The sequence below is a fragment of the Jeotgalibacillus proteolyticus genome, from assembly GCF_002926065.1.
In the GTDB taxonomy this organism is placed as follows: domain Bacteria; phylum Bacillota; class Bacilli; order Bacillales; family Jeotgalibacillaceae; genus Jeotgalibacillus; species Jeotgalibacillus proteolyticus.
On record NZ_PREZ01000002.1, the window covers coordinates 402,683 to 460,353 of the forward strand.

58 protein-coding genes, 1 tRNA gene, 1 riboswitch and 3 other annotated features (2 of these 63 running past the window's edge) are annotated in these 57,671 nt (G+C 41.9%); of the genes, 5 read left to right on the top strand and 54 right to left on the bottom strand.

Annotated elements, in window-relative coordinates; genetic code table 11:
* The 20 genes from C4B60_RS05730 to C4B60_RS05825 form a co-directional block, all read right to left on the bottom strand.
* A protein-coding gene (locus C4B60_RS05730) for a cytochrome C assembly family protein (RefSeq protein WP_104057049.1) crosses the window boundary here: on the bottom strand, positions 1-180 show its beginning. It extends 654 nt beyond the left edge of the window; only the first 180 of its 834 coding nucleotides appear in the window; its start codon is at positions 178-180; the stop codon falls past the left edge of the window.
* A gap of 14 nt (positions 181-194) precedes the next feature.
* Entirely contained in the window at positions 195-1,547 is a 1,353-nt protein-coding gene (hemA, locus tag C4B60_RS05735; protein ID WP_104057050.1) for a glutamyl-tRNA reductase, read from the bottom strand.
* A 364-nt stretch (positions 1,548-1,911) separates the two neighbouring features.
* A complete protein-coding gene (gene yihA, locus C4B60_RS05740; protein ID WP_104057051.1) occupies positions 1,912-2,499 on the bottom strand; it encodes a ribosome biogenesis GTP-binding protein YihA/YsxC in 588 nt (195 codons plus the stop codon).
* Positions 2,496-4,817 (bottom strand): endopeptidase La, encoded by a 2,322-nt coding sequence (lon, locus tag C4B60_RS05745; protein WP_104057052.1) that lies wholly within the window; start codon positions 4,815-4,817, stop codon positions 2,496-2,498. Before lon ends, yihA begins: the two co-directional genes overlap by 4 nt.
* A 201-nt stretch (positions 4,818-5,018) precedes the next feature.
* Entirely contained in the window at positions 5,019-6,290 is a 1,272-nt protein-coding gene (gene clpX / locus C4B60_RS05750) for an ATP-dependent protease ATP-binding subunit ClpX (protein ID WP_104057053.1), read from the bottom strand.
* Positions 6,291-6,546: 256 nt separating this feature from the next.
* Positions 6,547-7,836, bottom strand: coding sequence for a trigger factor (tig, locus tag C4B60_RS05755; RefSeq protein ID WP_104057054.1), 1,290 nt, complete (start codon positions 7,834-7,836; stop codon positions 6,547-6,549).
* A gap of 157 nt (positions 7,837-7,993) precedes the next feature.
* The gene (locus C4B60_RS05760) at positions 7,994-8,965 is read right to left on the bottom strand and encodes a tetratricopeptide repeat protein (RefSeq protein ID WP_104057055.1); all 972 of its coding nucleotides are present in this window, start codon (positions 8,963-8,965) and stop codon (positions 7,994-7,996) included.
* 141 nt (positions 8,966-9,106) lie between these two features.
* Positions 9,107-9,397, bottom strand: coding sequence for a hypothetical protein (locus C4B60_RS05765; protein WP_104057056.1), 291 nt, complete (start codon positions 9,395-9,397; stop codon positions 9,107-9,109).
* Between the two features lie 223 nt (positions 9,398-9,620).
* Positions 9,621-10,178 (bottom strand): RNA polymerase sigma factor, encoded by a 558-nt coding sequence (locus C4B60_RS05770; protein WP_104057057.1) that lies wholly within the window; start codon positions 10,176-10,178, stop codon positions 9,621-9,623.
* Between the two features lie 1,376 nt (positions 10,179-11,554).
* Positions 11,555-11,631, bottom strand: a tRNA-Arg gene (locus C4B60_RS05775).
* 106 nt (positions 11,632-11,737) lie between these two features.
* The gene (locus C4B60_RS05780) at positions 11,738-12,241 is read right to left on the bottom strand and encodes a metallophosphoesterase (protein WP_104057058.1); all 504 of its coding nucleotides are present in this window, start codon (positions 12,239-12,241) and stop codon (positions 11,738-11,740) included.
* A 9-nt stretch (positions 12,242-12,250) separates the two neighbouring features.
* The gene (locus tag C4B60_RS05785) at positions 12,251-12,847 is read right to left on the bottom strand and encodes an XTP/dITP diphosphatase (protein WP_104057059.1); all 597 of its coding nucleotides are present in this window, start codon (positions 12,845-12,847) and stop codon (positions 12,251-12,253) included.
* Positions 12,844-13,605 (bottom strand): ribonuclease PH, encoded by a 762-nt coding sequence (gene rph, locus C4B60_RS05790; RefSeq protein ID WP_104057060.1) that lies wholly within the window; start codon positions 13,603-13,605, stop codon positions 12,844-12,846. The genes C4B60_RS05785 and rph overlap by 4 nt, the downstream gene beginning before the upstream one ends.
* Before the next feature lie 130 nt (positions 13,606-13,735).
* Entirely contained in the window at positions 13,736-14,539 is an 804-nt protein-coding gene (gene racE, locus C4B60_RS05795) for a glutamate racemase (protein ID WP_104057061.1), read from the bottom strand.
* 16 nt (positions 14,540-14,555) lie between these two features.
* Positions 14,556-15,008 (bottom strand): MarR family winged helix-turn-helix transcriptional regulator, encoded by a 453-nt coding sequence (locus C4B60_RS05800; RefSeq protein WP_104057062.1) that lies wholly within the window; start codon positions 15,006-15,008, stop codon positions 14,556-14,558.
* A 122-nt stretch (positions 15,009-15,130) separates the two neighbouring features.
* Positions 15,131-15,355, bottom strand: coding sequence for a helix-turn-helix domain-containing protein (locus C4B60_RS05805; RefSeq protein ID WP_104057063.1), 225 nt, complete (start codon positions 15,353-15,355; stop codon positions 15,131-15,133).
* Between the two features lie 92 nt (positions 15,356-15,447).
* The gene (locus C4B60_RS05810; protein ID WP_209020063.1) at positions 15,448-15,918 is read right to left on the bottom strand and encodes an acyl-CoA thioesterase; all 471 of its coding nucleotides are present in this window, start codon (positions 15,916-15,918) and stop codon (positions 15,448-15,450) included.
* Positions 15,919-16,060: 142 nt separating this feature from the next.
* Positions 16,061-16,825 carry a succinate dehydrogenase iron-sulfur subunit gene (gene sdhB / locus C4B60_RS05815; protein WP_104057272.1) on the bottom strand — a complete coding sequence of 255 codons (765 nt, stop codon included), beginning with the start codon at positions 16,823-16,825 and terminating at the stop codon, positions 16,061-16,063.
* Between the two features lie 20 nt (positions 16,826-16,845).
* Complete coding sequence (sdhA, locus tag C4B60_RS05820; protein ID WP_104057064.1) at positions 16,846-18,606, bottom strand: succinate dehydrogenase flavoprotein subunit; 1,761 nt, start codon at positions 18,604-18,606, stop codon at positions 16,846-16,848.
* 73 nt (positions 18,607-18,679) lie between these two features.
* Complete coding sequence (locus C4B60_RS05825) at positions 18,680-19,288, bottom strand: succinate dehydrogenase cytochrome b558 subunit (RefSeq protein WP_104057065.1); 609 nt, start codon at positions 19,286-19,288, stop codon at positions 18,680-18,682.
* Between the two features lie 415 nt (positions 19,289-19,703).
* On the opposite strand from C4B60_RS05825, the gene C4B60_RS05830 reads away from it, so the two are divergent.
* Positions 19,704-20,150 (top strand): YslB family protein, encoded by a 447-nt coding sequence (locus C4B60_RS05830; RefSeq protein ID WP_104057066.1) that lies wholly within the window; start codon positions 19,704-19,706, stop codon positions 20,148-20,150.
* Positions 20,151-20,190: 40 nt separating this feature from the next.
* Here C4B60_RS05830 and C4B60_RS05835 read toward each other — a convergent pair whose 3' ends face one another.
* From C4B60_RS05835 to zapA, 13 genes are all read right to left on the bottom strand, one after another.
* Positions 20,191-21,432, bottom strand: coding sequence for an aspartate kinase (locus C4B60_RS05835; RefSeq protein WP_104057067.1), 1,242 nt, complete (start codon positions 21,430-21,432; stop codon positions 20,191-20,193).
* A gap of 134 nt (positions 21,433-21,566) precedes the next feature.
* A riboswitch (Lysine riboswitch) is annotated at positions 21,567-21,748 on the bottom strand.
* Positions 21,749-21,814: 66 nt separating this feature from the next.
* Complete coding sequence (uvrC, locus tag C4B60_RS05840; protein WP_104057068.1) at positions 21,815-23,587, bottom strand: excinuclease ABC subunit UvrC; 1,773 nt, start codon at positions 23,585-23,587, stop codon at positions 21,815-21,817.
* 321 nt (positions 23,588-23,908) lie between these two features.
* Positions 23,909-24,223 carry a thioredoxin gene (gene trxA / locus C4B60_RS05845; protein ID WP_104057069.1) on the bottom strand — a complete coding sequence of 105 codons (315 nt, stop codon included), beginning with the start codon at positions 24,221-24,223 and terminating at the stop codon, positions 23,909-23,911.
* A gap of 282 nt (positions 24,224-24,505) precedes the next feature.
* Positions 24,506-25,480, bottom strand: coding sequence for an electron transfer flavoprotein subunit alpha/FixB family protein (locus tag C4B60_RS05850; protein WP_104057070.1), 975 nt, complete (start codon positions 25,478-25,480; stop codon positions 24,506-24,508).
* 45 nt (positions 25,481-25,525) lie between these two features.
* Entirely contained in the window at positions 25,526-26,299 is a 774-nt protein-coding gene (locus C4B60_RS05855; protein ID WP_104057071.1) for an electron transfer flavoprotein subunit beta/FixA family protein, read from the bottom strand.
* A 25-nt stretch (positions 26,300-26,324) separates the two neighbouring features.
* A complete protein-coding gene (locus tag C4B60_RS05860) occupies positions 26,325-27,098 on the bottom strand; it encodes an enoyl-CoA hydratase (RefSeq protein WP_104057072.1) in 774 nt (257 codons plus the stop codon).
* A 13-nt stretch (positions 27,099-27,111) separates the two neighbouring features.
* Positions 27,112-27,693 (bottom strand): fatty acid metabolism transcriptional regulator FadR, encoded by a 582-nt coding sequence (locus C4B60_RS05865; RefSeq protein ID WP_104057273.1) that lies wholly within the window; start codon positions 27,691-27,693, stop codon positions 27,112-27,114.
* Positions 27,694-27,969: 276 nt separating this feature from the next.
* Positions 27,970-29,664, bottom strand: a complete 1,695-nt coding sequence (locus C4B60_RS05870; RefSeq protein WP_104057073.1) for a long-chain-fatty-acid--CoA ligase — start codon at positions 29,662-29,664, stop codon at positions 27,970-27,972.
* Positions 29,665-29,897: 233 nt separating this feature from the next.
* Positions 29,898-30,305 (bottom strand): DUF350 domain-containing protein, encoded by a 408-nt coding sequence (locus C4B60_RS05875; RefSeq protein ID WP_104057074.1) that lies wholly within the window; start codon positions 30,303-30,305, stop codon positions 29,898-29,900.
* 110 nt (positions 30,306-30,415) lie between these two features.
* Positions 30,416-32,779 carry an endonuclease MutS2 gene (locus C4B60_RS05880; RefSeq protein ID WP_104057075.1) on the bottom strand — a complete coding sequence of 788 codons (2,364 nt, stop codon included), beginning with the start codon at positions 32,777-32,779 and terminating at the stop codon, positions 30,416-30,418.
* A 12-nt stretch (positions 32,780-32,791) separates the two neighbouring features.
* Positions 32,792-34,504, bottom strand: a complete 1,713-nt coding sequence (polX, locus tag C4B60_RS05885; RefSeq protein WP_104057076.1) for a DNA polymerase/3'-5' exonuclease PolX — start codon at positions 34,502-34,504, stop codon at positions 32,792-32,794.
* Positions 34,505-34,614: 110 nt separating this feature from the next.
* The gene (locus C4B60_RS05890) at positions 34,615-35,154 is read right to left on the bottom strand and encodes a CvpA family protein (RefSeq protein ID WP_104057077.1); all 540 of its coding nucleotides are present in this window, start codon (positions 35,152-35,154) and stop codon (positions 34,615-34,617) included.
* 7 nt (positions 35,155-35,161) lie between these two features.
* Positions 35,162-35,437 (bottom strand): cell division protein ZapA, encoded by a 276-nt coding sequence (gene zapA / locus C4B60_RS05895; RefSeq protein WP_425331151.1) that lies wholly within the window; start codon positions 35,435-35,437, stop codon positions 35,162-35,164.
* A 110-nt stretch (positions 35,438-35,547) separates the two neighbouring features.
* Between zapA and rnhC the strand changes: the two genes are divergently transcribed.
* Complete coding sequence (gene rnhC, locus C4B60_RS05900; protein ID WP_104057079.1) at positions 35,548-36,471, top strand: ribonuclease HIII; 924 nt, start codon at positions 35,548-35,550, stop codon at positions 36,469-36,471.
* Positions 36,472-36,513: 42 nt separating this feature from the next.
* Here rnhC and pheT read toward each other — a convergent pair whose 3' ends face one another.
* The 3 genes from pheT to C4B60_RS05915 form a co-directional block, all read right to left on the bottom strand.
* Positions 36,514-38,928, bottom strand: coding sequence for a phenylalanine--tRNA ligase subunit beta (pheT, locus tag C4B60_RS05905; protein WP_104057080.1), 2,415 nt, complete (start codon positions 38,926-38,928; stop codon positions 36,514-36,516).
* Positions 38,929-38,946: 18 nt separating this feature from the next.
* Positions 38,947-39,990 (bottom strand): phenylalanine--tRNA ligase subunit alpha, encoded by a 1,044-nt coding sequence (pheS, locus tag C4B60_RS05910; RefSeq protein WP_104057081.1) that lies wholly within the window; start codon positions 39,988-39,990, stop codon positions 38,947-38,949.
* 65 nt (positions 39,991-40,055) lie between these two features.
* Positions 40,056-40,293, bottom strand: a binding site (T-box leader).
* Positions 40,294-40,350: 57 nt separating this feature from the next.
* Entirely contained in the window at positions 40,351-41,106 is a 756-nt protein-coding gene (locus C4B60_RS05915; RefSeq protein WP_104057082.1) for a TrmH family RNA methyltransferase, read from the bottom strand.
* Between the two features lie 114 nt (positions 41,107-41,220).
* Between C4B60_RS05915 and sspI the strand changes: the two genes are divergently transcribed.
* Positions 41,221-41,430, top strand: a complete 210-nt coding sequence (gene sspI, locus C4B60_RS05920) for a small acid-soluble spore protein SspI (protein WP_104057083.1) — start codon at positions 41,221-41,223, stop codon at positions 41,428-41,430.
* A gap of 33 nt (positions 41,431-41,463) precedes the next feature.
* Here sspI and C4B60_RS05925 read toward each other — a convergent pair whose 3' ends face one another.
* From C4B60_RS05925 to infC, 7 genes are all read right to left on the bottom strand, one after another.
* Positions 41,464-41,919: a small multi-drug export protein gene (locus C4B60_RS05925; protein ID WP_104057084.1), complete on the bottom strand. Its 456-nt coding sequence runs from the start codon at positions 41,917-41,919 to the stop codon at positions 41,464-41,466.
* Between the two features lie 51 nt (positions 41,920-41,970).
* Positions 41,971-43,056, bottom strand: coding sequence for a M42 family metallopeptidase (locus tag C4B60_RS05930; RefSeq protein WP_104057085.1), 1,086 nt, complete (start codon positions 43,054-43,056; stop codon positions 41,971-41,973).
* Between the two features lie 103 nt (positions 43,057-43,159).
* Positions 43,160-43,648, bottom strand: a complete 489-nt coding sequence (locus C4B60_RS05935) for a dUTP diphosphatase (RefSeq protein WP_245153879.1) — start codon at positions 43,646-43,648, stop codon at positions 43,160-43,162.
* A gap of 29 nt (positions 43,649-43,677) precedes the next feature.
* Entirely contained in the window at positions 43,678-43,959 is a 282-nt protein-coding gene (locus tag C4B60_RS05940) for a DUF1294 domain-containing protein (protein WP_104057086.1), read from the bottom strand.
* A gap of 72 nt (positions 43,960-44,031) precedes the next feature.
* Positions 44,032-44,391 carry a 50S ribosomal protein L20 gene (gene rplT, locus C4B60_RS05945; RefSeq protein ID WP_104057087.1) on the bottom strand — a complete coding sequence of 120 codons (360 nt, stop codon included), beginning with the start codon at positions 44,389-44,391 and terminating at the stop codon, positions 44,032-44,034.
* Positions 44,392-44,433: 42 nt separating this feature from the next.
* Entirely contained in the window at positions 44,434-44,622 is a 189-nt protein-coding gene (gene rpmI / locus C4B60_RS05950) for a 50S ribosomal protein L35 (protein WP_104057088.1), read from the bottom strand.
* Between the two features lie 22 nt (positions 44,623-44,644).
* Positions 44,645-45,160 (bottom strand): translation initiation factor IF-3, encoded by a 516-nt coding sequence (gene infC / locus C4B60_RS05955; protein WP_041060427.1) that lies wholly within the window; start codon positions 45,158-45,160, stop codon positions 44,645-44,647.
* Between the two features lie 72 nt (positions 45,161-45,232).
* Positions 45,233-45,373 (bottom strand) — a sequence feature (ribosomal protein L20 leader region).
* A 182-nt stretch (positions 45,374-45,555) separates the two neighbouring features.
* Between infC and C4B60_RS05960 the strand changes: the two genes are divergently transcribed.
* On the top strand, positions 45,556-46,038 hold the full coding sequence (locus C4B60_RS05960) for a YusW family protein (RefSeq protein WP_104057089.1): 483 nt from the start codon (positions 45,556-45,558) through the stop codon (positions 46,036-46,038).
* 38 nt (positions 46,039-46,076) lie between these two features.
* Here the strand turns inward: C4B60_RS05960 and thrS are convergent, their stop codons facing one another.
* From thrS to C4B60_RS05995, 7 genes are all read right to left on the bottom strand, one after another.
* Positions 46,077-48,011 (bottom strand): threonine--tRNA ligase, encoded by a 1,935-nt coding sequence (thrS, locus tag C4B60_RS05965; RefSeq protein WP_104057090.1) that lies wholly within the window; start codon positions 48,009-48,011, stop codon positions 46,077-46,079.
* Positions 48,012-48,085: 74 nt separating this feature from the next.
* Positions 48,086-48,317, bottom strand: a binding site (T-box leader).
* 76 nt (positions 48,318-48,393) lie between these two features.
* On the bottom strand, positions 48,394-49,329 hold the full coding sequence (gene dnaI / locus C4B60_RS05970) for a primosomal protein DnaI (RefSeq protein ID WP_104057091.1): 936 nt from the start codon (positions 49,327-49,329) through the stop codon (positions 48,394-48,396).
* Complete coding sequence (locus C4B60_RS05975) at positions 49,329-50,744, bottom strand: replication initiation and membrane attachment family protein (RefSeq protein ID WP_135122098.1); 1,416 nt, start codon at positions 50,742-50,744, stop codon at positions 49,329-49,331. Before C4B60_RS05975 ends, dnaI begins: the two co-directional genes overlap by 1 nt.
* A gap of 71 nt (positions 50,745-50,815) precedes the next feature.
* On the bottom strand, positions 50,816-51,277 hold the full coding sequence (gene nrdR / locus C4B60_RS05980) for a transcriptional regulator NrdR (protein ID WP_104057093.1): 462 nt from the start codon (positions 51,275-51,277) through the stop codon (positions 50,816-50,818).
* Between the two features lie 68 nt (positions 51,278-51,345).
* Entirely contained in the window at positions 51,346-51,729 is a 384-nt protein-coding gene (locus C4B60_RS05985; RefSeq protein WP_104057094.1) for a cytosolic protein, read from the bottom strand.
* 176 nt (positions 51,730-51,905) lie between these two features.
* The gene (gene speD / locus C4B60_RS05990) at positions 51,906-52,286 is read right to left on the bottom strand and encodes an adenosylmethionine decarboxylase (RefSeq protein WP_104057095.1); all 381 of its coding nucleotides are present in this window, start codon (positions 52,284-52,286) and stop codon (positions 51,906-51,908) included.
* A 431-nt stretch (positions 52,287-52,717) separates the two neighbouring features.
* Positions 52,718-53,299 (bottom strand): helix-turn-helix domain-containing protein, encoded by a 582-nt coding sequence (locus tag C4B60_RS05995; RefSeq protein ID WP_104057096.1) that lies wholly within the window; start codon positions 53,297-53,299, stop codon positions 52,718-52,720.
* Positions 53,300-53,413: 114 nt separating this feature from the next.
* Between C4B60_RS05995 and C4B60_RS06000 the strand changes: the two genes are divergently transcribed.
* Positions 53,414-54,409 (top strand): DMT family transporter, encoded by a 996-nt coding sequence (locus C4B60_RS06000; protein ID WP_104057097.1) that lies wholly within the window; start codon positions 53,414-53,416, stop codon positions 54,407-54,409.
* A gap of 62 nt (positions 54,410-54,471) precedes the next feature.
* Here C4B60_RS06000 and C4B60_RS06005 read toward each other — a convergent pair whose 3' ends face one another.
* The 4 genes from C4B60_RS06005 to polA form a co-directional block, all read right to left on the bottom strand.
* Positions 54,472-55,512 carry a glyceraldehyde-3-phosphate dehydrogenase gene (locus C4B60_RS06005; protein ID WP_104057098.1) on the bottom strand — a complete coding sequence of 347 codons (1,041 nt, stop codon included), beginning with the start codon at positions 55,510-55,512 and terminating at the stop codon, positions 54,472-54,474.
* A gap of 152 nt (positions 55,513-55,664) precedes the next feature.
* Positions 55,665-56,261, bottom strand: a complete 597-nt coding sequence (coaE, locus tag C4B60_RS06010) for a dephospho-CoA kinase (RefSeq protein WP_104057099.1) — start codon at positions 56,259-56,261, stop codon at positions 55,665-55,667.
* 18 nt (positions 56,262-56,279) lie between these two features.
* Positions 56,280-57,152 carry a bifunctional DNA-formamidopyrimidine glycosylase/DNA-(apurinic or apyrimidinic site) lyase gene (mutM, locus tag C4B60_RS06015; protein ID WP_104057100.1) on the bottom strand — a complete coding sequence of 291 codons (873 nt, stop codon included), beginning with the start codon at positions 57,150-57,152 and terminating at the stop codon, positions 56,280-56,282.
* A gap of 18 nt (positions 57,153-57,170) precedes the next feature.
* On the bottom strand, positions 57,171-57,671 hold the 3' portion of the coding sequence (polA, locus tag C4B60_RS06020) for a DNA polymerase I (protein ID WP_104057275.1). 2,112 nt of this gene lie beyond the right edge of the window; only the last 501 of its 2,613 coding nucleotides appear in the window; its start codon lies beyond the right edge, outside the window; the stop codon is at positions 57,171-57,173.

Sequence of the window (57,671 nt, forward strand, 5' to 3'; positions counted from 1 at the left end):
TCTGGTCATATAGAAAAACAAAAAAACGGTCTGAAGAACCCAAACAATAGCTAAAAGCCAGAAGGCAAGTCTGTTAGCCTTCTGGTTTTTCTGTAAAAAATCCATAAAATACAACAGTACACTTACTGCGTAAAGGATAATCATTATCTCGTGCAAGCGGGTCATCGTTAGTTCAGTCATCTGTTATCCCTCGTTTAGGGCTGTAAGGAAAGCTTTGGCTGCTGCTTAATCATCCAGTCAGCTTCTTTATTTATCTCAGAATCCTGCAGTGTGCCTTTTACCTGTTCTTCAAGATTAAAGATTTTCATAAAGAGCTCAAGCTTTTCGTCTCCGTCCGGCAAAGCAGCCAGTTCCTTCGCCTGTAAGATCGGGTCCTTTAACAGCTGATTTATAATACTCTTTGTGTGCTTGTTTAAAATTTTTCGTTCGCGATCAGTCAGACTCGGCATTTTGCGTTCAATGCTCTGCATTGTTTCCGCCTGGACGACAAGTGCTTTTTCACGAAGAGCAGAAATAACAGGCACAACTCCCAGCATGTTCAGCCATTCTTTAAAATTAACAATGGTCTCTTCAACCATAATTTCAATCGCTTCAGCAGCCTGCTTGCGTTCAGCAAGATTTGCCTGCACGATTCCTTCCAAATCATCAATATCATATAAAAATACGTTCTCTAATTCATTAATAGAGGGATCAAGGTCACGCGGAACCGCGATGTCTACCATAAAAAACGGACGTCCCTTGCGCATACTCTCTACATGCGTCATTAGCTCTTTATCAATAATAGCTTCTTTGGAGCCAGTGGAAGTGATAAGAATATCTGCTTCCATTAATGCGCATTGCAATTCACGAAGCTGCTTCGCTTTTCCATTAAATTTGGCTGCAAGCAGTTGAGCTTTTTCAAATGTACGGTTAATCACAGTAATCTGAGTTGCACCGCTGCCCTGTAAATTTTGAATAGCAAGCTCGCCCATTTTCCCTGCACCAAGAATTAATACATGCTTTTTGTTCAGGTCGCCAAATATTTTTTTGGCAAGCTCAACAGCAGCATACGAAACTGAAACAGCATTAGACGCGATATCGGTCTCCGAATGTGCTTTTTTCGCAAGTGTAATTGCCTGTTTAAAAAGTTCATTGAATACAGTTCCGGTAGCCCCTACTTCCTGGGCTCCCAAAAAGCTTTTGCGGACCTGTCCAAGTATCTGAGTTTCCCCGACGATCATGGAGTCGAGTCCGCAGCTTACCTTAAATAGATGCTCCATAGCACCGTCTTTTTCATATATAAATAAATAAGGGCTGAATTCTTCTTTATCAATACCAAACCAATTTGCTAGAAATTCTTTAATATAATAACGACCTGTATGAAGCTGATCAACGACTGCATAGATTTCCGTACGGTTACATGTCGATACAATCACGTTTTCCAATATGCTTTTTTTCGTCTGCAGAGACGCCATCGCATGCTGGAGATCCGCTTCCTGGAAAGAAAGACGCTCTCTTATCTCAACAGGGGCCGTTTTGTAATTCAATCCTACCACTAAAATGTGCATGTTTTGAAAGACACCCCCAGAATGTAATCACTACTTCTATTATAACATGCTAATAATCGATACTTTATTCCAATTGTGAACATAACTTGAAACCAGTTTCGACTGCATTAGCCACGTTTTTGCATAGTCTCCGAAAATTCTCCAGAGTCGCACAACTATGCAACAATATATATCCTTATTCAGCGTACCAAAGTGCATGCACCGTTTCAACTGTTCAGCTCATTTTCCAGAATGTTACGTTCTCTAGCTATTATTACCTATGAAGTCAATATTAAAACCTGAATAAAGGGTAATTTTCGTTTATTTCATCATTTAAAAAACCCCGCTCTCCTATTAAGGATAACGGGGTTTTACTATTATTATTCTAATCATTCATATAGTCAGTTATAAATTTCCACGCTTCATCTTTACCAAGACCTGTTTCCGATGAGAACAGGATCAATGCATCGCCATCTTCAATTTGAAGAGCTTTTCTTGTAACCGCTAAATGCTTTTGCCATTTGCCTTTTGGAATTTTGTCCGCCTTCGTCGCCACAACCAGACAGGGGATATCAAAATGCTTTAAAAAGTCATACATCATAATATCGTCTTTAGTTGGAGGGTGTCTGAGGTCAACAATCAGGACAACTGCTTTTAACGGCTTGCGGTCTGTCATGTATGTTTCAATCATTTTTCCCCAGGCAGCTCTTTCAGACTTTGAAACCTTTGCATAGCCGTATCCCGGGACATCCACAAAATAGAGCAGTTCATTTAACAGATAAAAATTAAGCGTCTGCGTTTTTCCAGGCTTGGAGGATATTCTCGCTAAGGATTTTCGGTTAATCATTTTATTGATAAACGATGATTTCCCTACGTTAGAACGCCCAGCAAGAGCGAACTCAGGAAGCTCGCCCTCCGGGTATTGCTCTGGTTTTACCGCACTTATCACAATTTCTGATTTCGTTATTTTCATTTTTTGTCTCCTAATGCACGCTCAAGAACTTCATCCACATGAGAAACAGGTATAAACGTTAGTTCACTTCGTACGCTTTCTGGAATATCATCAATATCCCGTTCGTTATCTTTCGGCATGATGATCGTGGTTAATCCCGCACGATGGGCACTTAATGTTTTCTCCTTCAACCCTCCAATTGGAAGGACCCTGCCACGGAGTGTTACTTCACCTGTCATCCCGATTTCCCGTTTGATCGGACGGTTTGTAAGGGCTGAAACCAGCGCTGTAACAATGGTGATCCCTGCTGAAGGACCATCCTTTGGCACAGCTCCCTCAGGCACGTGAATATGGATGTCATATTTCTCGTGAAACTGCTCTTCAAGATTTAATTCCCGGGCTTTAGAGCGTACGAATGAAAATGCAGTCTGCGCAGATTCTTTCATAACATCCCCAAGCTTACCAGTAAGAACAAGCTTGCCTTTACCTGGTGACAAAGAAACTTCAATTTGGAGAGTATCCCCGCCAACTGTTGTGTAAGCGAGTCCGGTAGCGACACCGATCTGGTCTTCTGTTTCAGCCTGGCCATAACGGAATTTTCTTTTACCAAGAAAATCAGAAACAGTTGTTTCTTTTACGACAACACGTTTCTTCTCTCCACCGACTATGATCTTAGCCGCTTTACGGCAGATTGCAGCAAGCTGTCTTTCTAAACCGCGCACGCCTGCTTCACGGGTATGGTAACGGACGATTTCCTGAATTGCTTCATCGCGCATCTGAAGTTTGCTTTTATTTAAACCGTGCTCTTTTAATTGTTTTGGAAGAAGATGCGTTCTTGCAATATTTATTTTTTCAAGCTCCGTATAACCGGCAATATTAATTATCTCCATCCGGTCGCGCAATGGTCCGGGTATGGTGGATAAATTGTTTGCCGTTGCAATAAAAAGAACATTTGATAAGTCGTATGGTTCCTCGAGATAATGATCACTGAATGAATTATTTTGCTCAGGATCGAGGACCTCGAGCATTGCTGAAGAAGGGTCGCCTCTGAAATCATTTGACATTTTATCAATCTCATCAAGCAGGAAAACAGGGTTGATTGTTGAGGCTTTTTTCATTCCCTGAATAATCCTTCCCGGCATCGCTCCTACATATGTTCTGCGGTGTCCGCGTATTTCGGATTCATCTCTTACCCCGCCAAGTGAGACCCGTACAAACTTCCTTCCGATTGACTCAGCAATGGATCTGGCTAAGCTCGTTTTACCAACTCCCGGAGGGCCGGCAAGACATAGTATCGGTCCTTTTAAGGATTGTGTCAGCTGCTGGACAGCCAGATACTCCAATACGCGCTCTTTAACTTTTTCAAGACCATAATGATCTCTGTTTAAAATGTCCTCGGCACGTTTAATATCAAGATCGTCTTCGGTTGACTTCATCCATGGGACGGTAATCAGCCAATCAATATAATTTCTGATTACAGAGCTTTCAGCTGAAGTGGAAGGGATTTTTTCATAGCGGTCTAATTCCTTCATAGCAATTTTCAAAACCGATTCAGGCATTTCAGCATCCTTGATCCGTTTAGCTAAATCAGCAACCTCGCCTGTTTTGCCATCCTTGTCACCCAGCTCTTTTTGGATCGCTTTCATCTGCTCTCTCAGGTAGTATTCCTTTTGAGTGCGCTCCATTGATTTTTTAACACGCTGCCCGATTTTTTTCTCCAGGCTTAAAACCTCTTTTTCGTTATTAATGGTCTCAATTACCCGGGTAATGCGTTTTTTAATATCTGTGGTATTTAAAAGCTCCTGTTTTAATTTAAGCTTTAACGGCAGATGAGAAGCAATAATATCTGCAAGTCTTCCTGGCTCCTCAATATCCGTTACCGTATTTAATGTCTCAGTGGAAACCTTTTTGGAAAGGCTGATATATTGCTCAAAATAATCCACCAGTGTACGCATAAGAGCTTCAAGCTCTGCTGATTTATCAGGGGAGTCAGGCAATGATTCCACCTCTACTGTATAATGGGTATCCTCTTCAAGAAATGACGTGATTTTTGCCCGTTCGAGACCCTCAACAAGCACCCGAATGGTTCCGTTAGGCAGCTTTAGCATCTGCTTAACCTTTGTTAAGGTTCCCATTGAATAAAGGTCCGCCTGATCCGGCTGATCTACTGTCATGTCCTTCTGTGTTGAAAGAAAAATCAAGTGATTATCCATCATGGCTTTTTCAAGCGCCTGTACAGAGCGCTCCCGTCCTACATCTAAATGCAGAACCATCGTTGGATATACCAGCAGGCCCCGCAGCGGCAGGAGCGGGACGGTATAATTTGTTTTATCTGACATATTGCTGCACCTCCATTACGCTAAAGACCTGAAGCATTTCCATCCAAGTCAAAAAACGGTTTTAAAATTACAAAAATCAAATTTTTAAGATGTAGTTACTGTACCCTTTTCTAAGGTCCAGCATCCATCATATCCGCTCATAATGGCAAAAAAAACTGACTCGATAGTGGGTCTAACGAGTCAGCCTCCAGAATCATATCATTAGGCAGATGTTTTTTGTTCGTCACTAGGTCCGATTTTCGTTCCGTCTTCCAGAACGAGGATTGGACGTTCGTTTCTTTCAACCGTATCCTTCGTAATAATACATTTTTTAATATCATCACGCGATGGCAGGTCAAACATGACATCCAGCATAATGTTTTCAATAATTGAGCGCAGTCCGCGTGCTCCTGTTTTCCGCTCAATTGCATTGCGGGATATTTCCAGAAGGGCTTCTTCCTCAAACTCAAGATTCACATCGTCAAGCTCAAGCATTTTTTGATATTGCTTGACCAATGCATTTTTTGGTTTTGTTAAAATAGAAACTAGCGCTTCCTCATCGAGCTGCTCCAGTGTAGCAGTAACAGGAAGACGTCCGATAAACTCAGGAATCAGACCAAATTTCAATAAGTCTTCCGGAACCAGCTTGGAAAGCAGTTCTTTTTCTTTAATGTCCCCTTTATTCGGGTCAGAGCCAAATCCAATTACCTTTTGTCCAAGTCTGCGCTTAACAATTTGGTCTACACCGTCAAATGCGCCGCCGCAGATGAAAAGGATATTCGTTGTATCGATCTGGATAAATTCCTGATGAGGATGCTTACGGCCGCCCTGCGGTGGAACGCTGGCTGTTGTTCCCTCAAGGATCTTAAGCAGTGCCTGCTGAACGCCTTCACCGGAGACATCACGTGTAATTGATGGGTTCTCAGATTTACGGGCAACTTTATCAATTTCATCAATATAGATAATGCCTTTTTCCGCACGCTCAACATCATAGTCTGCTGACTGAATCAGTTTAAGCAGAATATTTTCAACATCCTCTCCTACATAGCCTGCTTCCGTTAAAGAAGTGGCATCTGCAATTGCAAAAGGAACGTTCAAAATTCTTGCAAGTGTCTGCGCAAGGAGGGTTTTACCGGAACCTGTTGGTCCAATTAGACAAATATTACTTTTTGAGAGCTCTACGTCATCAACCTTGCTGTTGGAATTAATCCGTTTGTAGTGATTGTAGACGGCTACAGAAAGCGATTTCTTGGCTCTTTCCTGTCCTATTACATATTCATCTAAAATGCCCAGAATTTCTTTTGGCTTAGGAACGTCCTTAAATTCTACTTCTTCTTCAGTACCCAGCTCTTCTTCCACAATCTCTGTGCAAAGCTCAATACATTCGTCGCAAATATAAACGCCAGGCCCGGCTACTAATTTACGAACCTGTTCCTGCGTTTTTCCACAAAAAGAACATTTAAGCTGTCCTTTTTCATCATTAAATTTAAACATTAATTTCACCCCTTGTTTCAAACTAACATCATACTTGTGATGTACTAAAATGGCAATTATTATGCTCGGGAAGACCCCTTATTACCAAAGACTGTCTGTGATATGAATTGTACCACAGGGTTGTAGCAGACGAAACTAACATATACTGCAGAATATGGATTTCGTAATTTTTGTCCAGCGGACTATGTAATATCAAGGTTTATATGTAGAAAACAAGGCACGAACTATTTCGCGCCTTGCAGCTTCTTATATACTATTATGCAACAGGTTGGCTATTTTCTACAAGAAAATCGATTGCTTTTTGAATTCTTAAATCATTTTCAAGTACTTCTGTAGATCCGCCAAGGGCTGTTTTAATTTGGTCAAGTGACATACCAAATTGTTCAGTCATTTTGTTTAGCTCGTTATTTACATCTTCTTCTGTAACAGTAATATTTTCTTCATCAGCAATTGCTTCGAGTGTCAGGTTTGTACGAACACGTTTTGAAGCATCTTCTTTCATTTGAGTGCGTAATGCTTCTTCGTCCTGTCCGCTAAACTGGAAGTATAACTCAAGGTTCATTCCCTGTGATGAAAGACGCTGTTCAAATTCTTGAAGCATGCGGTCAACCTCAGTTGTAATCATGGCTTCAGGCACTTCGATTTCAGCATTTTGAGAAGCTTGTTCTAAAAGTGAATCACGTAAAGTCGCTTCAGCATTATTTTTCTTCTGCTCTTCTAGGCGATTTTTTGTTTTCTCTTTAAGCTGCTCAAGAGATTCCACTTCTTCATCTGCATCCTTTGCGAATTCATCATCAAGCGCAGGAAGCTCCTTCGCTTTGATTTCATGAATTTTCACTTTGAATACAGCAGGTTTTCCTGCAAGCTCTTCAGCGTGGTATTCTTCAGGGAAGTTAACTTCCACATCTTTTTCATCTCCAGCAGAAAGACCGACAAGCTGCTCTTCGAAGCCAGGAATGAATGAGCCAGAACCGATTTCAAGTGAGTAGTTTTCTGCCTGGCCGCCTTCAAAGGCTTCCCCGTTTACAAATCCTTCAAAATCAAGTGTAACAGTATCGCCATTTTCTACAGAGCCTTCCTCTTTTACAACAAGCTCAGCCTGACGCTCCTGAATCGTTTTAAGCTCAGCAGCAACATCTTCTTCTGTTACTTCTGTTTCAAGTTTCTCCACTTTTAAGCCTTTGTATTCACCAAGCTTAACCTCTGGTTTAACTGTAACTTTAGCAGTGAAAATAAGTTCTTTTCCTTTTTCCATTTGCTCTACATCAATCTCCGGGCGATCAACCGGCAAAATACCAGCTTCCTCTACCGCATTTGCATAAGCTTCAGGCAGGATCAGGTCAAGAGCATCCTGATAAAGTGATTCTACTCCGAAACGCTTTTCGAACATTTGACGCGGCATTTTCCCTTTACGGAATCCAGGTACGTTAATTTGTTTAACAACCTTTTTAAATGCATCGTCCAATCCTTTATTCACTGTTTCAGCATTAACTTCAACAGTAAGTACTCCAACATTACCTTCTTGTTTTTCCCATTTTGCTGACATACTCAATTCCCTCCAACACATCTATAATAATTTTTTAATGGATTCACGCTGATAGCGATGAAAACGTTGACTCTGTCGATTTTGGCATTACGAGCCCCATTATGCAACCATTACATTATAACATAGCTTATAACTCTTTCAACCGGTATGAATAACTTCATACAATAGGAACCATTTCCAGCGTTTCGATTTCATCTGCAACGCCTTCCATTTCTTCTTCATCCCATTCCATCTCTACTCCCATATATCTTTCGGCCAGGTGCAGATAGGCTCTTGAGATAATCTCTTGATCCTGTTCAATCCATGAGTAGGGATAGAGTAAAAATTGATGGCGCTTGATAATATCAACTGCCAATTCAACCAGATTAGGATCTTCATGTCCAGCCTGCTGCTGGATTTGTGCAACAACCGATTGAAAAAACTCACTTTCAAATGGATCCTGCAATTGACTTGGAGACACTGTGCTTTTTTGCCCCCACTTCTCAACCTCTACCTCATCCTTGACACCTTGCTCCCTTAATACATTTAACAGCATGGTTTTAATGAAGGGATGGGTTTCTTTTACTTTAATTAATTCAATAATAGACATTTTGATAGGATGTATATTTTGTTTCGACAGGTTGGCTGCCTGAACCATTTGCTGTTCTAAATCTTTATGCAGAACCAAATCATCCAACGAGGTTTCTCTCTGCTCCTCCTGCTGATCCTGCTTCCGGCTGATAGAAAGAAGGTGATTAAACCGTTCAGCCCGCTCTGGAGTGAGTATCCCTTCATCCATTACCGTTTGGATAGTAGAGGCAATTTTGTCATGGTCCTTCAGCTGAAACAAATTCATAATATACAATTCTAGTGTTTCCTCATAATCCCCGAGGCCCTCACGAAGCATTTTTTCACATAATTCCTTTGCTTCCTGCCACCTGTGATCTTCATATAGGGCGACAGCCAACGATGTTGTGGTTACCGGGTCATCTTTATCCATCTCAAATGCTTCCATTAAGAGAGAGATTGCTTCCTCGTGCTGCTGATCCTGCAGTTTTTCCAATCCTCTTTCAACAAGCCGGTCTTTTAGCTTCGGGAAAGGAATAATTTTTTTATCCTGGTTTGATTCACTTCCGGGACGTTTTGGCACAAAGTATCCACCCTTTTCATTTTAGTAGGTGATTTGAGTTTAGCATGAGTTCCTTAAAAACCAAAACAAGAAGGCAGACGAGCTTTAAAGCTTTGATTTCTGACTGGTTAAATCAGGAACAGCCTGCTTTTCTTATAAGCCTTACTTTGAAAAAAGCTCTCCTATAACCCATAAGAAAAATGGTGCCACCAGACCAACTGACCATTTAAAGCGGGATTCCAGCGCCTGGAGGTCTCTTGTGTTTATTTGCCCGTCCCTTGACACCGCCTCTGCCTTTCCTTCCGCTTTATCAGCAAGTAAATAGGCTTCATCTGCAAGTTTCTCAATTCTAAGAAACCCATTCTGCTTTTCATCCATCCGGGCCATCCATTGCTCCAGTTTTCTCATATCCTCTGATAATTTTTTGATCTCGGCATTGCTTTGCTCAGCCATATTGGCACCTCCTATTTTTTTCAACCTGTTCAAATCAGTTTTCCACTAATCTATTAATCATCCAGGAATAGGAATATATGTTTGTAGGTTCAAAGCCTTGTTTTAGTATTTTGCTAATCTCTCGGTTTAAAAATAAATAAGGGTGTGTATAATTGAACTATGAGATGTGGTTCTTTAATTTAAAAAACACATCTCATTCCCTGGAACGTAGTTTTACGTTCTTTTAAGCGGTTAAATAATCGTTTAGAGTTAGTTTGCTGCGCTCTGCTGCAATTTTTTCTATACGGTTTTTTACCGTTTTGTCAGAAGTTCCGAGTTGCTTGGCGGCTTCCCGGAATGAGTAAGACTTTGCGAATGCTACTAGAGCTTGGCGGCTTGGAATAGTAGCGTTCGCGATGAGTTCTAGGAGCAGTTGGCGCTGCTCTTTTTTTATTGCACGATCCTCCGGCTTTTCGTCTTCTTCTGCCCGACCATAAAATTGACAGCGCTTCAGATAATGCTGATAGGTTATTTCTTTTTGGCCGATCGTTAAGATTCTCCTGCGAAGCATCAAGTACAAAAATGGCTCAAACTCTCCTATTCCAACATCATAAATCTTAACTGCCTGAAAAAAAATTTGGTTTGCCTCAGATTCAACATCCTGTCTGCTTATCCAGTGAAGATAGGATTGTTTTTTGGCGAAGTTGAAAGCTTTTTCCGCGTACATGCCATAAAGCTCATTAAACGAATCTTCACAACCGGTTTCCTGGTAGCGTTTTATTAAGTTTTTAGTGTGTGACATGAACGTTCCTCCTTTTATTGTTTTGTATCTATATTCAAAGCTCAACAGTTTTTGCGGAATTTTTTTAAAAATATGTTAAAATTTATCTTTATATTTTTGACTAAATTCACCATTTATTTTTCTATAGAAAAACGACGCCCTTCATTTAAGAAGAACGCCGCTATTTTAACTCAAACGGGGCCGCTGATCCTGTTTTGATCAAACAGGATTAGCGGCATTTGAAATTTTATTTAGGTTAGCTGTATATCGGTTGTTTTATTTACTTCCCTTTATTTTTTGCAAATGTTTTCCCAAGGATAATTACGTGAAAATAATTTCAAGGTGAAATGAAGGAAATGAGGACATAAAGATAAATTATTACTTACTTCAACCGTACGTTTGTTCCTTGATTATACCTTAAAGTTAAAGCTGTCTCCGTCGAAGAGTGTCGATTTCAAATTGGGAAAATACTCTTTATATTTTGCTGAATTATATCTTTCCTGTAAGGTTTTTTATACATTTTTATCCAATAAACCTTGCTAATTATATAATTCTTTACTTATCCTTATTGGGAAAAGAGACAATATCTTATAAGAGTTTTTTCATTTCCCTAGATTTTTTTTATTAAGCCTTTTTTCCTCTCAGATAACCACCTGATCTGGGAGCCGAAATTTTATGAATTTTTATTAAACGTATTATTCAAAAAAACACATAGAAAATTAATGTCAACATTTATTGTATTCGGCTTAGCTTTAATGAAGAACTAAAACTTTTAGCAAAACCGCCCTGTCTCCATATATAACCAAAGAGATCATGCATCATTATGGCTATCCTAAAAAAATTTGAATTGTTTAAAGCAGAGTTACTTTCTATAAAGAAAAAAAGGAGCTTCAATGTAAAAGTCCGGGTAGTGACATTTGAACAAGCGACGATCCTCCATACGGAAAAGAAACCATCATATTTCATGTCAGCCCTTCCAGAATAAAAACGATCAGCTTTGAACATGAGGAGATCAAACTGAGGTAGAAATTAAAAGGTTTTGCCAGGAGGCTATTGCAGATATAAAAAAATCCTTCAGCCTTGATTTGAGTTCTTATAAATCTTATACCTATGATCAATTGAATTATATATAAAGAATAACGAAGGATATATCCTCTTAAAAGAGCAGATGGCCAAATGAGGTTTATACCGTTGAAAAGAAGAACGGTAGCTGGAAGGTTGTTGATAAGAAACGGAGTCCGGGGAAAAAGATAAAGAAAGAATTACTCTGGTACTTGTAATCGCAAAAGTTCAACATCCAGACAGAATAAAAAGCAAAAAAGATGCTGCCACATTATGTGACAGCATCTTTTATTTATCGAAACCTTCTCGTATCAAGGTTTAACATGTAAAAATAATGGCGTCCCAGGAGAGATTCGAACTCCCGACCGACGGCTTAGAAGGCCGTTGCTCTATCCTGCTGAGCTACTGGGACATTATGTAGTTTTTTTAAGGACATTTATTATTATATTAGAAGCACATTAATAAGTCAACAAGATTTTAAAAAAAGAAAGGCGCTACTTAAATTCACGCCTTTTCAATTATAATGAACCGCTCCAAGCTGTTATTTCACGATGCTTTTCGTCCCAAAATTGGACGCTTACTGCTTCTCCATTTTTTTCAATAATGGCATAGGATGCCTCTGTGCGGTCTCTCGGCAATAATATACTTCCCGGATTGATAAACAGACGCCCGTCTTTTATTTCAGCCCCCAGGCTATGGGAATGACCGAAACAGATGATCGACGCTTGGGCTTCTTCCGCTCTGTAGTGAATTCGATCAAGGGATTGCTTCACGCCGTAAAGATGACCATGCGTAAGAAGAATGACAGTACCTTGTACGTTAATTACTTCGTCTTCCGGGTAGCTTGAATCAAAATCACAATTTCCCCGCACCTTAACAAAGTTCTGCATTTCCTTAGAATTAAAAGGCAGCTCGGAATCTCCGCAATGGAGCATGGCATCTACCTCACCCTCATAACGCTGTTTTAACTCAACGATTCTTTCTGTATCACTATGATTATCACTAACCACCAGTATTTTCATCGAATCACCTCAGTTTACTATTTCAGGCAGGAGCTGTGTCAGCTTATGGATTGCCTGTCCTCTGTGGCTGATGGCGCCTTTTTCCTCCCTGGACATTTGTGCAAGAGTCCGCTTTTGATCTCTGATCCAGAAAATCGGATCGTAGCCAAACCCCTCATCTCCCATCCTTTGGGTTAAAATAAGCCCTTCGCATTTTCCGGTAACTGTAATGGCTTCCTCATCAGGTTTACAGATGGCTAACGTACAGTGGAAACGTGCTGTACGTTGTGAGAAAGGGACACCTAACAAGTTCTTTAAAACTTTATCTATATTTTTTTCGTCATTCTTTTCTGTACCTGCATAGCGTGCAGAATAAACCCCCGGCTCTCCATTTAATGCATCAATAATCAGCCCGCTGTCGTCTGCGATCGTTAATACCTGAAACTGCTTTGCGATGGCTTCTGCTTTTAATATGGCGTTTTCCTCAAAGGTTGTACCGGTTTCCTCAACATCGCCCACTTCAGGATAATCAAGCAGCGTCTTCACTGTAATGTCTAAAGGCGAAAAGAGCGCTTCGAATTCCCGTGCTTTTCCTGGATTTTTGGTCGCGATCAGTACTTCCTTCATAATGATCCAGCCTGACTGGAAGTTTTTATTAGAGAAGCTGTTTCCCCTAATGCTTCTTTTTGTTTAATGATAATGTTTTTTATTCCCTGTTCAGCCGCTTCAAGCATGTTTAAAAGCTGCTGGTGTGAAAAGGTTGCTTCCTCCCCAGTACCCTGAAGCTCTACAAATTCACCTGAGCCGGTCATGACCATATTCATATCAACCTCAGCTGTGCTGTCTTCAGCGTAATTTAAATCAAGTATTACCCCAAGATCGCTGCTAATTCCTACTGACGTGGCTGCTAAATAATCCTTGATTGGAAAAGAGGATAATTCCTTTTCCTTAGCCAGATTGCCAACAGCAAGCGTCATAGCAACAAATGCACCTGTTATAGAAGCTGTTCTTGTTCCGCCATCTGCCTGAATGACATCGCAATCAATCCAAATTGTCCGCTCGCCAATAGCTGTCAGATCAACTACAGAGCGCAATGCACGTCCAATCAGCCGTTGAATTTCCATCGTCCGCCCCTGTACTTTTCCTTTAGAGGACTCCCGAATCGTTCTTTGTCCGGTTGCCCTTGGAAGCATGGCATACTCCGCTGTTACCCAGCCCTTGCCCTGGCCTCTCATAAAGGGCGGAACTCTGTCCTCAATGCTTGCTGTACAGATGACCTTAGTATCTCCGACTGAAATCAATACGGAGCCTTCCGGATGCTTTAAATAATCAGTTTCAATTGTAATAGGGCGAAGCTCTGAAGCCTGCCGTCCATCCACTCGCATGGATAAATCCTCCTTTTGCCGCTTAACCCTTTAAAAAGGGATACGTTTAACTCTATTTACTTTCATAGTATAACAAACTACAGGCATTCTGAAACCTATTTACAAAGCAGCACAAAAAAAGCCGGGGAATTTAATTCCTCGGCAGTCTGACATGTTGAATATTCAGCTCTTCGTTTTGCAGCCATTGACGCGCTACTTGTCCAAAAATTTTCGATGATCCGGTCGTGTAGAATCGGTTTTCCTTTTTCTCATGACGGGCATTCAATTCGTTTCGGTAAGCAAGAATTGCACTTACCTCCCTTGCTGTCTCATCCCCTGAACTGATTACCGTTATGGACGGGCCCAGATACTGTTCAATAATTGGCTGCAGCAAAGGGTAATGGGTGCAGCCCAATATAAGCGTATCGATATTTGTATTTTTCAATTGAACAAGTGTTTCAGCAATGATCTTTTTCGCCATTGACCCTGCATGCTCACCGCTTTCCACAAGTGGGACAAACTTAGGGCAAGCCAAAGGAAATGTTTCGATCGATGGCCTTAGATGTGAAAGAGAGGTTTCATAAGCCTTGCTTTTAATCGTCCCAGAGGTGCCCAGGATTCCAATCCGATCATTTTTCGTATATTTAACAGCTGACCGGGCACCTGGTGAAATAACGCCAATGACCGGGATATCGAATGCAGTCTGGATCTCCTCAAGCACTACAGCAGTTGCCGTGTTACAGGCAATAACGAGCATTTTAATTTGCTGATTATATAAAAAGCGTGCCATTTCCCATGTATATTCTTTTACTTCAGAACTCGGCCTTGGCCCATAAGGACAACGTGCAGTATCACCGACATAAACGATGTTTTCGTTTGGCAGCTGGTGCATGATTTCTTTTGCAACTGTCAGTCCGCCGATGCCTGAGTCCATTACTCCTATTGCTTTACTCAAAAAAAGCCCCTCACTCTTATTTCATTTCGTTATGCAAACGATGAAGTCCTTTTGATAAAAGTTCTACTTCCTCGGCTGAAAAGTCTATTAATACTTCATTCAGGTAGTGCTGGCGTTTTTTTATAACTTCCTCAATAATTCTCTCGCCTTCTTTCAAAAGATGAATGCGAACAACCCTGCGATCATTTTCATCCTTTACCCTCATGACGAGCTCATTTTTTTCCATGCGGTCTACAAGATCTGTTGTTGTGCTGCATGCAAGGTACATTTTATTAGAAAGCTCCCCAATCGTCATATCGCCTTCCTCAAAAAGCCATTGCAGGGCAATAAACTGAGGAGGTGTGATCGTATAATTACTTAAGATCTCCCTGCCCTTTTGCTTAATAATACCGGATATATAACGCAGGTCTTTTTCGATCCCGGCCAGCACTTCTACAGGATGAAGCTCTTGTGTACCTTTCTTTTCCATCTGCCATCGACACTCCTTCGTGTTAATTCTATTATGATTGTGACGTTTTTTCATAAAAATATCAAGAATCTTTTTGTTTTAGGTACATATGTATAAATGTAAAAAAGGGAGGCCCCCCTTTTTTACAATGAAAGTTCACCCATTCTAAGCAGTTCAACAATCGCCTGGGCTCTCCCCTTGACACCCAGCTTTTGAATTGTATTTGAAATATGGTTTCGAACAGTTTTTTCGCTAATAAAAAGCTCACCAGCAATATCCTTTGTCGTTTTATCCTGAAGCAGTAAACCAAAAACCTCACGTTCTCTTTTCGTTAGAATAGATGACCGATTGTATTGTGACCGACTCATTTTCAACCTTCCCCCTCGCTTGCTTAGCTGAAGCCAGTTTATCCAGTTTATGAGTCAGCAATCAAAGGAGTGCCTTGTTTTTGGAATCTATTTTAATTATGCTGATAATTCGTATTCAGTAATTTGTTTTTTTGATGCTCCTCCCAGGGTTTGCTTTTCCCGGTCGCTTTTAAAATCTGAACCATCGTGCCCCGTCCGGTCAGGACTGTTTTACCTTTATTATTAACCGCTCTATAGTGGATATCTACTGAAGAACCTCCGACTGATGCTGCTTTAACGTAAATTTTTAAAGTCTCATCAAAATAGACCTGCTGAAGAAAATCGCATTGCAAATCAGCTACTACCGGGATGGTCTCAGAGTCCTTCTTCAGCCACTCCTGCATAAAGCCAATTGCTTTTAAAAATTCAATTCTAGCCTGTTCAAAATAAATAAAAGCAACTGTATTATTTAAATGTCCAAATAGATCCGTTTCTGAAAATCGCACTTTAATTTCATAATAAAAAGAAAAATCTTCTTCCCATTCTTTTAAATCGTTTATGTAGGTTTTATTCAACGCACTCATTCTTCCCTTCACTTATGAATTAGTAATCATTTCATTTACTTCAGTATAACGAAAAATTTATTCGTAGACAGCTTTAAGTTTCCAGAAGGAAGTTAATAAAAAAGCTGCAGATGCTTTAAGCGTCTGCAGCTTTAATTTAATTTTACACTTCTGAATCGCTTCCGAAGAAGTTTCTGAACATTTGAAGGTTCGTATCACGGTTTAATGCCGCAATAGAAGTAGTTAGCGGAATCCCTTTAGGACAGGCCTGCACACAGTTTTGTGAATTACCGCAGTCGCCCAGACCGCCATCACCCATAAGAGCATTTAAACGTTCATTTTTGTTCATAGCACCTGTTGGGTGTGCATTAAACAAACGAACCTGCGAAAGTGGAGCAGGACCGATAAAGTTCGACTTGCTGTTCACATTTGGACAGGCTTCAAGACAAACACCACAGGTCATACATTTTGAAAGCTCATAAGCCCACTGTCTTCTTTTCTCCGGCATACGTGGTCCTGGACCAAGATCGTAGGTGCCGTCGATTGGAATCCACGCTTTAACCTTTTTAAGCGAATCAAACATCCGGCTTCTATCAACCATAAGGTCACGCACGACCGGGAATGTTTTCATAGGCTCAAGGCGAATCGGCTGTTCCAGTTGGTCTACAAGAGCTGTACACGACTGGCGGGGAGTTCCATTTATCACCATAGAGCACGCACCGCAAACTTCTTCTAAGCAGCCCATATCCCAGGCAACAGGTGTTGTTTTTTCACCTTTTTTATTAAATGGATTTCGTCGAATTTCCATTAATGCTGAAATAACGTTCATATTCGCACGATAAGGAATCTCGAATTCTTCAAAATAAGGCGTGGAGTCAAGGTCATCTTGTCTGTAAATCTCGAATCGAATAGTTTTTTCTTCCGTCATCGTACTTGAGGCAGTCATGATTACTTAGCTCCTTTCTTTTTGGAGTAATCCCGTTTACGCGGCTCGATTAGCGATACATCGACTTCCTCATAATGGATCTCCGGTGAATTAGTTGCCGCATTAAATTTAGCCATTGTCGTTTTTAGGAACTCTTCATCATTTCTTTCCGGGAAATCAGGTTTAAAATGAGCTCCGCGGCTTTCATTTCGCTGAAGGGCACCGATAGTTACGACTCTTGCAAGATGAAGCATATTTTTCAGCTGGCGGGTAAACACAGCTCCCTGATTGCTCCATTTATTTGTATCATTGATATTTATTCTTTCATAGCGCTCTAAAAGCTCTACAATTTTATCATCTGTTTCCTTAAGTTTATCATTATAACGAACAACGGTCACGTTATCAGTCATCCATTCACCAAGCTCTTTATGAATCACATAAGCGTTTTCGTCGCCGTCCATTTTCATAATTTGATCCCATTTATCCTGTTCCTCCTGCACATGGCGTTCAAAAACATGCGATGGGATATCTTCAACGGTTTTCTCAAGTCCATTGATGTAGGAGACAGCATTTGGACCAGCAACCATTCCGCCATAAATGGAAGAAAGAAGGGAGTTAGCGCCAAGTCTGTTTGCTCCATGGATCGAGTAATCACACTCCCCGGCTGCAAAAAGACCAGGGATATTGGTCATTTGATCGTAATCTACCCAAAGTCCACCCATTGAATAGTGGACAGCTGGGAAAATTTTCATCGGCAGTTTACGAGGATCGTCTCCCATGAATTTTTCATAGATTTCGATAATGCCTCCAAGCTTAATATCCAGTTCTTTAGGATCCTTATGGGACAGATCCAGGTAAACCATGTTCTCACCATTAATGCCAAGCTTTTGGAATACACAAACGTCAAAGATTTCACGTGTGGCAATATCCCTAGGTACCAGGTTACCGTAGGCCGGGTATTTCTCTTCGAGGAAGTACCATGGCTTGCCGTCTTTGTAAGTCCATACACGTCCGCCTTCACCGCGGGCTGATTCACTCATTAAGCGGAGTTTGTCATCGCCGGGGATGGCAGTAGGGTGAATCTGAATAAACTCGCCGTTAGCGTAATAAGCGCCCTGCTGATAGACGATGGAAGCCGCTGAACCTGTGTTGATTACCGAGTTCGTCGATTTTCCAAAGATAATTCCAGGACCGCCTGTTGCGATAATAACAGCATCTCCCGGGAATGAAAGAATTTCCATTGTCGAAAGGTTCTGCGCTACAACACCACGGCAAACTCCGTCGTCATCAAGAACAGAGCCAAGGAATTCCCAGCCCTCGTATTTCGTAACAAGACCGGCAACTTCATGACGGCGTACCTGCTCATCAAGTGCATACAATAGCTGCTGGCCTGTTGTTGCTCCTGCAAATGCTGTTCTATGGTGCTGCGTTCCACCGAAGCGGCGGAAATCAAGAAGGCCTTCAGGCGTACGGTTAAACATAACACCCATACGGTCAAGCAAATGGATAATTCCAGGTGCTGCATCACACATCGCCTTAACCGGCGGCTGGTTTGCTAAAAAGTCTCCGCCGTATACACTGTCATCAAAATGCTCCCAAGGAGAATCTCCTTCTCCTTTTGTATTTACAGCTCCGTTAATTCCACCCTGTGCGCAAACAGAGTGGGAGCGTTTTACTGGAACAAGGGAAAATAAATCAACCGACATTCCAGCTTCTGCTGCTTTAATCGTTGCCATGAGACCCGCAAGCCCTCCACCGACAACGATGATTCTGCCTTTACTCATTTGGACACTCTCCTTACTTAATCCACTGACTGAGCGTTTGCTCAATATTTTATTCTCATATAAAATTGTTTTCTTAAACGAATGCTAAAATTGCCCGAATGCCAATAATGCTAAGTACTACGAATATACCTAAAGTAGCGTAGGTTGAAATTCGCTGTGAACGAGGAGAGATGGTAATTCCCCAGGTAACAAGGAAGGACCAAAGTCCGTTTGCAAAATGGAAAGTTGTCGAAACAACACCGGCAATATAGAATGCTAGCATAAAAGGATCAGCTAAAATGGCTTCCATCATATTAAAGTCAACCGTTGCTCCCAATGCTGCCTGGATTCGGGTTTCCCAAATATGCCATGTAACGAAAATCAGTGTGAAAACACCGGTTGCACGTTGAAGGATAAACATCCAGTTACGGAATGTGCCAAACTGTCTAGGATTGTTTCTGGATGTAAATGCAATATACACACCGTATAAAGCGTGGAAATACAACGGAAGAAAAATAATGAAGATTTCAAGAAAAATCCTAAATGGTAAACCCTCCATCACATGCGCTGCATTATTAAATGATTCCGGCCCTCTGGTTGCATAATGATTCACAATCAAATGCTGAATCAGGAAGATCCCTACAGGAATTACTCCCAGTAAAGAATGCAGTCTCCTCCAATAAAACTCTCGGTCTTTTGCCATCGAATGTTACCCCCTAAAAAAAGTACAAGCAATCATTTCTGTCAAATTTTTCACTCTTTTTCGACGGGAAATGCAGCTTTTTCGCACAATGTATCGATTATGTGACACATTAATTGTACTCCCATCTGCTGGGAGCGTCAAGAAAACGGATACATAAAAATAATTCTGAATTCAACTTTTTTTATCATATAGACACCGGCTAAAATGCAACGGGGTCGTAAATAAAAATGAGGTATTATTCATTTTTTATTTATCCACTCTCTCTCCTATATTCTATTATTGCATATATTTTCACGGACTTTTGACCCCTTTTTATTTTAGGAACTTGGGGACAATTCCATAATTTCCTCATCCTCCACTTACACTTTAAAACAGAAACTCGTATAATATAAAAGTGGAAAGTGAGGGTACTAGAATGTCTGAAGAAAATGAAATCACCACAGGTTCGTTTGGCTACTCCCTTATCAGGGATGAGCTGCTGCCGGAACTGCTGGGTAATCACACGAATGAAATACTTTACTGGGCAGGTAAAAGTTTAGCCCGTAAACACCCCTGTCAAAACGAAGGAGAACTGATTCACTTCTTTGAAAGGGCTGACTGGGGAACGCTTCAGCTTATTAAACAAAAAGGCGATGAAGCCCTCTTGGAGTTAAGCGGTCCACTGCTTAAACAGCGGATTGAAAGCAATGGTGCCAAGCACTTTACACTAGAAGCAGGATTCCTCGCAGAGCAATACGCCATGATGAAGCAATGCCAGACTGAAGCCATTCAGCAGCGCCAAAAACAGGCTGTCATCCAGTTTACTTTAAAATGGGACCCCAAAGACCCTTATGGACTGCCTTCCCGTAAAAAAAGCAAATAAGATGCAGGACAGCATTTAAGTAATGTTGTCCTGCTTTTGTTTACTTTGCAAGCTGAGGCTTAGGCTGCAATGCTTCTAATGAGAAGCTGTCATGTATGATCTGAGCCGCCTTTAGCATATCTTCCATATTCACTACAGTTGACACTTTTATTTCTGAGGTGCTGACCATTTTAATCGCAATACTGTTTTGAGACAGTGCCTGAAACATCTGGGCTGCAACCCCTGGATTTGAGACCATTCCTGATCCGACAATGGAAACTTTTGCAAGGCCGGTTTCATGTTCTACTCTCGTAAAACCAAGCTCCTCCTTATGCTGCGATAGAACAGCGAGTGCATCCTCAAGCTCCGCTTCTTTAATTGAAAAAGAAAGATTGGTTGAATTAATATCAGTACGGCTTTGAATGATGATGTCTACATTTATATGATTATCTGCCAATGTTGAGAAGATTGCTGCAAGACCTGTAAATTCATTCTGAAGTCCATAAATCGTTACTCTTACAATTTCACCTTCAAACGCAACACCGCGAACTACTAAATTTTCTTCCAAATTTGAAACCTCCTCAATCAAAGTACCTTCTGTTTCCTCCATACTTGAACGAACTGTAAGAGGAATCGAATTATTTTTTGCAAATTCAACCGCCCTTGGATGCAAGACTCCTGCACCAAGGTTCGCAAGCTCAAGCATCTCATCATAGGAGATCCCCTCAAGCTTGCGCGAACCTTTAATATATCGCGGGTCCGAAGTATAAACACCGTCCACATCCGTATATATATCACAGCGGGAAGCCTTCAGCGCTGCAGCTAGTGCCACTGCGGTGGTATCAGACCCTCCTCTTCCAAGCGTGGTAATCTCGTGATTGGAGTCCATTCCCTGAAAACCGGCCACAACCACAATCTTTCCTCTATTCAGCTCTTCCTTCATTCTGGCAGTCTCAATACGGGTAATCCGCGCTTTGCTGTGAACAGCTTCCGTTTGAATTCCTGCCTGCCAGCCGGTCATCGATACACTTGAATAGCCTTTAGTTTGCAAAGCCATTGAAAGCAGGGAAATCGTCATTTGCTCCCCGGTGGTTAAAAGCATATCCATGTCGCGTTTGTTTGGTTTATCTGTTATTCCCGCTGCAAGACGGATCAGTTCATCGGTTGTTTTACCCATGGCAGAAACCACGACAACTACCTGGTTGCCTTTATTAACTTCCTGAATAACTCTTGTTGCCACATGCTGAATTTTTTCAACAGAACCTACAGATGTACCGCCGAATTTTTGTACGATCAAACTCATTTTCTTCCTCTTCCCACATTTGTATTTCTCAATCCTGAGCACGCAATGACGTTTCCCTAACAATCTTTTAGACAACAAAAAAAGCAATGGGAAACTATCCCCATTGCTTTGAACATATACGTCCATTGCTGCTCAGGTGAGATAGCTCTCCAAGATGACAAGTCATCTTGACAGCTCTGCATCTCTTAAATGCAGAACCAGCAACCGCCTGGATGAACAGGCCGGATTACTTCGGCGAAAACCCCTTTTTCAATGCATCGCAGGATCCATCTTCCTCCGCATTGATACTATTGGTGTTCGCTCCTCTATCACCACTTTAAAAGAAAAGTGAGTGTGTATTAACTTTGTGTCATTATAGCATGGAGCATTTACATCTTCAATGCTATTCCTGAAATTTTTTCACAATATTTTCCGCTAAAGCAGGAGGCATCCCTGATTTCACTACTTCTTCAAGTGATGCTTCACGCAGCTTTTTAACAGAACCGAAATGCCGCAGCAGCTTCTTTTTTCGTTGTGGGCCGATGCCGGGGATTTCATCAAGAATAGACTGAATTGAATTTTTCCCCCGGAGCTGACGGTGGAAGGTAATCGCAAACCGGTGAACCTCATCCTGAATCCGCTGCAAAAGATAGAACTCCTGGCTTCTTCTTCCTAAAGCCACAACTTCCAGAGGATTTCCATATAAAAGCTGCGACGTCTGGTGTCGGTCATCCTTTGCAAGACCAGCCAAGGGAATTTCTAGGCCAAGTTCATCCTCTAGAATTTCCCGCGCTGCTTCAATTTGTCCTTTCCCCCCGTCAATTACAATGAGATCCGGCAAAGGAAGTCCTTCTTTTAACACTCGGGTATAACGTCGACGGATAACCTCGCGCATGGATCCGTAATCATCGGGGCCGATAACCGATTTAATTTTATATTTTCTGTAGTCCTTTTTACTCGGCTTGCCATCGATAAATACAACTAGTGCCGAAACAGCATCCGCCCCCTGGATATTGGAGTTATCGAAGGCTTCAATGCGAAGTGGTGCGTGGATATTCATCACCTGTCCAAGCTGCTCCACTGCCTTGATGGTCCGGTCTTCATCACGCTCAATGAGAGAGAATTTTTCTTGAAGAGCGAGCTTGGCATTTTTTTGAGCCAGTTGAAGCAGATCCTTTTTCTGTCCGCGAACCGGCTGACGGACGGTTACTTCCAATAGCTCTTCAGCCATTTTTGCATCAATTTCTGAAGGTACCAAAACCTCTCTTGGCTTAAAGTGATTCGGCTTCATATAAAACTGACCCAAATAAGTTAAAAATTCATCCTCAGGCTCTGCGTATATAGGGAATAAGGATACATCCCGTTCAATTAATTTCCCCTGGCGAATAAAAAAGACCTGCACACACATCCAGCCCTTATCGATGCTATAGCCAAAAATATCACGGTTGGTAAAGTCATTCATCGCCATTTTTTGTTTTTCCATTGTGGCTTCAATGTGATTAATTTGATCCCGAAATTCCATTGCCCGCTCAAATTCAAGGTTTTCAGAAGCCTTTTCCATCTTCTGCTGGAGATTCTCCTTTACTTCTTTAAATCCTCCATTTAAAAAACGCGCAATATCATCCGTCATTTGGCGGTAGGTTGAGTCCTCCACTTTAAATTCACATGGTGCAAGGCATTGCCCCAGATGATAATAAAGACAGACACGGTCAGGCATGGTAGTGCATTTTCTAAGCGGATACATCCGGTCAAGCAGCTTTTTTGTTTCATTTGCCGCCTGTGCGTTCGGATAAGGACCAAAATAACGTCCTTTATCCCGTTTCACTTTACGGGTAATTAACAATCGGGGGTGCTTTTCTGACGTCACCTTTAAAAAAGGATACGTTTTATCATCCTTTAGCATGACATTGTATTTAGGATCATGCTTTTTAATTAAGTTGAGCTCCAGAATTAAAGCTTCTATATCTGAAGAGGTCACGATGTACTCAAAATCCTGAATTTCAGAAACGAGCCGCTGTGTTTTCCCATCATGGGAACCGGTGAAATAGGAGCGGACTCTGTTTTTTAATACTTTTGCTTTACCGACGTAAATGATCGTATTTTGACGATCCTTCATCAAATAACAACCAGGCTGGTCAGGTAACACAGCAAGCTTGTGTTTAAGTAAATCATTCATTACAAGCCCTCCTGAATTGAAATGTTTTCCTCTTTTAATCATAAGGAAAACTATATCGAATTGCAAAAATAGGGGGTCGTATGTTCGAAAAAAAATGTTTTAAGACAAAATAAAAAGGCCGAGACAAATATGTGTCTCAACCTCTTTATCCGGTTCACTGCGCTTCAGTCGGACGCTTTCCGCGGGGCGGGGCTCAAGCTAACTTGCTTCGCAAGTGGATCTCAAGCTCCCGCTTCCTCTAAAGCAGGAGTCGCCGCCTTCCGCTCCGCTCACCTCTTGTTTCTAACGTTTTCGTAATATCCAAAGATCTCTTGGAATTTATTAAGCGTGTTTGTTAAGAAGTTCTTCTAAAGCTTCTTTAGGCTGGAAGCCCACTACTTTATCAACCACTTCTCCGTCTTTTAAAACAACTAGAGTAGGTATGCTCATTACACCAAATTTGCTTGCTGTTTCCTGATTTTCATCAACATCAAGCTTTACGATTTTCACTTTCTCACCCATATCTGCATCAAGTTCTTCAAGTACAGGGGCGATCATTTTACAAGGTCCGCACCAAGGCGCCCAAAAGTCCGCCAGTACAAGTCCTTCGCTTGTTTCAGTTGTAAAAGTTTGATCTGTTGCATGTGCAATTGCCATAAAAAAGTTCCTCCTTTAAAATGCCTGCTATAGAGAGAGTATAGCACCACGTTTTTTGTTAAGCCAATTATTTGCTTATTATGCTAACTGAAGTGCTTTTTCATTCATTTTTTTGTTTTTGTGCGGTCGTTTAGAAAGATTTTCAATCTCAATATTCAAATACAAATGTGGCTGAGACAAATGTGTGTCTCAGCCATTTTTAGCTTCAGGTGGACGCTTCCTACGCTGGAGTTGCCACCTTCCGCTCTTTTCAGTCATCGTTATGTGCCAAGTTCCCGGATTCTATGAAGCTTTAATTTTCTTAAACTCCTCTATTAAAAGAGGAACGACTTCAAACAGATCCCCTACTATTCCATAGTCAGCTACTTTGAAGATATTTGCTTCCGGGTCTTTATTAATGGCTACAATTACCTTTGAATTAGACATTCCGGCCATATGCTGTATCGCACCTGAGAGACCACAGGCAATATAAAGATCAGGCGTTACTACTTTACCTGTCTGGCCAATCTGAAGGGAATAATCACAGTATTCTGCATCACACGCCCCGCGGGAAGCCCCCACTGCTCCTCCTAAAAGGTCAGCAAGCTCTTTTAACGGCTCAAATCCGCTTTCGCTTTTTACTCCACGTCCGCCCGCTACAATCACCTTCGCCTCCGACAAATCAACGCCGTCTGTTGCTTTTCGTACGACATCTTTAATAATCGTTCGTAAGTCAGTAATATTAACATTCAAGGAAGTGACTTCCCCGCTTTTGCCTTCTTCTTTTGGAAGAGGGTCTATGTTATTTGGACGGATCGTAACAAAAACCAGCCCATCAGTAATGATTTTTTTCTCAAAGGCTTTACCACTGTAGATTGGACGTACAAAAACAGTTTCTCCTCCGTCTTCTTCAATTACGGTGACATCAGAAACAAGTCCGCTCTTAAGTCTGCTTGCAATTCTTGGAGATAGGTCTTTACCAAGCGCCGTGTGACCGAATACCAGTCCCTCCGGTTTTTCAGCTTCAATTACTGCTAATAGTGCCTGAGAATAGCCATCTGAAGAATATTGCTTTAATTTATCATTTTCTACTGTTATAACTTTATCTGCACCAAAAGCAAAAAGCTCCTGGCCAAGAGAAGAAACATTGTCACCAATTAAAACACTTACCACTTCGCCCCCGTCTGCAATCTTTTTCCCGGCAGCGATGGCTTCAAAGGACACATTTCGCAGAGCCCCTTCTCGTACTTCAGCTAAAACAACGATTTTTTTACTCATTTGGATTTCCCTCCTGAAAATGGATGATTGTTTTTAAAATTTCCTTTAGACTACCTTGGCTTCTCTGCGAAGAAGATCCACTAATTCTTTTACTTGTGCATCAATTTCACCTTCAAGAATACGCCCAGCTTCTTTTTTGGGCGGAAGATAAATATCAATCGTTTTTGTTTTTGGCTCAACATCTTCTTCCTCAAGGTCTAAATCATCCAGCTCCAGTTCATCCAAAGGCTTTTTCTTTGCCTTCATAATGCCGGGAAGAGAAGGATAGCGAGGATCGTTCAGCCCCTGCTGAGCTGTAACCAGGAGCGGCAGTGAGGTTTCAATCGTTTCCGAATCCCCTTCTACATCACGAACCACCGTTACCGTTTCCCCATTAATTTCAATGCTTGTGATCGTGGTTATATAAGGGATGTTTAGCTGCTCAGCTACACGGGGACCAACCTGACCGGAACCGCCGTCAATGGCAACATTGCCTCCAATAATAAGATCAGCTTCCTTATCTTTAAGGAACTCTGCCAGAATTCTTGCTGTAGTGAATTGATCACTTTCCTCTACATCATCTTCAATATTAATCAAAACCGCTTTATCTGCTCCCATTGCAAGAGCTGTTCTCAGCTGCTTTTCTGCCTCTTCTGATCCTACAGACACAACCGTTACTTCTCCACTATGGGCATCCCGAAGCTGAATTGCTTCTTCAATTGCATACTCATCATAGGGATTAATGATAAATTCCGCGCCGTCGTCTGCAATCTTACCGCCGCTGATTGAAATTTTTTCCTCCGTATCAAAAGTGCGTTTCATCAATACAAAAATGTTCATCTAATTTCCCTCCGTTTGATCGTTATTATTCTCCCTTAAAAACCGGTGTTCTTTTTTGAATAAACGCTTCGATGCCTTCCTTTGCATCACTAGAAGTAAATACCTCCCCAAACCAGTCAGCTTCCGCATTTACCCCTTTATCAAACTCAGCCCGCTTTGCATATTGAAGCAAATCAAGAGCAGCCTTTACTGAAATTGGGCTTTTTACTGCTATTTTCAATGCAAGCGCTTTCGATTTATCGAAAACTTCTTCTTCTGAAAAGGCTTTATTTGCGAGGCCGAATTGAACTGCTTCTGTTCCAGTAATTGGTTCACTTGTAAGGAGCATCTCAGCTGCCTTTGCAAATCCTACATATCTGGGCAGGCGCTGGGAGCCTGCAAAGCCCGGCACTAGCCCAAGCTGAAGCTCAGGCAGTCCAAGCTTTGCCGTTTCACTGACATAGCGAATATGACAGCCCATGGCAAGTTCCAGCCCTCCGCCTAAAGCAGCTCCATGGATGGAGGCAATGATGGGCTTTGAAAAAGATTCCATACGTTCAAACACACGCTGTCCTCTTCTTGCCAGCTCGCTGAAGGACGCACCATCTTTAATTCCAGTAAACTCTTTAATGTCTGCCCCGGCAGAAAAGAAACGGCCTTCCCCATGGATTAAAAGAACTCTTACATCCTGATCCCCTTCTACAGCAGTCAGCCATTGGTCAATTTCTTCAATCAGCTGACTTGCCAGAGCATTTGCAGGTGGGCGATTAATCGTTGCGATTGAAACAAACTGATCGTTTTCCCAGGTTAAAGAACTCATTATTTTCTCCCCTTTAACTGCTTAGTCCTCTTACTATTAGCGAATGAACACCGGCAGCAAGATTGGTAATATCATACTTTTGATCATTTATTACCCATGTAGTCGCTACCTCATCAATCGTACCAAAGACCATTTGTCTTGCCAATCGTATATCTAAATCCGTTTGGAAAACGCCACTTTGGGCTCCGTTATGTAAAACTTCATCTACAAGCAGCAGATATTCCTTTAGAACCTTGTTAATCTTCAGCCGGATGTCCTTGTTTGACTGCCTAAGCTCAAGCTGCGTAACGATTGCAAGGTGGCGGTCATCAGCAAGCATCTGAAAATGGCTTTTGATTAAAATTTCAAGCTGGGCCGCTGCATCCTCTTCATGTTCCATACCTCTTTTAATGGCGCTTACGAACTGCCCCATTTTTTCTTCAAATAATGAGATAAGGATATCCTCTTTGTTTTTAAAGTAAAGATAGATCGTCCCATCTGCTACACCCGCCTGCTTAGCAATTTTTGATACCTGTGAATGGTGATAGCCATTTTCTGCTATCACAACAACCGCTGCATCAATAATTTGTTTATACTTTGGTTTATCTTTTTTCAATGTTTCATCACCTTTCATGTAAGATCCCGAATTCAGATCTTTTAACGCGCCGGTTGGTTTATCTTTCTCCTGATGCATTTCGTCTCCTTCTATACTAAACCAGCATGTTAAAAAACACTTTCAGAGATATGTGTTACACTGGACAAATAAAAAGAGATGAAAACATGAATGAATAATCATTCATATTTTCATCTTACTAATTAATACATTCCCAGTCAAGTATAATCCAGGCGTAAAATAAGCGGAAAGAGTGAATTGTCACTCTTTCCCGTCATATTAACCAAGCTTTTGATTCGCTTGCTTCTCTTTCTCCTCTTCCACAAGCTTTCTTCTGAGAATTTTACCGACTGCTGTTTTGGGCAGTTCATCTCTGAATTCATAGATTCTTGGCACCTTATAGGAAGCAAGCTGCTGACGGGCGAATGTATCCAGTTCTTCCTCTGTAGCTGAGTGTCCTTGCTTTAGTACAATAAAAACCTTTACCGTTTCTCCTCTGTACGCATCAGGAACTCCAACGGCCACAACCTCCTGTATGGCAGGATGCTCATACATCACTTCTTCAATCTCTCTTGGATAAATATTAAAGCCGCCTGCGATAATCATATCCTTTTTGCGGTCTACCACATAGAAAAAACCTTCTTCATCCATGTAGCCTAGATCCCCTGTATAAAGCCAGCCATCACGTAATATGGCTTCAGTTTCCTCCGGCTGGTTCCAATAACCCTTCATGATCTGCGGACCTTTAACCACAATTTCACCTATTTCTCCAGGTGGAAGGGGTTCTCCGGTTTCCATGGAAATTATTTTCGAATCGGTGTTAGGCCAAGGGACTCCAACGCTTCCCTTTACCCGTTTCTGATCCCATATAAAATTAGAATGTGTAACAGGCGACGATTCCGTCAGTCCGTACCCTTCTACAAGCTTTCCACCTGTAAGCTTTTCAAATTCCTCCTGGACTTCTACAGGAAGTGGTGCAGAGCCGCTCAGGCATGATTGAACAGAAGTTAAATCATATTTGCTCAGCTCGGGATGATTAAGAATGCCGATATAGATCGTCGGAGCTCCTGGGAAAATGGTTGGACGCTGCTTATGAATCGTTTTTATCGCCATGTCAACGTCGAATTTTGGAAGCAAAACCATTTTATAGCCCTGCATAACGGAAAGAATCATAACGGTTGTCATTCCATACACATGGAAAAAAGGGAGAATTCCTAATATAACTTCTTCCCCTTTTTTATTCTTATAAAGCCAGGCATCACACATCGAAGCATTCGCGATTAAGTTTTTATGGGTAAGCATGACCCCTTTCGGAAAGCCGGTGGTGCCCCCGGTATACTGAAGGATGGCAATATCCTCTTCAAAGTTTAATGAGTGTTCAACCGGTACGGGGGAAGAAATCTTTAAGATTTCAGTTAGAAGATGATTGCTTCCGCTATGCTCAACCTTTACTGTTATGCCGTATTGCTTCTTTTGTATAAATGGATAAATCAGGTTTTTAGGAAACGGCAGAAAGTCTTTGATCGCAGAAACGATAATATGTTTCAATTCTGTCTTATTGAATACAGCTGATACTCTCGGGAAAAGAATATCCATCGTTACAATTGCCTTTGCACCTGAGTCTTTCATTTGGTATTCAATTTCTCTTTCTGTATAAAGAGGATTAGTCTGAACGACGACTGCCCCTGCATACAGTATTCCGTAATAAGCAATGACTGAGGCAGGTGTATTGGGCAGCATGATTGCAACCCGGTCACCTTTTTCGATCCCAATATCCTGCAGGTATTTCGCCATTTTCAGCGAGCTTTCGTGAACTTCCCTGTAGGTAAATTCTTTCCCCATGAAATGAATGGCCTTTTTTTCCGGATAAAGCTTTGAAGCTTCGGTCAAATACGCATGAACCGGCTTTTCCTCCAGATCGATGTGCGTGGGAATTGTATCTGGATAAAGCTCTAACCAAGGCTGATTTCCCATAAAAACCCCTCCCTATTTTTAGTTTTAAAAATTAGAAAATTCTCATTTCTTCTTTTATTATAAGGTAAATAGTAAGCGGTTACAATTTAAGAGTGAGAAAAAAGACACAGAATTTTAAAAATATCTGTATCTTCTTATTTATTACATGAGCGCTAAATAAATGACTCCAATCAGAATAAAGACCGCACAGCATGCGATTAAGATTTTTGCTAAGGTTTCCATTTTTATGCCTCCTAGGTAATACTGGCACCAATGACGAAGGACAGTCCGACTGAAATCACCATTGAAATAAATCCTACTGCTTTATTATTATTTTTAATTTCCTCATCCACCCGAAAGCGCGGGGTTAAAAACTCAAACATAAAATAAGCCACCAATAAAAGAACAAATCCGTAAATTCCCCAGGCCATCATCGAAAAGAGAGAATCGTGCTGGCCAATTGAATGTCGGAAAATATTTGCCATACCAAAAACTTTTCCGCCTGTTGCCATCGCTACAGAAATATTTCCGTTTTTAATTTCTTCCCAGTTATTATATTTTGTGACAAGCTCAAATACTGCCAGAAAAACAATCATACAAAGAACCACAACACTGTAATAGCCTGCTGTTTCAATTAAAGGATGCTGCCAGAATTCATCCATCTATTTTGCCACCTTTACTGTATTTAAGCTGCTTTCAGTATTGAGTCATCACTGCTGATAAGAAAGCACCCTTCTGTGATGGGCCTTCAGTTTTCACAGCAGTGAGTCATCTATTTAAATTCTACTACCGTTACGCCGCTGCCGCCTTCTCCGCTTTCACCAAGTCTTACACGTTTAACGGAACGGTGATTTTTAAGCTTTTCCTGAACGCCTGATCGAAGCGCACCCGTTCCTTTTCCGTGAATAATGGAAACTCTCGGGTATCCGGCAAGCAGGGCATCGTCAATATATTTATCTACTTTCAAAAGGGCATTTTCAAAACGTTCCCCGCGCAGATCCAGTTCAAGCCCGACATGATAGTCCTTCCCTTTTACAGTGGCAAGCGGTTTTGGCTCTGCTTTCTTCTCAGCTTTCTTAAATTCTAATTCTGTCTCTTTAACCTTCATTTTCAGTATTCCTATCTGAACACTCCACTCGGTGTCTGACACCTTATCCAGCAATACACCGCGCTGTCCAAAGGTTAATACTTCAACCTCGTCACCGGACTCCAGCTTTCTTTGAGTATCCTTTTTTGCAGAAGGTTTTTTCTTTCCGGCAGAAGGAGCTGGAGCGGCGCCTTCGAGCCGTTTTCTTGCATCGATTAGTTCGTGCTCTTTTACATCAGCATTTTTTTCCAGTCGAAGCTTTCTAAGGTCAGAAAGCACCTCTTCTGCTTCCGCTTTTGCCTGCTCAACAAGGGCGTTTGCTTTTTGCCGCGCCTTTTCGTACATATCCTCCCGTTTATCCCAAAACTCGCTCATCTGCTTTTGCATATCCTTATGGAGATTTTCTGCATCCTTTAAATAATCATGAGCATCCTTGTAATCCTGTTCTGCGCTTTTTCTACTCGTTTCAAGTGACGCAATCATGGCTTCAACAGCTTTACTGTCCGTTCCAACAAATGATTTTGCGTGGTCAATAACATGCTTTTCAAGTCCAAGGCGTTTTGAAATATCAAACGCATTGCTTCGTCCCGGGACGCCTATCAGAAGTCTGTAGGTCGGGCTTAGTGTATCCACATTAAATTCAACACTCGCATTCACCACTCCGTCCCGATTATAGCCATAGGCCTTCAACTCAGGATAATGAGTGGTTGCTACAACTCTTGCGCCGCGATTATGAACCTCATCAAGTATCGAGATGGCAAGCGCTGCACCTTCCTGAGGATCAGTCCCTGCTCCCAATTCATCAAACAGGACAAGACTGCCGCTGTCAGCTTCCTTTAAAATGCTGACGATATTCACCATATGAGAGGAAAAGGTACTTAAAGATTGCTCAATTGACTGTTCGTCCCCGATGTCTGCATAAACAGATTCAAAAATGGAAATTTTGGAGCCATCAAGAACAGGCAGAGGAAGTCCGGCCTGTGCCATGAGCGTACATAATCCTATCGTTTTAAGGGTTACTGTTTTTCCGCCTGTATTTGGACCTGTAATAACAATTGCAGTGAAATCTTCCCCCATATAAATATCATTTGCCACAGCGTCATCAATCGGCAAAAGAGGGTGTCTCGCTTTATTCAGCTGTATAATCCCCTGATCATTTACCTCAGGCTTTGTTGCTTTTATCGCTCTTCCGTATTTTGCTTTTGAAAACATAAAGTCAATATCCCCGAGGATATCAACAATCAGCAACAGATCATAGGACTCTGCACTTACGGCCAAGCTTAATTGCAGAAGAATTTTTTCAATTTCCTCCTGCTCCTTTAAACGCTGCTCCCGTAATTGATTATTAAAATTAACAATCGCCTCCGGCTCAATAAAAAGAGTCTGGCCGGAAGAAGACTGATCATGCACAATACCGCCATAATGGCCTCTGTATTCCTGTTTAACAGGAATAACAAAACGGTCGTTTCTTATTGTAATAATGGCATCTGACAGCATAGTCTGAGCATTTTTTGAGCGTATCGTACTCTCAAGCTTTTCACGGACTCTGCTTTCACTGGAGCGAATTCTCTGGCGGATTGCTCTCAGCTCAGCGCTTGCTGAATCAAGCACCTCTCCATTTTCATCAATGGCATCAAAAATCAGATGCTCTAAAGGTGTTAAAACAGCCATCATTTCCTTTTTATTTTCTAATATTGGAAGATCAATGTCTTCTTCCTCAATTAATTTATCCATAAAATGCCGAATATTTTTACTTGCACGGATGGTGCTTGCGATCTGAACAAGCTCCATTGGGCTTAAGGAACCGCCAATTTCTGTGCGTTTAACATGGGGGCGGATATCAAAAATCCCGCCAAGCGGCATTCCCCCTTTAATTCTCAAAACAGTCGCTGCCTCATCTGTTTCATTTTGCCATTGAACTACTTCTTCAAGTGATACAGAAGGCTCCATACGGTTAATCCGTATGTCTCCAAGCTCAGAAGCAGCGTACTGCTTTACCTGCTGCTTGATTTTCGTAAATTCAAGCGTTTTTAATGCTTTTGCGTTCAAAAAAATTCCTCCTTACATATGACGATTTAAAAACTTCGATAAGTCAGTCCAGGAGCGGGTATTTAACACTGCTCCGCTTGTAAGCCAGCCTTTTTTAGCAGCCTTAATCCCATGTTCCATAAAAGATAAATGAGCATGATCGTGGGCATCTGTATTAATGACAACCGGCACTCCTTTTTCCATAGCAAGCTGTACATTCTGGGCACTTAAATCCAGTCTGTTGGGGTTCGCATTCAGCTCAAGTGCTGTTTTTGTTTTCGCTGCTTTATCAATTAATGCTTCCATATCTACCCTATATCCTTCTCTTCGTCCTATAAGGCGTCCTGTTGGATGGGCGATAATGTCGACATGAGGATTTTCAAGTGCCGTAGTCAGCCGTGCCATGATTTTTTCCTGCGATTGTGAAAAGCTTGAATGAATCGAAGCAATAACTAGATCAAGCTCAGCTAAAAGATCATCATCATAATCAAGTGTACCATCAGGCAGGATGTCCATCTCCACCCCTGCAAGGATTTCAATATCGGTGTACCTTGTATTCAGCTCTTTTATTTCTTCCATCTGTTTTTTAAGCCGCTCAGCTGATAACCCATTTGCTACTTTTAAATAGTGTGAGTGATCTGTAATGGCCATATACTCATAGCCTTTTGCGCGGCAGGCATCAATCATTTCGGTGAGAGAATAAGCTCCATCTGACCAGGTCGTGTGCATATGCAGATCCCCTTTAATATCAGAAAGAGAAATCAGCCCCGCTGCTTCTTTATGCTTCTCAACCTCTCTGCCGTCTTCCCTGACCTCAGGCGGGATAAAAGAAAGATCAAAGTGAGCAAAGAAATCTTCTTCAGTAGAAAAGTGCTTTATTTCTCCACTCTCAACCGATTCCACCCCGTATTCACTTATCTTTTCTCCCCGCTCCTTTGCAAGCTGTCTCATTTTCACATTATGATCTTTTGAGCCTGTAAAATGATGAAGCGTTGTAGCGAAGGATTCTTTTTTGACAAGTCTAATGTCCACTGAGACATCCCAGCCCCGCTCCAAAATAACGGAAACCTTTGTGTCACCATTTGAGACTATTTCTTTAATATCACGTATATTTAATAGGGCGTCCCTTACTTTAGCCGGCTCGTCAGTTGCGACAATATAATCGAGATCCTTAATCGTTTCTCTTGCTCTTCTTAAACTGCCGGCACGGGAAAATTCCTGAACCTCTTCAATTTTTTCAAGCACCAGATCAAGCTCTTCCGCAATTTGAAGCATAAAGGAAATAGCCAGACGCTCCGGCCTTTTTCCTGCTTCTCCAAGCACCGCAAGTATTTTCTCCTCGGTTTTTGCGCCAAAGCCTGCCAGTCCCTGAACCTTATGCTCCTCACATGCTTTTTTCAAATCCTCTGCATTTTTCACATCCAGCTCCTGATACAGCTTTGCGATTTTTTTGCCGCCTAGACCCGGAAGCTTTAACAGCGGCACCAGGCCTTCTGGAACTTCCTCTTTCAGCGATTTAAGAACACTTGACTCGCCAATGTTTAAAAACTCTTCTATAACGCCGGCAGTTCCCTTTCCTACTCCTTTTAAAGCTGTAAAGTCATCAATTTCTGAAAGGCTTCTGTCATCTGTCTCAATAGCAAGAGCAGCTTTTCTGAATGCACTTATTTTGAAGGAGTTTTCCCCTTTTAATTCCATATAAATAGCAATTGTTTCAAGTAATTTTATAAGATCTTTTTTATTCATGTCGTTTCCCCCTCTGCTTCACTTTTCATGTTAGCAAAAAATCGGTCATAAGAAAAAGCCTGGCCCCCATCAGATGGAGATCCAGGCAGCCTGTCATGTGTATTTAACGGTTATGAACGGGATTGGAGCCACCATTCTTTTACTTGCTCAGAAAATACAGGGGTCTGCTTTAAGATAAACTCAGCAATCCAGGACCCGTTTAACGGATTTTGAATCGAATCGATCGGCAGCAGGGCTGCAATATAAAGTAAAACAAAAATAATTATATACACTTCGATAATTCCAAGTACTCCCCCGCCAACAACATTCAACGGACGTAGAAGAGGAAATTGAGAAACGGAATCAAACATTGATCCGATTAGCTGCATAATAATCTTTGCACCAAAGAAAATAATAGCAAATGCAATAATTCTATAGTATGCATCCTCAAAGTTCACAGCATCGGCAATCATTTTGAGCTCTGACTGACTGCCAAAGGCCGGATAAGGAATCCACAACGTCAGTTTAGGTGCCAGTACGTCATAATAAACGTACGCAACATAAAAAGCGATAAAAAATCCAATCATATGAATAAGCTGTAAAATAAAGCCCCTGCGGAGTCCGACGACAAACCCCATTACAAGGATTATTAATAAAAACAAATCTAGCATCTAGCATTCAACCCTTTAATTTTTTTAATTCATTCTCTAACTCTTCTATTTCTTCTGCTTGCTTTAAATAATCATGAACCGCATTTACCGCTGTCAGAACGGCGAGCTTTGAGATATCCAGAGAAGGATTTTTACTGCTGATCTCTCTCATTTTATCATCAACCATTGACGCAACCAGCCTGATATGAGACGTGGACTCACTGCCGACAATGGAGTATGATTGTCCATAGATGTCAACGCTTATGCGGTTTTTTTCATTCTGAGACAATTTGTAAGCCCCCATTCCTCGAGAATCCTAATCACTATCATAACACGTAATATTTCAAGATGAAAAGAAAAGATAACAGGACAAACAAAAATAGTAAAGTTTAAACAAATAAAGGAGATTCAGCTATGCCAAATACGGTATTAATTTTGTCTGCAGAGGTTATCCATACGATGAAAAGTCATTATGAGAAAGAACTGAAGCGGACTCCTCCGCCGGGTGCTGTTTTTGCAGCTAAATCTTCTTCTTTTTCAATAACTGCCTATCGGTCCGGAAAAGTTCTTTTTCAGGGTAAGGATGCTGAGCAGGAGGCAGCAAAATGGGGCAGTGCGGCTCCCTCAACTAAAACACCCGTCAAAGAAAAGCCAAAAGCCCATTTACCTTCCTCGATCGCAAGTATGTCCCTAATCGGAACAGATGAGGTCGGGACAGGCGATTATTTTGGTCCAATAACGGTTGTCGCAGCATACGTAAGGAAGGATCAGCTTGCCCTTCTTCAGGAATATGGCGTAAAGGATTCTAAGCATCTAAAGGATCCTGCCATTATTGACATTGCAAAAAAACTGATTCATACGATTCCATACAGCCTGCTTACGTTAAGAAACGAAAAATACAATGAGCGCCAGGCCAAGGGCTGGACACAGGGAAAAATAAAAGCAGCTCTGCATAACCAGGCGATTGTCCATTTACAGCAAAAAATTGAGCCTGAAAAGCCGGAGGGAATTCTCATTGATCAGTTTGCAGAAAAAGATATCTATTACCGGCACTTAAAGGGGCAGACTTCAATCGTAAAAGAAAATGTCTGGTTTAGCACGAAGGCAGAAAGCATTCATCTGTCTGTTGCTGCTGCTTCTATTATCGCGCGCTATGCATTTTTGCGTGCAATGGACAGTTTAAGTGAGGAGGCAGGATTTCCTCTTCCAAAAGGAGCCGGCTCAAAGGTTGATGCTGCTGCAGCAAAATTGATTAAAAGTAAAGGAATGCAGGAATTGAACCATTTTACAAAACTTCATTTTGCCAATACTCAAAAGGCTCAGCGTTTGTCTCGATAAAAAGTCCGGCACAATTTCTGTGCCGGACTTTTTTGGCTGCTATTACCCTCTCAGGTCAGCACCCGCTTCTTCTTTTACTGCCTTAAGCACTTTATCATGTGCTTTAACTACCTCTTCATCTATCAACGTTCTGGAAGGATCCATATAGTTCAGGGAAAACGCTAAAGATTTCTTGCCTTCTTCCATTTTATCGCCTTCATATAAATCAAAGAGCTTAACTGACTTTAGAAGGCTGCCGCCTGCTTCTTTAATGATTCGCTCAAGCTCACCGCCTTGAACTTCCCGATCCACAACAAGTGCAATGTCCCGTGTGATGGATGGATAGCGCGGAATCGCTGTGTATTGTAATGGTGCCTGTCCATATGCATAGACGGCTTCAAGCTTCACTTCAAACACATACGTTTCCTTTAGATCCAGCTCCTTCTCCTTCGAAGGGTGAACCTGACCGACGTAGCCAATTTTTTCATCATTGAAATAAATAGCCGCTGTACGTCCAGGGTGAAGATCGTTTTCATTTCCTTTTTCATAGCGTATGCAAGAAGCAACACCCAAACGCTCAAATAAGCTGTCCAGGATCCCTTTTAGGACATAAAAGTCTGCCTGTTTCTTTTCTCCCTGCCATGCATGAAAGTGCCACAGACCTGTAATGGCACCGGCAACATGCTCATCCTCTTTAGGCAGCTCATGTCCTTCTTCCTTTAAAAAGACAGAACCTGTCTCATAAAATGCAATGCTGTCCTGCTGTCTGGCAAGGTTATAAGAAACACTTTCAAGCAGCTGGGGCACAATGCTTAACCGGAGATTGCTTCTCTCTTCACTCATCGGCATCATCAGCTTCACAGGCTCTCGCACATCAAGTGCAAATTCACCTGCTTTTGAATCGTTAGTTAATGAGTAGGTTACAGCCTGCATAAGGCCAGCCCCTTCAAGAACCTGTCTGATCAAACGTCGTTTTTGCTGTCTTACTGATAAGCCTCCAGGATTTGTTTCATGGACAGGAAGTGTCATTGGTATATGATCATAGCCATAAAGACGCGCCACCTCTTCGATTAGATCCTCTTCAATAACAAGATCTCCTCTGCGTGTAGGGGCAGATACATAGATCGTTTCACCGTCTGCATGAGCATTAATCTGCAGTCTGCGGAATAAATCAAGTACCTCTTCAGTCTTTAGGGACATTCCAAGCACACGATTAATTTTTTCAAGTTCAATGGTCAGCTGCTTTTCTGATTTATCCTGTTCATCGAAGGCAACAGTTCCTGACAGTACCTCTCCGTCTGCATACAGTGCTAAAAGCTGAGCCGCACGTTCAGCAGCAAGCTCTACACGAATTGGATCCACACCCTTTTCATAACGGGAGCTTGCTTCGCTTCGCAGGCCATGGTCCTTGGAAGTCTGACGAATGGAGGATGAGGCAAAATAAGCTGATTCAAGCAATACGTTTACAGTTGCACCTGTCACTTCGGTATTTGCGCCACCCATGACACCGGCAATCGCAACAGGCTCTTCCCCGTTGGTAATAACCAGATGATGAGGCAAAAGCTCACGCACTGTATCGTCAAGGGTTTCTATTTTTTCACCCGGCTTTGCAAGACGAACAAGAATTTTATTGGTTTTCAAACGATCTAAATCAAACGCATGAAGCGGCTGTCCGTATTCAAGCAGCACATAGTTTGTGATGTCCACTACATTGTTATGCGGACGAATGCCGGCTGCGATAAGACGGCTTTGCATCCACTGTGGAGAAGGACCGATTTTAATATTTTTAATTACTTTTGCTAAGTAAATCGGATTTTCCTGCTTCGCTTCCACCTCAACTGTAATCACGTCTGAAGCTTTTTCCACTGTGGAAGTGTAGTCGGACTCTGGCAGCTTTACCGGCCGGTCGATAATTGCTCCGGTTTCATACGCCACTCCAATCAAGCTCATGGCATCAGCCCGGTTTGGGGTAAGCCCGAGTTCAAGAATCGAATCATTCAGCATAAGTGCTTCAATTGCGTCTTCCCCAACTGGTGCATCCTGCGGGAAATTAAAGATCCCTTCAGCAAATTCCTTTGGTACAAGCTTTCCTTCTATTCCAATTTCCTGGAGGGAACAAATCATTCCATTAGAAGCTTCACCGCGAAGCTTTGCTTTTTTTATTTTAAAATTACCTGGCAAAACAGCTCCAACCTTCGCTACAGCTACTTTTTGTCCGGCGCCTACATTGGCAGCTCCGCAAATAATCTGCACCGGCTCTTCTTCGCCTACATCTACTAAGCAGATATTCAGTTTATCGGCTTCAGGATGTTTTTCGCACGATAGCACATGGCCGATCACTACGTTTTCGACACCTTCAGCCGGCACTTCGATTCCCTCTACCTCAATGCCTGAACGCGTAATTTTTTCGGCCAAATCCTCAGGTGTTATTCCGCTCAGATCCACATAGTCCTGAAGCCATTTATATGATACAAACATGAAATTGCCTCCTTATGATTAATTAAATTCCTTTTGACCGAATTGAGTTAAAAAACGATGGTCATTTGTGTAATAGTGGCGGATATCGTCAATTCCATATTTCAGCATGGCAATCCGCTCAGGTCCCATTCCAAATGCAAAGCCTGTGTACTTTTTCGAATCAAACCCTGCCATTTCAAGAACATTCGGATGAACCATCCCTGCTCCGAGAATTTCAATCCAGCCGGTTCCTTTACACACGCTGCAGCCTTTTCCACCGCAAATTTTACAGGAGATATCCATTTCTACAGAAGGCTCTGTAAAAGGGAAGAAGCTTGGGCGAAGACGTATTTCACGATCTTCCCCGAACATTTTTTTGGCAAATACATTAAGTGTGCCCTTAAGGTCGCTCATGCGGATGTTTTCATCAACGACAAGGCCTTCAATCTGCATAAACTGGTGAGAATGCGTTGCATCGTCATTATCCCGTCTGTAAACCTTACCAGGACAGATAATTTTAACAGGGCCCTTCCCCTGGTGGCGTTCCATTGTTCTCGCCTGAACAGGCGAAGTATGAGTGCGAAGCAAAATATCCTCTGTAATATAGAAAGAGTCCTGCATATCTCTTGCCGGGTGTCCTTTTGGCAGGTTTAAGGCTTCAAAATTATAGTAGTCCTTCTCTACCTCAGGACCTTCTTCAATCTTATAACCCATTGAAATAAACAGATCTTCAATTTCTTCAATAACACTCGTAAGCGGGTGATGCGTTCCGGTTCTTACCGGACGCCCCGGCAGTGTTACATCAATCGATTCTTCCTGAAGCTTCTTTTCAATTGCTTCTGCTTCAAGTGTCAGCTGCTTTTCTTCAATGACCTTTGTAATAGCATCACGGACTTCATTAGCCAGTGCACCCATTTTGGGACGCTCTTCTGCTGAAAGCTTCCCCATCCCTTTAAGTACTTCAGTAATCGGGCCTTTTTTACCTAAATACGCCACCCTGACCTCATTTAATTCCTTCAAGCTGCCTGACAGATTAACCCGTTCTGCTGCTTCAAACTGAAGCTGTTTTAATCTTTCTTCCATGTTTGAACTCCTCCTTCTTGAAAATCTCTTCTTTAAAACACAAAAAAGCACTTCTCCCCTAAAAGGTTAGGGACGAAGTGCTTGGATTCCGTGGTACCACCCTAGTTAACAGACAAGCTGCCTGTTCACTCTTCATTGGATAACGGCTAATCGCAGCCGGAGCATCTTTACACGCTTTGGTGGTCCCGATGTCAACTCAGGAGGTGAACTTCATTAGGCGATGCCATAAGCACCCTTTCAGTTACGAGGTGCTCTCCCTAAATGGGCATTGGCCAAATTACTTTTCTCCGTCAATGTTTTTATAATTGAATGTTATTAGTATAAACTACTTTTAGCTTGTTTTAAACCTTTTTTCTGCCTTTAGCCTCTTAAATGATACAATAAAATGCCTGCTGCAACAGCTACATTTAGCGACTCACTCTTTCCGTAAAGGGGAATAAACAGATTTTTATCTGTCTGACTGAGCCATTCCATGCTTACCCCTGCTCCTTCATTGCCGAGTAACAGCGCAAAAGGGCTTTCTGATGGAGCTGAATGATAAGTTTCCGCTCCTTCTAAAGCTGTTCCATAAAACGGGATGCGCTGCTTCTTAAGCTCATTAATCGCCTCCTGTAAATCCATTTTTACAATAGGTAAATGAAAATGGCTTCCCTGAGCAGAGCGCAGCACCTTCGCATTATATGGATCAGCAGAGCCCTTGCCTAAAATAACCGCATCTATGCCAGCTGCATCTGCTGTTCTGATCATGGTTCCAATATTGCCCGGATCCTGTACGGCATCAATTAAAAGAAATCTGCCGTTTTTTTCTGCCGAAAAATCCTGTGCAGTCTGTTTACAGACCGCAAATATTCCCTGCGAATGCTCCGTTTCTGAAATTGCTTCTGAAATTTCATCCGTTACCGTAGTCACCTCGATATCCGATGTATAAAAGTGGTCTGGCAGCTCCACACGTTCCCGTACAATCAGTTCCTTGACTGTTCCTTCTTTTTTTAGCGCCTCTTCCACAAGGTGAAAGCCTTCTGCTAAAAAAAGCCCTGATTGATCTCTTCCTTTTTTTGTTGTCAGCTTTTTCCATGCCTTAACCTGAGGGTTTTGAAGCGATTGTAAAAAATTCATTTAATTCCTTCTTTCCATCATTCATCGATTTCTTTATTATATACAAGCTTTAAAGAATAAAAAAGAATTTCCCGGGGAAAATAAGATGACTCTATCTTATAAGGAGGATTTACCATGGATTTAAACATTCGTAAAACTGTTATCCACAACGTAAAAGATAACTCTCCGCAAGAATTAGAGGCGACGATTGTTGATTCCATCGAGCGTCAGGATGAGCATTTACTTCCCGGTCTTGGCGTATTGTTTGAATTAATCTGGAACAAAAGCTCGAGAGAAGAGCGCGACCAGTTAATCCAGACTCTTGAAGGTGGACTACAGCATTAAAAAACAGCTGCCGAGACCCTCTCGGCAGCTGTTTTAATTCACACTTTCCTGTACAAAGAAATCAAAGCCGAGCATTGTCGCAATTCCGAATACCAATGACCAGATCCCAATGCTTATAGTCAGCCAAAGAAGTGTCCAGGATTTTTGCGCACCAAGACTCATTCCGATAAATGCCGCAATATGGGTTCCGATTAAGATTGGACCAAGCAATGCAAGCCCCGGCAGACCATAGCGGTTCCAAATTTTCTTTGCACGTTCCTGGCGTTTGTTCTTCTTCTTTTCCGTTTTGGCTTTTTTGGCAAAATAAGCTCTTACCTTTTCAAAAAGCGCAATCAAAAGAACAATCGTGACCATATTTCCTAAGAACCCTACAAGCATGACAAGTATGGGCGAGTGTCCCCTTATAATCCCAAGCGGAATGACCAGTGCAATTTCAAGCCACGGAGTAGCAGCTGCGAGGAAGATTAATACATACTCGATGAATACCAATACAGTCTGCCTCCTTTTTTACCTGCTTTTATACAGAATTTCCGTTCTTTATTAATCAAATGTAATTGCATTTACCTGATCACGATCCAGCTTTTTAATTACTTCCACAATCAACTTTACTGCATTTTCATAATCATCCTTATGAATCATTGCAGCATGAGAATGGATATAACGGGAAGCGACTGTAATGGCTATAGATGGTGAACCGTTTGCTGCTAAATGAATAGATCCTGCATCAGTACCGCCTCCAGCGATCGCATCAAACTGATAGGGAATCCCATGCTCATCTGCGATTCCGGTTACAAAATCACGAAGGCCTTTATGACCGACCATTGAAGCATCATATAAAATAATTTGAGGACCTTTCCCCATTTTAGAGCTTGCTTCCTTCGAAGAAATTCCAGGTGTATCCCCTGCAATCCCCACGTCTACAGCAATCCCAATATCAGGTTTAATAGTAGACGCAGCTGTTTTAGCTCCGCGGAGTCCTACTTCTTCCTGTACAGTACCTACTCCGTAAACTTCATTTGGGTGGTCAGCGTCCTTCAGACCGCGCAGGACGTCAATGGCAATCGCACAGCCAATGCGATTATCCCAGGCTTTTGCAAGTAGCATTTTTTCGTTATTCATCACGGTAAATTCAAAATAAGGCACAGCCATATCTCCAGGAGTTACACCCCACTCAGTTGCTTCCTCACGGGATGAGGCGCCGATATCAATAAACATATCCTTAATATCCACAGGTTTTTTGCGTGCTTCAGGAGGCAGGATATGCGGCGGTTTTGAGCCGATAATACCTGTAATATCTCCTTTTTTCGTGACAATGGTAACGCGCTGGGCAAGCATAACCTGTGACCACCAGCCGCCTACAGTCTGAAAACGCAGAAAGCCTTTATCATCGATTTGGGTGATCATAAACCCGACTTCATCAAGATGTCCCGCTACCATTACACGAGGACCATCCTGTTTACCGGTTTTTCTTGCAATCAGACTGCCAATTCCGTCTGTTGTTGTTTCATCAGCAAATGGTGCTATGTATTTTTTCATAACTTCACGCGGTTCACGTTCATTTCCCGGGATTCCTTTTGCATCAGTTAAATCCTTAAGCATTTGAAGCTGTTCAGTTACATTTGACAATTTCTTCGCCTCCCTATGTTTCTTGCCAGTTAAAATTATATCATCCCGTGCAGGTATTCACAAAAATGAATAATGGCAACATTTGTTTCGTCAGAGGAAAAAATCAGTAGCCCTGCTGCTGTCTTTTGATATTAACCTCATTTTTTTCACTATAGGCGGCCATAATATTCTCGGATGTAAAGCCTAATTCCTGCCCTACTTTCAGGTAACATTCCCACATCCTATTATAAGTTTCCTGTGATGGCTGTAATGCAAAGGAGTTAATTACACCATAAAGCTCAAAAAATTGGGCGGTCAATTCACGGGATGAAGAAGGTGTAGAGTCAGGCTGAAATCGAAGCTGTTTTTCTATTCCCAGTGATAGGAGAAAATGAACTCCATCTACATACTCCTCAAGAATAACCGATTTCTCTGATGGACCTTTCTCGCTCCAGAATTTAAAGCATCGGGTCTCATTTGCAAGCTCCCCCACTTCCACCAGCAATGCGATAACTTTTTTATCAAAAAGATCTTGATCAGCTACGTTCTTCTCCTTCTCGATATAGCTGTCCAATTGGTGCTGCATCTCATAAAGATTGTTCCAATTAAGCACAATCTCACTTCCTTTCCTTTGTCAGTGTATCAGAACCCGGGTGTTCCAGCCCAGATATAAAGTAGGATCACAACTGTTAAAAACGCAAAAACAGGCAATCCGAATTTAAAGGCGGCATGCTTCGTTTTATGTCTGAAATGAGTCATTCCAAAGTAAGTTCCAACGGCCCCGCCAGTCAATGTAATTCCCCATAATGTTTTTTCAGAAATCCGGTATTGATTATTTCTCGCTCTTTTTTTATCTGCTCCCATGACGGTAAAGCCTGCCAGTGACATTACCCCAAGATAAGCTGTAATGATTAGCTCAAACATCTGCTTCTCCTTTAATGATGAATGTATTTGCGAAAAAAAGACTGCCCTCAGAGGACAGTCTTTAGTTAATGATTATTTGTTTAGCTCGGCTTTTGCAGCATCTGCCAATTGAGCGAATGCCTGATCATCAGCAACAGCAAGGTCAGCAAGCATTTTACGGTTTACTTCAATACCAGCAAGCTTAAGACCGTGCATTAAACGGCTGTAAGAAAGACCGTTTGTACGTGCAGCTGCGTTGATACGAGTAATCCAAAGCTTACGGAAGTCACGCTTCTTTTGACGACGGTCACGGAAAGCATAGTTTCCTGACTTCATTACTTGTTGATTAGCTACCTTGTAAAGTGTATGTTTTGAACCGAAATAACCTTTTGCGAGTTTAAGGACTCTTTTTCTACGTTTACGTGAAACGATTCCACCTTTAACACGTGGCATATTCATTACCTCCTAATAAATCGTTGTTCTTGTTTGGTTTAATTAGATCATGTGTTTGATGCGTTTGTAATCGCCAGCTGAAACCGTTGAGCTCTTACGAAGTTTACGTTTAGCTTTTGTTGATTTGTTAGCGAAAAGGTGACTTGTGAACGCGCGTGAACGCTTAAGCTTTCCAGATCCAGTCTTTTTGAAACGCTTAGCTGATCCGCGGTGAGTTTTCATTTTTGGCATGAGTATTATCCTCCTTAAAACGTTACTTTTCGTTCGTTGGTGCTAGCATGAGAAACATGCTGCGTCCATCCATCTTAGGCTTCGTTTCAACAGTGGAAACGTCCTTGCATGCTTCAGCGAAACGCTCAAGAACACGCTGTCCGATTTCCTTATGCGTAATGGCACGTCCGCGGAAACGGATGGATGCTTTTACTTTATCTCCTTTTTCAAGGAACTTACGGGCATTGCGAAGCTTTGTATTGAAATCATGTTCTTCGATGGTAGGGCTTAGGCGCACTTCCTTCAAATTAATGATTTTTTGATTCTTACGCGCTTCTTTGTCTTTCTTCTGCTGCTCGAATTTGAACTTGCCGTAGTCCATAATACGGGCTACTGGCGGTTTTGCGTTCGGTGCAACAAGCACTACATCAAGGTTCACTCGAGCTGCGATCTCAAGCGCTTCATTCTTGGATTTGATTCCAAGCTGCTCGCCGTTTTGATCGATTAAGCGTACTTCACGTGCACGAATACCTTCGTTTAATAAAACATCTTTGCTAATAGTAATCCACCTCCGGATTGATGTCGCGAATACGCGATTTGGGTTAAAGCATCTATTCAACCGACTTAAATGATCACACAAAAAAAGCCGGAAACTTCATCGTCTCCCGCATCCAGTGCTTTACTATACAAAATTGTATAATATGATCACGTGCTACCTGCAAGCTGCTAAAGCGCCAATCAGGTGAGAAGCGGGCTGCCTCTACTTTTACCACAAACTTGTATTCATTTCACTCTTGCTATTGTATACCAGAAGCAAGGGCTTGTCAATCCAATTGATTAATCAACATGATTGATCATAACAGAACGGACGCAGCCATGCAACAGTAATTTGTTTAAAAATCTCGATTAGGGATATAAATAAGTTATTCACAAAATGTTTCTGGAGGTATTCACATGAAAAAATTCCTTTTGCCATTCACACTTGCAGGGGCTGTTGCCGTTGCTGCTGCATGCTCCGATGATGAGACTGTAGAAAATCCTGAAAGCGCACCTTCTATAGAAGAAAATGAAGAAGCGCAAACGAATGATACAGGAGACAATCCAGAAGCAGAAAGCACCACTATTTCCTTCCGTGAGTTTGAATTTGACGCTGATTATGAAGGCAATGACAATGATTTTGAGGTTTCTTATGATTCAGAAGGAAATATCGAAGCTTCCTATGAAGACCAGCGGAACCAGATGCTTCTTTCAGGTGATGATGCCTATCAGGAAATCGAACCGATTTTAAGCGGATTTGATTTTACTGCTGACACTCCGGATGATGAGGTTTTTCAGGCAGTGATCGACGGGTTTGAAATTGAGGAAGGCTATCAGTCCCTTGAGATCGATATAACGTTTGAGGATGGTACAGAAAAAGAATATGAGCAAAAACCATAACAAAAAAGATCAGGCGACTTTCCGCCTGATCTTTTTTGTTAACCTCTTTTTATTTCTTCTTTTAAGCTATCAGAGAATGCATCAAAGGAAATCGTTTCGGAATTGTTCTCTCCGTATTTCCGGACATTCACTTCGTTGTTTTCTACTTCCTGATCCCCAACGACAAGCATATAAGGAATCTTCTTCATTTGAGCCTCCCGGATTTTATAACCCATTTTCTCATCACGAAGGTCAACTTCAACCCTCGCTCCTTTTAAACGAAGCTCATCCTGCACCTTCTTAGCATAATCCAAATGAATAGTTGGCGAAACCGGAATGACCTGCACCTGAACAGGAGACAGCCACGCAGGAAGCGCTCCTTTATGCTCTTCAATCAAGAATGCAACAAAACGCTCCATCGTAGAAACGACACCACGGTGAATGACAACCGGACGATGCTGTTTGCCATCTTCCCCAATATAGTTTAAGTCAAATCGCTCCGGAAGAAGAAAATCGAGCTGAACAGTTGATAGTGTTTCTTCTTTTCCGATGGCTGTTTTTACTTGCACATCAAGCTTAGGGCCATAAAATGCGGCTTCTCCATCTGCTTCGAAGTAATCATGTCCCATTTCATCCATCGCTTCTTTAAGCATCGCCTGTGCTTTATTCCACATTGCATCGTCATCAAAATATTTTTCTGTATCCTCAGGATCACGATAGGAAAGACGGAATTTGTACTCATGAAGACCGAAATCCTTATAAACCTCTTCGATCAGTCTGACTACACGCTGGAATTCTTCTTTAATCTGATCTGGACGGGCAAAAATATGGGCGTCATTTAATGTCATCGCTCTTACACGCTGAAGACCTGATAAGGCGCCTGACATTTCATAGCGGTGCATGAGACCAAGCTCAGCAATACGGATTGGAAGCTCACGATAGCTATGAATGTCCTGCTTGTAGACCATCATATGGTGCGGGCAGTTCATCGGACGAAGGACCAGTGTTTCATTGTCCATTTCCATTGGAGGGAACATGCCTTCCTCGTAATGATCCCAGTGGCCGCTTGTTTTATACAAATCGGCACTGCCAAGAACAGGTGTATACACGTGATCGTAGCCTAATGCGATTTCCTTATCGACAATATAGCGTTCAATTGTACGGCGGATTGTCGCACCTTTTGGCAGCCAGATTGGAAGACCTTGTCCGACGAGCTGGGAGCTTGAGAACAAATCAAGCTCTTTACCAAGCTTGCGATGATCCCTTTCTTTTGCTTCTTCAATCATTTTCAAATGATGCTCAAGCTCTTCTTTTTTAAAGAAAGCTGTTCCGTAAATACGCTGAAGCATTTTATTGTCACTGTTCCCTCTCCAGTAAGCCCCTGCTACACTTAATAATTTAAATTCTTTAATATGTTTTGTTGAAGGAACATGAATTCCGCGGCACAGATCAAAAAATTCACTTTGTTTATAGATCGTAACCTTCTCATCAGAAGGGATCGCATCAATCAATTCAAGCTTGTAAGGGTCATTAATTTCTTTAAAGCGCTCGATCGCTTCATCACGGCTGACTACCTGACGTTCCACATCGATATTATCACCAATGATTTTTTTCATTTCTTTTTCAATTCTCGGAAGATCCTCAGTAGAGATGGATGATTCTGTGTCTATATCGTAATAGAATCCTCCTTCAATAACCGGTCCTACTCCAAGCTTTGCGTCCGGATACAACCTTTTCACTGCCTGGGCGAGCAAGTGAGCTGTACTGTGACGCATAATTTCTAATGACTCCTCGTTATCAGGAGTTAAGATCTCGACCGCACCGCTTTCCTCAAGGGAAGTACGGAGATCGATTACACTGCCATTGAATTTTCCTGCAATCGCTTTTTTCTTAAGACCTGATGAAATGGAAGAGGCAATTTTTTCAATTGATGTGCCTTTTGGGTATTCCTTGGCGTTTCCATCCGGAAATGTAATTTGAATAACATCTGACATCGTTTTTCACTCCTTAATAATGTAAGCCGGCAGAGCCGGTTGCTAAAAATAAAGACAAAAAAGCCCCATCCCTGGAAAGGGACGAGGCTTGGTAAACAAACTCGCGGTTCCACCCTTATTTCTGATTAAAAAGCAATCAGAATCTCTGGTTCAGCTAACGGGCTGCGTCCGATATGAGCTACTGCTACTTCGCCCATACAGTTCAAAGGTGGTAAATTCATTACTCGTGACTAAAGGGCTCTCAGCCGGTGGCCCTTCTCTCTAAAAATCCGTCATAATGATTCATGTCCTCATCAAAACTTTTTGTTATGAAAATAAAAGTGCTTCGTTAGATGTCATTTTAGAGGATCGAAATCACAAAAGCAAGCCTCATTTGAAAAAATTAATTTCTGCGGTTCTTCCCGGTCATTTTCACAGGGACGGATAAAAATTTGATTCGTTCCATAATACGGGCAGCTTTCATAGGTTCTTCTTCCCCGCGCTGAGAATACGTCAGATGGTGTTCAAGGCCTTTAAAGTCAAAATTGGAGGTAAAAAAGGTTGGGAGCTCTTCAGCCATCCTGTATTGTAAAATCGTACCCAGCACCTCATCCCTCGCCCAGCTGGACAAGGACTCCGCTCCAATATCATCAAGCATGAGAATGGATGCTTTTTTCACTGCCTCCATTTTTTCAGCAAAGGATTGATCTCCTATTGACTGCTTCATTTCACGTAAAAACTCCGGGAAGTACAAAATAAAGCTTGCCCGGTTTTTCGCTTTTAATTCATTGGCAATTGCGCCAAGCACATAGCTTTTTCCGACGCCAAAATCACCGTAGATAAATAAACCCTTATAATGATCCTTATCATGAATCAAGCGCTCAACGATTGTATCGGCCATTTCATGCACCTTCATCCGGCTGTCACTGTCGATCTCCATATCATCAAGGGTGGCCCGCAGTACATCTTTTGGAACATACATGCTTTGAATAAGCGTCTCAGTTTTGCGCTGCTCCTCATGAGCTACCTTCCGTTTACAGCGGTGATATTCTAAATCGATTAGCCCGCTCTGAATGATGATTCTTGGTTCATAGCCGGCCATCGTGTTTATGCAGCCTTCAAGACTTGGGCATTGCCGGCAGCCGCTTGAACGATTAATAAATTCATACAGCTTGATCATTCCCTGGTCAAGCGCATTTGGTGAAAGATCTTCTTTATGCTCTTCAAAGAACTGCTGGACTTCCTGATTGCTCATTATTTCCTTCTTCATGGCATTATATCGCTGCTGGAAACGGTCAGACCCTGCCAGCTTGTTAATTGTCCTGTTGATTGGATCCATTAGTTTTCACCTGCCTCAAGCTTCTTTTGACGACGTTTTTCTAAATAGGCACGTTTCTTTTCTTCAAAATCATTGTCTGCTCTTTCTTTAGGACGGTCTGAGCCAGGATTTGCCTCATCTGCAGACTTTTGACCTTCTTTAAACCAGTCGGGCAGCTGTTCCCTCCGGATGGTTTTATTGCTTTTACGCTTCCTCGTACCGTTTTTTGTCTCTTCTTTCCATTCCATATATGTTTTATATTCTTTTTTGGCAAGCCCCATCGCAGCCTCTACAGTTTGGATATTAGATCGGGACCAGTGATTAGCGATTTGTTCAACAAAACCTTTGGTTAATTTCATTCCTGTTCTGAGCAGGACAAATTGCAAAAGAACATTCACAACGCCGGAAGGCAGCTTTTTCTGAATGAGAAGTTCTTCTATTAGCGTCAGTTCAGATTTTGATGGCTCAATTCCATTTGACGCATCCTTAAGAACCTGAACAGGGGACGCTTCTTCAAGGTATCGAATAAGTTCTGCTTCATCACCGCCTGCTTCAGGTGTTTTTGCCGTCTCGGGTTTTCTGCGTACAGACTGAAGCTTTGGAAGAATTTCACTGCGATGAAGCTGGTAATAGTCGCGGGCTGCTTTTCTAAGTGCATCCATTTCGATTTCACTTTCTTCATTTACCGCACTCATAATTACACTTTTCATTTCAATTTCATTTAAACCGTAAAGAGCAGCAAGCTTCGCGGTCATGCTTTTCACAGAGTAGGTCATTGCCTTTCTGGGCACCATCATCTCGGATAATCCTGCAAGCAGCAAATGAAAATCGAACGTGGCAAAATCTGTTTCAATTCCCTGATTAGCCGATTTATATAAGAGTGTTTCGTTTTCTTTTTGAGCAAGGTCCAGATCCGGCATTTGCTTTAGGAGAGCCTCTGAGGCATAAACATCCTGAAATGATCTTGTTACTTCTCTGTAAGAGGTCAATTCCTCAAAAGGAACACAGAACTTCTTTTTCAGTTTTTGAAATTGTGAGCTCCCTACCTGCCGATACAAAAATACACTTAACATCGGATCCTCAAAAAAATCCTTTGCCTGTAGAGGAGGCTGGAGCTGGTAAAGAAACTCCCTTGAATCTCCTCCCTTTATATACGTTTTTAAAAGCCCCATTCCTTCAAGATGAATCCGTGCTTCAAAGAGTTCTTCAATCGAAGCAGACAGCATGCCAAGCAGTGTTGCATGAGTTGAAGGGATGCTTTCAAGCTGATTTTTCTGGACTTCCTCCCAAAGCATTGAATAAAAGCTTATAGAAGGCGCACCAACAAGCGGCTGATAAAGCAGCTGCAAAAGCGAACGGTCGCTGTCGTGCAGAAGGCCGTTTAATTGAACTCGGTATTCATCTGCGGGCTGGATCTCTCTCCACATATTTGTCATGACACATTCGGCCCTTCTGTTTTCAATTACATTAGACAAAAAAAGAGCTAAGGTGTCCCCAAAGCTCCCCCTTATGCTCGTTCTTTATTAATCAGATCTTTTAATTCATCAATAAAAACATTGATATCCTTGAACTGACGGTAGACAGAGGCAAATCGCACATAGGCGATTTCATCCACCTTTGAAAGCCTGTCCATCACAAGCTCACCTATATCAACAGAAGGAGTCTCGGAAATACCCTGGTTTCTCAATTCTCTTTCAATGGAAGAAGCGATTTTTTCAAGCTCCTCAAACGGAACAGGACGCTTTTCACAGGCACGAATTAATCCTCTTAATATTTTCTCACGGCTAAACTCTTCACGAATCCCATCTTTTTTTACAACAATTAAAGGAATCTCTTCAACCTTTTCAAAAGTAGTGAAGCGGTATTGACACGACTCGCACTCTCTTCTGCGCCGAATAGCTTTTCCTTCATCGATTTGTCTGGAATCAATGACTCTGGTCGCACTTTCATGACAGGACGGACATTTCATAAAACCAGCTCCACAACGTGTTTATTTGCTTCTATCATAATAAAGTTAGCCTGAAAGTACAAGGCGGATCAGGAATCAGCTCTTCTCATTTGCTGGCCTAAAGCTTTATAGCAGGATAGAATTTCCTGTTTTAATTTCGGGTAAGCACCGCCAATTACCGTCTGTTCGGTGGAAGCTTTTATATCAACTGCTGTATGTAATGGACGGACACTTACAATGGTTGCAATGATAAACATTTTAGGACTGCTTTTTTTCTGGATCATGATTTCCCCGTGCTCAGGTGACTCTGAGGTTATCGTATACTCACTTGACGAATAATATCGTTTAACTTCACTAAACACTTTATCTAAGGATGTCTTAAAATAATGTGTCTGCAGCTCTTCTTCTCTGTGCTTGTCCGCTGTTTCACATTCTGAACTAAAACGCTTAAAAATCCCTTTTACTCCTGCCAATCCTATCTCCTCCTGAAAGCTCTTCGCTCTTCGCTATTTGCTACTTTCTATTCTATCAATATTTGACGAAAAGAACAAAAGCATTCGAACAAGTTGCAAAATGGATTAGGACAGAACTTAGAGGATGAAGCCATTAAAAAAAGAGATGCAAGAGCACCTCTTTTTCTTTTATCTTATTAAACAGCACTCACTGTAGGCTGACCGGCGCGTACCGGACCCATGCCGCGTGGCACTTCGATTGTTTCGCGTGTTTTAGCATCCAAAGACTCAGCAATATAGTTCGCTGCAATATTCGGATCCAGATCACCGCAAGTATAAACATCAATACTTGCATAGCCGTGTTCAGGAAAGCTGTGAATCGTTAAGTGGGATTCAGAAATAATTACTACTCCGCTGACCCCTTGTGGTGCGAACTTATGAAACGCAACCTCTCTTACCTCTGCGCCTGACTTTAGTGCTGCATCAACAAAAACCTGTTCAATTAACTCCATGCTGTTCAATTTTTCAAAGTCACAGCCCCAGAGTTCTGCAATTACATGACGACCCATCGTTTCCATGATCGTTCCCCCTTAATTGTAAGTTTGAAATTATCTGGTTGTTCATACGATCCTTACCACGGGGGAAAGTTAGTCCGATGAGGTCCTAACCCTTTAAGTAAAGATGTGCTTTGTGTGGAACCAAATAAGATCACGAAAACCAGTATACGGTTTTTCATTCTATAATGCAATAAAATAATACGGGTTCTTCTTAATCCTTTGTAAGATCTTTCATTAGCAGGTGGTCACCAGCTCAGGATAAGAAGGGTATGGCTAAACATACGCGGCTTATAATTGTATAATAGAAAAAGGAACGGGGGGGGTGCGAGTCATGGGTTTTATTTTCACATTAATAGGAGACATCTTTGCTGCAATCGCAGTTTCAATTAAGGAAAGCCGCGGAAAAAAGAAATAAGGATAATCAGCAAAACCGTACAAAAAAGATCAACAAATCAGGAAGTCGCATAAATCATGACAAAATGCAGCACAGCAGGAACGTTTTCTTCGTTAATATAGCAGTGCTCCTGATCAGCATTAAACTGAATAGAATCATATTCGTTTAAACGATATACCTCATTATCCACTTTGATCTTCACATGCCCTTCCATGACCGTCACATACTCCACAACTCCGGACTGATGGGCTCCTGCCCTGTATTCACTTTCAGGCTTTAAAAAAGCACGGTGCGTCTCTAAGGAGGCGTACCCCGAATCAGCAAACATCGGCTCAAGCGCAAGCGATTCATCTGCACTTAACACTTTTGTTCCTTCATTACTTCTCGAAATCTGAACCGCTCTTCTCTCAACCAGTAAAGAGGAAATAGGGATATTCAGCCCGTTGGCGATCCTCCAGATTATCGTTAATGAAGGGTTCGCTTCTCCGCGTTCAATTTTTCCAAGCGTCAGCTTACTTACTTCTGTCAACTCAGTAAGCTCCTGAAGACTGATTTCTCTTTCCTTTCGTATCCTTCTCAGTGTTAACCCTACCTGTTTTGATAATAGTTCAGGAGATTCCCATGTTCGTTTTTCATTCATTCCAGTAGTCCTCTCTAAAAAGATATTGTAGTTGAGATAAAATGGGAGTATATTATAAGTTACTTAACTTTAATTATAATATACAATCTGTTAGGGTGAAAGGGATGTTTTGTGATGAAGGAGCTTTCCCTCGGAATTTTATCTTCCATGTTTTTTGCTGTAACATTTATATTAAACCGATCGATGGAGCTTGCAGGAGGAAGCTGGATGTGGAGCTCTTCACTAAGGTTTCTTTTTATGGTTCCATTTTTACTGCTCATTGTTTTACTGCGGAAAAATCTAAAGCAGGTTTTTATTGAGCTCAAAAGAAAGCCTGTCCCCTGGTTATGCTGGAGCTTTACTGGTTTTGTTCTTTTTTATGCTCCCATTACCTATGCTGCCACCTATGGACCCGGCTGGCTGGTAGCTGGCACATGGCAGTTTACGATTGTAGCAGGGCTGCTGCTGGCTCCCCTGTTTACGACCCTGGTCCAGACACCAGCAGGACCGGTAAGACAGCGCCATAAAATACAGGTAAGAGCACTATTGATTTCATTTATCATCTTGATCGGTGTGTTATTCATCCAGCAGCAAAATGCAGGAGAGTTATCACTGCTCGAAATGGCTGTTGGGATTCTGCCTGTATTAATTGCAGCCTTTGCTTACCCTCTTGGAAACCGAAAAATGATGGAGTTATGCGACGGCCGACTGGATGCCTTTCAGCGTATACTGGGAATGACCATTGCAAGCCTCCCGTTCTGGCTTATTATAAGCGGTGCTGCCTATTACCAGACAGGGGCTCCCTCTGCAGGTCAGGTGAGTCAGACGTTCATTGTAGCAATAAGCTCCGGGATTATTGCTACAACGCTGTTTTTTATTGCAACTAATCGTGTAAGAAACCATCAGGGCAAGCTTGCAGCGGTAGAAGCCACTCAATCTACTCAGATTCTTTTTGTGGTTGCAGGAGAGGCTATGTTGATTGGGAGTACACTTCCAACTGGAATCGCAGCTATGGGCATTCTTTTTATTATTGCAGGGAATATTCTGCATACATTAAATATGAAAAAAATGAACGCCGTACCCCTCCCTATTCCGGAAGAGGCTGCAGGAGCTAAGCGGATAGCAAGATAGAGAAAGCTTTACTACTTTATACAAAAGAAAATGCCCGGAGCACTGCTCCGGGCATTTTATGTTTATGAAGTTATTGTTACGCCTGAGGGCGTGTCTTCCATCTTGTAGGCTACATGCTTAACCAAGTCAACTACACGGCAGGAATAACCCCACTCGTTGTCATACCAGGCCAGCACTTTTACTTTTGTTGCTCCCATCACCATGGTAGAAAGTCCATCAATGATGGCTGAGCTTGAGTTTGTATTGAAATCTACAGAAACGAGCGGCTCTGTTGTAAAAGACACAATGCCATTTAACTCTCCGGCAGAAGCCTGTTTAAATGCATCGTTAACTTCGTCTATAGTAACCTCTCTTTTTACATCGACAACTAAATCAACCAATGAAACATTTGGAGTTGGAACGCGAAGCGCCATTCCATGAAGCTTTCCATTAAGATTAGGAAGCACTTTACCAAGTGATTTAGCCGCACCGGTAGAAGTCGGAATAATAGATTGACCGCAGGAACGGGCTCTTCTTAAATCATTATGTGGATTATCGATATTGTTCTGGTCGTTTGTATAGGCATGCACTGTTGTCATCAAGCCATTTACGATTCCAAATGTCTCATCGAGAACCTTCGCAACAGGAGCAAGGCAATTAGTTGTGCAGGAAGCGTTGGAAATTATATCATGCTTTTCAATGTCTAAAGCGTTTTCATTCACACCCATAACAATCATGACGTCCTCCTGCTTACCAGGAGCTGTCAGAACAACTTTTTTAGCGCCGGCATCTAAATGAAAGGCAGCCTGGTCGCGTGCATTAAATTTTCCGGTTGCTTCGATGACAATATCAATCTCAAGATCTTTCCATGGAAGCATTCCAGGGTTTCGTTCATTTAAAAGGGATATCCGTTTCCCATTTACGATTAACGCTCCGTTCTCGGTCCGCACATCTCCGTCAAATATGCCGTGAGTCGTATCATATTTTAACAGATGAGCAAGTGTTTCAGCTGGGTAGCTGGCATTTACAGCAACAATGGTAAGATCGGGCTCCATTACTGCTTTTCTAAATACCATTCTGCCAATTCGTCCAAAACCATTAATTGCAATGTTCGTCTGTTTCATACGGATCCCCCTAATAATGTTATACTGTTAAAGAAATAACTAAAATTAGTATAACATATTAAACCTATATTGAAAGATCAAAATAGCATTTTAATGAATTGTTTACAAAAAAGCAGACAAAAAGATCTGTTGCTCCTTTTTGTCTGCTTTTATCACTTCATTGCATTCCATTTAGTTAATAGTACCGTTAACTGCTCAAAGGCTTCTTCGATTGAACCTGAGTTATCGATCACTGCATCCGCCTGTTTTCTCTTTTCTTCAAGAGAAAGCTGCGAGGAAATTCTCATCAGCGCCTCTTCTTTTGAATATTGATTACGATTCATTAATCTTTGAAGCTGCGTTTCATAATCAACGTATACGACAATGATTTTATCCACCATCCATTGAAGCTTGCTTTCAAAAAGAAGCGGGATATCAAGGACTACTGTCTGTTTGCCGCTCACTAAAGCATTCTCTTTTTGCTCCAGCATATCTTTTCGAACAGCAGGATGAACGATTTCATTTAAAATCTTTCGTTTTTCTTCATCAGCAAAAATAAGCGCCCCGAGCTGCGCCCGATCAATTGTGCCGTCTTCTGCTAAAATGTTTTCCCCAAATGCTTCTACTATCTTACGAAACGCTTCCTCATTTGGTTCCACTACCTTCCGTGCTGAAACGTCGGCATCAATTACTGCGAAATCATTTTCGGCAAACCATTTTGCAATAGTGCTTTTTCCGCTTGCAATGCCCCCTGTAAGTCCAATAATCAAGGCTTTCCCCTCTCTTTCTTACCGCTGGCAGGACGAACAATAATGAGAATTCCGTCCTCCGATTACCGCTTGTTTAACAGCAGCACCACAGGAAGGACAAACCTTTTTCCCGTACATTTGAAGCCTTTCCTGCATACTGCCTGCTTCACCGTTTACATTTCGATAATCCGATATACTGCTGCCCCCGGCATCTATCCCCTCTTTAAGAACCTCTACGATCTCCTTAAAAAGCTCGGTTCTTTTTGCAAGGCTCATCCGGCCTACAGCTCTTTTAGGATGAATTTGAGAGCGAAATAGCGCCTCTGTTGCATAGATGTTCCCGCAGCCTGCGATCACCTGGTGATTCATGATTACTTCTTTGATCGGTTTTTTAGTGAACTTGGGCAGGTTTAAAGCTGCTAAAAATAGCTCTTCTGCTTTTTCATCAAAAGGCTCTGTACCGATTGCCAGAAGCGGAGGATGATCCTGCAGTTTTTCCAGATACCTAAGCTCGCCAAACCTTCTAATATCTGAATAAATTAAAAGTCTGCCGCTTTCAAGCGTAAAAATAACATGAATATGATTTCGAAATTTCCCCTCAACAATCTGCTCTACTGAATCAACAGCAAACCAGGCTCCGGACATGCCGAGGTGGGAAAGAAGAAAGGATGACCTTTCTTCCTTTTCCATCTCAAACAATAGATATTTACTTCGACGTAGCAGATTCGTGATCGTAAATCCGGTCACCTGCTGTGAAAAATCCTCAAGCTTCATTCCTTTTAAAACTGCCTGTTTTCCTTGTGAATGAGAACGATGTACGGTTTCAGAGAACTCCGCAGAAACGATCTTTTCTCCTGTAATGTAAGGCTCTAGACCTCTTTTTACATGCTCTACCTCTGGTAATTCCGGCATTTCCTACACTCCTTATTTCTACTTTGCATCATACCAGGTGTCTCCATACGAAAAGTCTGCCTTTAATGGAACTGAAAGCTCAACAGCTTTTTCCATAACTTCAGGCACAAGCTTTTCCAGGATCTCGACCTCTTCTCTTGGGCACTCAAAAATCAGTTCATCATGCACCTGCAAGAGCATGTTGGCTTTTATCCCTTCCTTTTCAAGTCTTATTGCCATATCAAGCATTGCTTTTTTAATTATGTCAGCAGCGGTTCCCTGAATTGGTGTATTCATCGCTGTACGTTCAGCAAAGCCGCGCAAATTAAAGTTGCGGCTTGTAATTTCAGGGATATACCTTCTTCTATGGAGAAGCGTTGATACATAGCCATTTTGTTTTGCTTCGTGAATAATATCATCCATATATTCTTTTACTTTGGGATAGCTTTCTAAATATCGTTTAATAAATTCAGCCGCTTCTTTCCGTGTAATTCCAAGGCTTTGCGAAAGGCCGTAATCGCTTATCCCATAAACGATTCC

What these genes read in the sequence shown, in the direction of transcription:
- hemA (WP_104057050.1), bottom strand. Translation starts at nt 1,547, where the DNA reads ATGCACATTTTAGTGGTAGGATTGAATTACAAAACGGCCCCTGTTGAG.
- yihA (WP_104057051.1), bottom strand. Translation starts at nt 2,499, where the DNA reads ATGAAAATAACGAAATCAGAAATTGTGATAAGTGCGGTAAAACCAGAG.
- lon (WP_104057052.1), bottom strand. Translation starts at nt 4,817, where the DNA reads ATGTCAGATAAAACAAATTATACCGTCCCGCTCCTGCCGCTGCGGGGC.
- clpX (WP_104057053.1), bottom strand. Translation starts at nt 6,290, where the DNA reads ATGTTTAAATTTAATGATGAAAAAGGACAGCTTAAATGTTCTTTTTGT.
- tig (WP_104057054.1), bottom strand. Translation starts at nt 7,836, where the DNA reads ATGTCAGCAAAATGGGAAAAACAAGAAGGTAATGTTGGAGTACTTACT.
- C4B60_RS05765 (WP_104057056.1), bottom strand. Translation starts at nt 9,397, where the DNA reads ATGGCTGAGCAAAGCAATGCCGAGATCAAAAAATTATCAGAGGATATG.
- C4B60_RS05770 (WP_104057057.1), bottom strand. Translation starts at nt 10,178, where the DNA reads ATGTCACACACTAAAAACTTAATAAAACGCTACCAGGAAACCGGTTGT.
- C4B60_RS05780 (WP_104057058.1), bottom strand. Translation starts at nt 12,241, where the DNA reads ATGAAAATACTGGTGGTTAGTGATAATCATAGTGATACAGAAAGAATC.
- C4B60_RS05785 (WP_104057059.1), bottom strand. Translation starts at nt 12,847, where the DNA reads ATGAAGGAAGTACTGATCGCGACCAAAAATCCAGGAAAAGCACGGGAA.
- rph (WP_104057060.1), bottom strand. Translation starts at nt 13,605, where the DNA reads ATGCGAGTGGATGGACGGCAGGCTTCAGAGCTTCGCCCTATTACAATT.
- C4B60_RS05800 (WP_104057062.1), bottom strand. Translation starts at nt 15,008, where the DNA reads ATGGAAAAGAAAGGTACACAAGAGCTTCATCCTGTAGAAGTGCTGGCC.
- C4B60_RS05805 (WP_104057063.1), bottom strand. Translation starts at nt 15,355, where the DNA reads ATGAGTCGGTCACAATACAATCGGTCATCTATTCTAACGAAAAGAGAA.
- C4B60_RS05810 (WP_209020063.1), bottom strand. Translation starts at nt 15,918, where the DNA reads ATGAGTGCGTTGAATAAAACCTACATAAACGATTTAAAAGAATGGGAA.
- sdhB (WP_104057272.1), bottom strand. Translation starts at nt 16,825, where the DNA reads ATGACGGAAGAAAAAACTATTCGATTCGAGATTTACAGACAAGATGAC.
- sdhA (WP_104057064.1), bottom strand. Translation starts at nt 18,606, where the DNA reads ATGAGTAAAGGCAGAATCATCGTTGTCGGTGGAGGGCTTGCGGGTCTC.
- C4B60_RS05825 (WP_104057065.1), bottom strand. Translation starts at nt 19,288, where the DNA reads ATGGCAAAAGACCGAGAGTTTTATTGGAGGAGACTGCATTCTTTACTG.
- C4B60_RS05830 (WP_104057066.1), top strand. Translation starts at nt 19,704, where the DNA reads ATGTCTGAAGAAAATGAAATCACCACAGGTTCGTTTGGCTACTCCCTT.
- C4B60_RS05835 (WP_104057067.1), bottom strand. Translation starts at nt 21,432, where the DNA reads ATGAGTTTGATCGTACAAAAATTCGGCGGTACATCTGTAGGTTCTGTT.
- uvrC (WP_104057068.1), bottom strand. Translation starts at nt 23,587, where the DNA reads ATGAATGATTTACTTAAACACAAGCTTGCTGTGTTACCTGACCAGCCT.
- trxA (WP_104057069.1), bottom strand. Translation starts at nt 24,223, where the DNA reads ATGGCAATTGCACATGCAACAGATCAAACTTTTACAACTGAAACAAGC.
- C4B60_RS05850 (WP_104057070.1), bottom strand. Translation starts at nt 25,480, where the DNA reads ATGAGTAAAAAAATCGTTGTTTTAGCTGAAGTACGAGAAGGGGCTCTG.
- C4B60_RS05855 (WP_104057071.1), bottom strand. Translation starts at nt 26,299, where the DNA reads ATGAACATTTTTGTATTGATGAAACGCACTTTTGATACGGAGGAAAAA.
- C4B60_RS05860 (WP_104057072.1), bottom strand. Translation starts at nt 27,098, where the DNA reads ATGAGTTCTTTAACCTGGGAAAACGATCAGTTTGTTTCAATCGCAACG.
- C4B60_RS05870 (WP_104057073.1), bottom strand. Translation starts at nt 29,664, where the DNA reads ATGGGAAATCAGCCTTGGTTAGAGCTTTATCCAGATACAATTCCCACG.
- C4B60_RS05875 (WP_104057074.1), bottom strand. Translation starts at nt 30,305, where the DNA reads ATGGATGAATTCTGGCAGCATCCTTTAATTGAAACAGCAGGCTATTAC.
- polX (WP_104057076.1), bottom strand. Translation starts at nt 34,504, where the DNA reads ATGAATAAAAAAGATCTTATAAAATTACTTGAAACAATTGCTATTTAT.
- C4B60_RS05890 (WP_104057077.1), bottom strand. Translation starts at nt 35,154, where the DNA reads ATGCTAGATTTGTTTTTATTAATAATCCTTGTAATGGGGTTTGTCGTC.
- zapA (WP_425331151.1), bottom strand. Translation starts at nt 35,437, where the DNA reads ATGGGGGCTTACAAATTGTCTCAGAATGAAAAAAACCGCATAAGCGTT.
- rnhC (WP_104057079.1), top strand. Translation starts at nt 35,548, where the DNA reads ATGCCAAATACGGTATTAATTTTGTCTGCAGAGGTTATCCATACGATG.
- pheT (WP_104057080.1), bottom strand. Translation starts at nt 38,928, where the DNA reads ATGTTTGTATCATATAAATGGCTTCAGGACTATGTGGATCTGAGCGGA.
- pheS (WP_104057081.1), bottom strand. Translation starts at nt 39,990, where the DNA reads ATGGAAGAAAGATTAAAACAGCTTCAGTTTGAAGCAGCAGAACGGGTT.
- C4B60_RS05915 (WP_104057082.1), bottom strand. Translation starts at nt 41,106, where the DNA reads ATGAATTTTTTACAATCGCTTCAAAACCCTCAGGTTAAGGCATGGAAA.
- sspI (WP_104057083.1), top strand. Translation starts at nt 41,221, where the DNA reads ATGGATTTAAACATTCGTAAAACTGTTATCCACAACGTAAAAGATAAC.
- C4B60_RS05940 (WP_104057086.1), bottom strand. Translation starts at nt 43,959, where the DNA reads ATGTTTGAGCTAATCATTACAGCTTATCTTGGGGTAATGTCACTGGCA.
- rplT (WP_104057087.1), bottom strand. Translation starts at nt 44,391, where the DNA reads ATGCCACGTGTTAAAGGTGGAATCGTTTCACGTAAACGTAGAAAAAGA.
- rpmI (WP_104057088.1), bottom strand. Translation starts at nt 44,622, where the DNA reads ATGCCAAAAATGAAAACTCACCGCGGATCAGCTAAGCGTTTCAAAAAG.
- C4B60_RS05960 (WP_104057089.1), top strand. Translation starts at nt 45,556, where the DNA reads ATGAAAAAATTCCTTTTGCCATTCACACTTGCAGGGGCTGTTGCCGTT.
- thrS (WP_104057090.1), bottom strand. Translation starts at nt 48,011, where the DNA reads ATGTCAGATGTTATTCAAATTACATTTCCGGATGGAAACGCCAAGGAA.
- dnaI (WP_104057091.1), bottom strand. Translation starts at nt 49,329, where the DNA reads ATGGATCCAATCAACAGGACAATTAACAAGCTGGCAGGGTCTGACCGT.
- C4B60_RS05975 (WP_135122098.1), bottom strand. Translation starts at nt 50,744, where the DNA reads ATGACAAATATGTGGAGAGAGATCCAGCCCGCAGATGAATACCGAGTT.
- nrdR (WP_104057093.1), bottom strand. Translation starts at nt 51,277, where the DNA reads ATGAAATGTCCGTCCTGTCATGAAAGTGCGACCAGAGTCATTGATTCC.
- speD (WP_104057095.1), bottom strand. Translation starts at nt 52,286, where the DNA reads ATGGAAACGATGGGTCGTCATGTAATTGCAGAACTCTGGGGCTGTGAC.
- C4B60_RS05995 (WP_104057096.1), bottom strand. Translation starts at nt 53,299, where the DNA reads ATGAATGAAAAACGAACATGGGAATCTCCTGAACTATTATCAAAACAG.
- C4B60_RS06000 (WP_104057097.1), top strand. Translation starts at nt 53,414, where the DNA reads ATGAAGGAGCTTTCCCTCGGAATTTTATCTTCCATGTTTTTTGCTGTA.
- C4B60_RS06005 (WP_104057098.1), bottom strand. Translation starts at nt 55,512, where the DNA reads ATGAAACAGACGAACATTGCAATTAATGGTTTTGGACGAATTGGCAGA.
- mutM (WP_104057100.1), bottom strand. Translation starts at nt 57,152, where the DNA reads ATGCCGGAATTACCAGAGGTAGAGCATGTAAAAAGAGGTCTAGAGCCT.